The 55163-nt window shown below is 71.8% G+C and carries 52 protein-coding genes and 1 pseudogene (1 of these 53 running past the window's edge); 35 read left to right on the plus strand and 18 right to left on the minus strand.

Features of this window, described 5'->3' with window-relative positions:
* Positions 1-164 precede the first annotated feature (164 nt).
* Positions 165-989: a transglycosylase SLT domain-containing protein gene (locus P3T35_RS24455; protein ID WP_280707711.1), complete on the minus strand. Its 825-nt coding sequence runs from the start codon at positions 987-989 to the stop codon at positions 165-167.
* Positions 990-1700: 711 nt separating this feature from the next.
* On the opposite strand from P3T35_RS24455, the gene P3T35_RS24460 reads away from it, so the two are divergent.
* Positions 1701-3485 (plus strand): carbohydrate binding domain-containing protein, encoded by a 1785-nt coding sequence (locus P3T35_RS24460; RefSeq protein WP_101383523.1) that lies wholly within the window; start codon positions 1701-1703, stop codon positions 3483-3485.
* A gap of 79 nt (positions 3486-3564) precedes the next feature.
* Here the strand turns inward: P3T35_RS24460 and P3T35_RS24465 are convergent, their stop codons facing one another.
* The gene (locus P3T35_RS24465; protein ID WP_101383522.1) at positions 3565-4980 is read right to left on the minus strand and encodes an FAD-binding oxidoreductase; all 1416 of its coding nucleotides are present in this window, start codon (positions 4978-4980) and stop codon (positions 3565-3567) included.
* Between the two features lie 49 nt (positions 4981-5029).
* On the opposite strand from P3T35_RS24465, the gene P3T35_RS24470 reads away from it, so the two are divergent.
* On the plus strand, positions 5030-5830 hold the full coding sequence (locus P3T35_RS24470; protein WP_280707712.1) for an MSMEG_1061 family FMN-dependent PPOX-type flavoprotein: 801 nt from the start codon (positions 5030-5032) through the stop codon (positions 5828-5830).
* A 15-nt stretch (positions 5831-5845) separates the two neighbouring features.
* Here P3T35_RS24470 and P3T35_RS24475 read toward each other — a convergent pair whose 3' ends face one another.
* The gene (locus tag P3T35_RS24475) at positions 5846-6367 is read right to left on the minus strand and encodes a DinB family protein (RefSeq protein WP_101383520.1); all 522 of its coding nucleotides are present in this window, start codon (positions 6365-6367) and stop codon (positions 5846-5848) included.
* A 308-nt stretch (positions 6368-6675) separates the two neighbouring features.
* Entirely contained in the window at positions 6676-7356 is a 681-nt protein-coding gene (locus P3T35_RS24480) for a helix-turn-helix domain-containing protein (RefSeq protein ID WP_101383519.1), read from the minus strand.
* 301 nt (positions 7357-7657) lie between these two features.
* On the opposite strand from P3T35_RS24480, the pseudogene P3T35_RS24485 reads away from it, so the two are divergent.
* The 6 genes and pseudogenes from P3T35_RS24485 to P3T35_RS24510 all read left to right on the plus strand — a co-directional run.
* A pseudogene (locus P3T35_RS24485) lies at positions 7658-8089 on the plus strand (RidA family protein); the annotation flags it as partial.
* 116 nt (positions 8090-8205) lie between these two features.
* Entirely contained in the window at positions 8206-8871 is a 666-nt protein-coding gene (locus tag P3T35_RS24490) for a class I SAM-dependent methyltransferase (protein WP_101383517.1), read from the plus strand.
* Between the two features lie 206 nt (positions 8872-9077).
* Positions 9078-9827, plus strand: coding sequence for an FCD domain-containing protein (locus P3T35_RS24495; RefSeq protein ID WP_218976733.1), 750 nt, complete (start codon positions 9078-9080; stop codon positions 9825-9827).
* Between the two features lie 124 nt (positions 9828-9951).
* Positions 9952-10737, plus strand: a complete 786-nt coding sequence (locus P3T35_RS24500) for a (Fe-S)-binding protein (protein ID WP_101383515.1) — start codon at positions 9952-9954, stop codon at positions 10735-10737.
* Positions 10734-12215 (plus strand): lactate utilization protein B, encoded by a 1482-nt coding sequence (locus P3T35_RS24505; RefSeq protein WP_101383514.1) that lies wholly within the window; start codon positions 10734-10736, stop codon positions 12213-12215. Before P3T35_RS24500 ends, P3T35_RS24505 begins: the two co-directional genes overlap by 4 nt.
* Positions 12212-12859, plus strand: coding sequence for an LUD domain-containing protein (locus tag P3T35_RS24510; RefSeq protein ID WP_101383513.1), 648 nt, complete (start codon positions 12212-12214; stop codon positions 12857-12859). The genes P3T35_RS24505 and P3T35_RS24510 overlap by 4 nt, the downstream gene beginning before the upstream one ends.
* A 34-nt stretch (positions 12860-12893) precedes the next feature.
* On the opposite strand, the gene P3T35_RS24515 is transcribed toward P3T35_RS24510, so the two are convergent.
* The gene (locus tag P3T35_RS24515) at positions 12894-13364 is read right to left on the minus strand and encodes a MarR family transcriptional regulator (RefSeq protein WP_101383512.1); all 471 of its coding nucleotides are present in this window, start codon (positions 13362-13364) and stop codon (positions 12894-12896) included.
* Between the two features lie 371 nt (positions 13365-13735).
* Here P3T35_RS24515 and P3T35_RS24520 point away from each other — a divergent pair, with 371 nt between their 5' ends.
* Complete coding sequence (locus P3T35_RS24520) at positions 13736-14620, plus strand: NAD(P)-dependent oxidoreductase (RefSeq protein ID WP_101383511.1); 885 nt, start codon at positions 13736-13738, stop codon at positions 14618-14620.
* Positions 14621-15015: 395 nt separating this feature from the next.
* Here P3T35_RS24520 and P3T35_RS24525 read toward each other — a convergent pair whose 3' ends face one another.
* On the minus strand, positions 15016-15459 hold the full coding sequence (locus P3T35_RS24525; protein WP_101383510.1) for an ArsI/CadI family heavy metal resistance metalloenzyme: 444 nt from the start codon (positions 15457-15459) through the stop codon (positions 15016-15018).
* An 85-nt stretch (positions 15460-15544) separates the two neighbouring features.
* Here P3T35_RS24525 and P3T35_RS24530 point away from each other — a divergent pair, with 85 nt between their 5' ends.
* From P3T35_RS24530 to P3T35_RS24540, 3 genes are read left to right on the plus strand one after another with little or no spacing between them, the layout of a single operon-like run.
* On the plus strand, positions 15545-15934 hold the full coding sequence (locus P3T35_RS24530; RefSeq protein ID WP_101383509.1) for a metalloregulator ArsR/SmtB family transcription factor: 390 nt from the start codon (positions 15545-15547) through the stop codon (positions 15932-15934).
* The gene (locus P3T35_RS24535; RefSeq protein WP_280707713.1) at positions 15931-16662 is read left to right on the plus strand and encodes an MIP/aquaporin family protein; all 732 of its coding nucleotides are present in this window, start codon (positions 15931-15933) and stop codon (positions 16660-16662) included. The genes P3T35_RS24530 and P3T35_RS24535 overlap by 4 nt, the downstream gene beginning before the upstream one ends.
* Positions 16663-16688: 26 nt before the next feature.
* Positions 16689-17108, plus strand: coding sequence for an arsenate reductase ArsC (locus P3T35_RS24540; RefSeq protein WP_101383508.1), 420 nt, complete (start codon positions 16689-16691; stop codon positions 17106-17108).
* Positions 17109-17216: 108 nt separating this feature from the next.
* Here P3T35_RS24540 and P3T35_RS24545 read toward each other — a convergent pair whose 3' ends face one another.
* Complete coding sequence (locus P3T35_RS24545) at positions 17217-17930, minus strand: hypothetical protein (protein WP_143676980.1); 714 nt, start codon at positions 17928-17930, stop codon at positions 17217-17219.
* Positions 17931-18179: 249 nt separating this feature from the next.
* Positions 18180-18347, minus strand: coding sequence for a hypothetical protein (locus P3T35_RS24550; RefSeq protein WP_180356722.1), 168 nt, complete (start codon positions 18345-18347; stop codon positions 18180-18182).
* An 826-nt stretch (positions 18348-19173) separates the two neighbouring features.
* Between P3T35_RS24550 and P3T35_RS24555 the strand changes: the two genes are divergently transcribed.
* From P3T35_RS24555 to P3T35_RS24565, 3 genes are all read left to right on the plus strand, one after another.
* Entirely contained in the window at positions 19174-19767 is a 594-nt protein-coding gene (locus P3T35_RS24555) for a class I SAM-dependent methyltransferase (RefSeq protein WP_101385449.1), read from the plus strand.
* A gap of 55 nt (positions 19768-19822) precedes the next feature.
* On the plus strand, positions 19823-20644 hold the full coding sequence (locus tag P3T35_RS24560) for a class I SAM-dependent methyltransferase (RefSeq protein ID WP_280707718.1): 822 nt from the start codon (positions 19823-19825) through the stop codon (positions 20642-20644).
* Positions 20645-20819: 175 nt separating this feature from the next.
* Positions 20820-22229: an amino acid permease gene (locus P3T35_RS24565; RefSeq protein ID WP_101383505.1), complete on the plus strand. Its 1410-nt coding sequence runs from the start codon at positions 20820-20822 to the stop codon at positions 22227-22229.
* A 65-nt stretch (positions 22230-22294) separates the two neighbouring features.
* Here the strand turns inward: P3T35_RS24565 and P3T35_RS24570 are convergent, their stop codons facing one another.
* The 3 genes from P3T35_RS24570 to P3T35_RS24580 all read right to left on the minus strand — a co-directional run bounded on the left by P3T35_RS24570 (position 22295) and on the right by P3T35_RS24580 (position 26617).
* Entirely contained in the window at positions 22295-23332 is a 1038-nt protein-coding gene (locus P3T35_RS24570; RefSeq protein WP_280707807.1) for an LD-carboxypeptidase, read from the minus strand.
* Between the two features lie 773 nt (positions 23333-24105).
* Positions 24106-25668, minus strand: a complete 1563-nt coding sequence (locus tag P3T35_RS24575; protein ID WP_101383504.1) for an MFS transporter — start codon at positions 25666-25668, stop codon at positions 24106-24108.
* Between the two features lie 283 nt (positions 25669-25951).
* Positions 25952-26617 carry a TetR/AcrR family transcriptional regulator gene (locus P3T35_RS24580; protein WP_280707721.1) on the minus strand — a complete coding sequence of 222 codons (666 nt, stop codon included), beginning with the start codon at positions 26615-26617 and terminating at the stop codon, positions 25952-25954.
* 345 nt (positions 26618-26962) lie between these two features.
* Here P3T35_RS24580 and egtA point away from each other — a divergent pair, with 345 nt between their 5' ends.
* From egtA to P3T35_RS24615, 7 genes are all read left to right on the plus strand, one after another.
* Positions 26963-28276 carry an ergothioneine biosynthesis glutamate--cysteine ligase EgtA gene (gene egtA / locus P3T35_RS24585; protein ID WP_180356721.1) on the plus strand — a complete coding sequence of 438 codons (1314 nt, stop codon included), beginning with the start codon at positions 26963-26965 and terminating at the stop codon, positions 28274-28276.
* On the plus strand, positions 28270-29607 hold the full coding sequence (egtB, locus tag P3T35_RS24590; RefSeq protein ID WP_101383503.1) for an ergothioneine biosynthesis protein EgtB: 1338 nt from the start codon (positions 28270-28272) through the stop codon (positions 29605-29607). The genes egtA and egtB overlap by 7 nt, the downstream gene beginning before the upstream one ends.
* Entirely contained in the window at positions 29607-30404 is a 798-nt protein-coding gene (egtC, locus tag P3T35_RS24595; protein WP_101383502.1) for an ergothioneine biosynthesis protein EgtC, read from the plus strand. The genes egtB and egtC overlap by 1 nt, the downstream gene beginning before the upstream one ends.
* Positions 30401-31375: an L-histidine N(alpha)-methyltransferase gene (gene egtD / locus P3T35_RS24600; protein WP_101383501.1), complete on the plus strand. Its 975-nt coding sequence runs from the start codon at positions 30401-30403 to the stop codon at positions 31373-31375. The genes egtC and egtD overlap by 4 nt, the downstream gene beginning before the upstream one ends.
* Before the next feature lie 120 nt (positions 31376-31495).
* Positions 31496-33130, plus strand: a complete 1635-nt coding sequence (locus P3T35_RS24605; RefSeq protein ID WP_280707724.1) for an alkaline phosphatase family protein — start codon at positions 31496-31498, stop codon at positions 33128-33130.
* A gap of 167 nt (positions 33131-33297) precedes the next feature.
* The gene (locus tag P3T35_RS24610) at positions 33298-34803 is read left to right on the plus strand and encodes a transferase (RefSeq protein WP_101383500.1); all 1506 of its coding nucleotides are present in this window, start codon (positions 33298-33300) and stop codon (positions 34801-34803) included.
* A 110-nt stretch (positions 34804-34913) separates the two neighbouring features.
* The gene (locus P3T35_RS24615; RefSeq protein WP_101383499.1) at positions 34914-35618 is read left to right on the plus strand and encodes a DUF4328 domain-containing protein; all 705 of its coding nucleotides are present in this window, start codon (positions 34914-34916) and stop codon (positions 35616-35618) included.
* A gap of 43 nt (positions 35619-35661) precedes the next feature.
* Here the strand turns inward: P3T35_RS24615 and P3T35_RS24620 are convergent, their stop codons facing one another.
* The 3 genes from P3T35_RS24620 to P3T35_RS24630 form a co-directional block, all read right to left on the minus strand.
* Positions 35662-36144 carry a hypothetical protein gene (locus tag P3T35_RS24620; protein WP_101383498.1) on the minus strand — a complete coding sequence of 161 codons (483 nt, stop codon included), beginning with the start codon at positions 36142-36144 and terminating at the stop codon, positions 35662-35664.
* A gap of 75 nt (positions 36145-36219) precedes the next feature.
* Positions 36220-36555 (minus strand): hypothetical protein, encoded by a 336-nt coding sequence (locus P3T35_RS24625; RefSeq protein ID WP_143676979.1) that lies wholly within the window; start codon positions 36553-36555, stop codon positions 36220-36222.
* A gap of 39 nt (positions 36556-36594) precedes the next feature.
* Positions 36595-36717 carry a hypothetical protein gene (locus P3T35_RS24630; RefSeq protein ID WP_280707727.1) on the minus strand — a complete coding sequence of 41 codons (123 nt, stop codon included), beginning with the start codon at positions 36715-36717 and terminating at the stop codon, positions 36595-36597.
* Between the two features lie 84 nt (positions 36718-36801).
* Between P3T35_RS24630 and P3T35_RS24635 the strand changes: the two genes are divergently transcribed.
* The 3 genes from P3T35_RS24635 to P3T35_RS24645 all read left to right on the plus strand — a co-directional run bounded on the left by P3T35_RS24635 (position 36802) and on the right by P3T35_RS24645 (position 38948).
* Positions 36802-37311: a hypothetical protein gene (locus P3T35_RS24635; protein WP_101383496.1), complete on the plus strand. Its 510-nt coding sequence runs from the start codon at positions 36802-36804 to the stop codon at positions 37309-37311.
* An 84-nt stretch (positions 37312-37395) separates the two neighbouring features.
* Entirely contained in the window at positions 37396-38049 is a 654-nt protein-coding gene (locus tag P3T35_RS24640) for a TetR/AcrR family transcriptional regulator (protein WP_101383495.1), read from the plus strand.
* A complete protein-coding gene (locus P3T35_RS24645) occupies positions 38046-38948 on the plus strand; it encodes a diiron oxygenase (RefSeq protein WP_101383494.1) in 903 nt (300 codons plus the stop codon). The genes P3T35_RS24640 and P3T35_RS24645 overlap by 4 nt, the downstream gene beginning before the upstream one ends.
* Before the next feature lie 9 nt (positions 38949-38957).
* On the opposite strand, the gene P3T35_RS24650 is transcribed toward P3T35_RS24645, so the two are convergent.
* On the minus strand, positions 38958-40811 hold the full coding sequence (locus tag P3T35_RS24650; RefSeq protein ID WP_101383493.1) for an NAD(P)-binding protein: 1854 nt from the start codon (positions 40809-40811) through the stop codon (positions 38958-38960).
* 243 nt (positions 40812-41054) lie between these two features.
* Between P3T35_RS24650 and P3T35_RS24655 the strand changes: the two genes are divergently transcribed.
* Genes P3T35_RS24655 through P3T35_RS24680 form a run of 6 tightly spaced genes read left to right on the plus strand, consistent with a single transcriptional unit; the run spans position 41055 to position 46418 of the window.
* The gene (locus P3T35_RS24655; RefSeq protein WP_101383492.1) at positions 41055-42386 is read left to right on the plus strand and encodes an ATP-binding protein; all 1332 of its coding nucleotides are present in this window, start codon (positions 41055-41057) and stop codon (positions 42384-42386) included.
* A 59-nt stretch (positions 42387-42445) separates the two neighbouring features.
* Positions 42446-42862 carry a roadblock/LC7 domain-containing protein gene (locus tag P3T35_RS24660; protein WP_101383491.1) on the plus strand — a complete coding sequence of 139 codons (417 nt, stop codon included), beginning with the start codon at positions 42446-42448 and terminating at the stop codon, positions 42860-42862.
* Positions 42859-43212 carry a DUF742 domain-containing protein gene (locus tag P3T35_RS24665; protein ID WP_101383490.1) on the plus strand — a complete coding sequence of 118 codons (354 nt, stop codon included), beginning with the start codon at positions 42859-42861 and terminating at the stop codon, positions 43210-43212. Before P3T35_RS24660 ends, P3T35_RS24665 begins: the two co-directional genes overlap by 4 nt.
* Entirely contained in the window at positions 43190-43816 is a 627-nt protein-coding gene (locus tag P3T35_RS24670; RefSeq protein WP_101383489.1) for an ATP/GTP-binding protein, read from the plus strand. The genes P3T35_RS24665 and P3T35_RS24670 overlap by 23 nt, the downstream gene beginning before the upstream one ends.
* On the plus strand, positions 43813-45312 hold the full coding sequence (locus P3T35_RS24675; protein WP_280707734.1) for a cytochrome P450: 1500 nt from the start codon (positions 43813-43815) through the stop codon (positions 45310-45312). Before P3T35_RS24670 ends, P3T35_RS24675 begins: the two co-directional genes overlap by 4 nt.
* An 11-nt stretch (positions 45313-45323) precedes the next feature.
* Positions 45324-46418: a cytochrome P450 gene (locus tag P3T35_RS24680; RefSeq protein ID WP_280707809.1), complete on the plus strand. Its 1095-nt coding sequence runs from the start codon at positions 45324-45326 to the stop codon at positions 46416-46418.
* Between the two features lie 58 nt (positions 46419-46476).
* On the opposite strand, the gene P3T35_RS24685 is transcribed toward P3T35_RS24680, so the two are convergent.
* Positions 46477-47196, minus strand: coding sequence for a polysaccharide deacetylase family protein (locus tag P3T35_RS24685; RefSeq protein WP_101383487.1), 720 nt, complete (start codon positions 47194-47196; stop codon positions 46477-46479).
* A complete protein-coding gene (locus P3T35_RS24690) occupies positions 47193-48302 on the minus strand; it encodes a glycosyltransferase (RefSeq protein ID WP_180356719.1) in 1110 nt (369 codons plus the stop codon). Before P3T35_RS24690 ends, P3T35_RS24685 begins: the two co-directional genes overlap by 4 nt.
* A gap of 445 nt (positions 48303-48747) precedes the next feature.
* On the opposite strand from P3T35_RS24690, the gene P3T35_RS24695 reads away from it, so the two are divergent.
* The 3 genes from P3T35_RS24695 to P3T35_RS24705 all read left to right on the plus strand — a co-directional run bounded on the left by P3T35_RS24695 (position 48748) and on the right by P3T35_RS24705 (position 52853).
* Complete coding sequence (locus tag P3T35_RS24695) at positions 48748-49425, plus strand: response regulator transcription factor (RefSeq protein ID WP_101383485.1); 678 nt, start codon at positions 48748-48750, stop codon at positions 49423-49425.
* Positions 49426-49501: 76 nt separating this feature from the next.
* Positions 49502-50860, plus strand: a complete 1359-nt coding sequence (locus tag P3T35_RS24700) for a HAMP domain-containing sensor histidine kinase (protein WP_280707811.1) — start codon at positions 49502-49504, stop codon at positions 50858-50860.
* Between the two features lie 268 nt (positions 50861-51128).
* Positions 51129-52853 carry a sigma-70 family RNA polymerase sigma factor gene (locus tag P3T35_RS24705; protein WP_101383484.1) on the plus strand — a complete coding sequence of 575 codons (1725 nt, stop codon included), beginning with the start codon at positions 51129-51131 and terminating at the stop codon, positions 52851-52853.
* A gap of 60 nt (positions 52854-52913) precedes the next feature.
* Here P3T35_RS24705 and P3T35_RS24710 read toward each other — a convergent pair whose 3' ends face one another.
* A complete protein-coding gene (locus tag P3T35_RS24710) occupies positions 52914-53285 on the minus strand; it encodes a hypothetical protein (protein WP_101383483.1) in 372 nt (123 codons plus the stop codon).
* Between the two features lie 308 nt (positions 53286-53593).
* On the opposite strand from P3T35_RS24710, the gene P3T35_RS24715 reads away from it, so the two are divergent.
* Positions 53594-55163, plus strand: the 5' portion of a protein-coding gene (locus P3T35_RS24715; RefSeq protein WP_101383482.1) for a prolyl oligopeptidase family serine peptidase. The gene runs 524 nt beyond the window's last position; only the first 1570 of its 2094 coding nucleotides appear in the window; the start codon lies at positions 53594-53596; its stop codon lies beyond the right edge, outside the window.

Here is a 55163-nt window from a genome sequence, read left to right on the forward strand (position 1 = left end):
ACGCTCGGCTGGAGAACCCCAGCCGAGCGCCTGCGTGATCTACTGACGACCACGTAGGCCATCAGGTGTTGCGAGGACCCCAAGAATCCGCCATCTGGCCGGTCGGGGCAGTGCCGTGCTGTATCAGCCTGGCCTACCGGCCTGGCTTGGCTTGGCCTGTCGGCTTAGTACCAGTGGTGGGCCTGCCACCAGGTCCAGGCGCCGTTCGGGCTGCCGTAGCGGTCGTTCATGTAGTTCAGGGTCCACTTGATCTGGGTCACCGGGTTGGTGCGCCAGTCGGCACCGGCCGAGGCCATCTTGCTGGCAGGCAGCGCCTGGCCCAGCCCGTAGGAGCCGGAGGACGGGTTGACCGCCAGGTAGTTCCAGCTGCTCTCGTGGCTGACCACCTGGTTGAACGACGCCCACTGGTCGGCCGGGACCATGCTCTGGGCCAGCGCGCGCAGGCCGCTCGGGCTGGTGTCCGTGGCCACCTGCGCAACCGGCTGGGGAGCGGGCTGCGGCGCGGGCTGCGGGGCCGGCTGGGGAGCGGGCTGCGCAGGGGCGGCGGGCTGCGGGGCCGGCTGCGGCGCGGGCTGCGCGGGGGCGGCCGGCTGCGGGGCCGGGGCCTGCTCCTGGGCCGGCTGGGGCGCGGCCGCCGGGGCGACGGGCTTGGCCTGCGCCGGGGCCTGGTAGGGCGCGGTGCTCAGGGTGTTGGTGTGCTGGGTGCCGTGCTGCTGCAGGTAGGGGGCGTTCTCCAGCTTGCCGGTGTCACCGGCGGCGGCCATCGAGGTCGAGCCGGAGGGCAGGTCCTTGGCGGAGAAGGCCAGGGTCGCCCCGTGCTGCGCGCCGGCAGCGGCGGCGGGGTGCGGGGCGGCGGCCGACGCCGGGGTGGCGGCGTCGGAGGGGAGCGCGAAGGCCACGGCGGAGGCGGCGACGGCGGCGGTCAGGCCGGCGGAGGCGAGAACCACGGAGGATCGCTGCCGCACGATGGTCATAAGGGCGCTGCGCATACTGCTGGTACCTCGTTCGGTGTTGCTGGTCCCGGGCGCACGGCAGCGGCGCGGCGCGAGGCCGCACGCATGCTGCGAAGGCGCGTCGGTGACCGTGGGACACCCCGGAGTCGGTCGGTGTCCGGACGGAGCGCTCCACCTCTGAACTCGGCACCGGATGGGGCTGAACTGTTCAGCCCGGTGCAGGCGGCGCGCTTGGCGACTCGTCCAGGTTTAACGTGGCCCGCCGTGGGGCAGCAAGCACCGCTGCTACGACGGCCGGTAGGAGGAGCAGTGCGGACCGCCGGTCCGACCGCTCAGCCGGGGTGCGGCTGCCTACGACCCTCCGTCGTAGGCGTGAAACGCCTGTGGGGATGCTCACCAGCCCGGCGGTGATTCGCATACATTCCGTGCCCGCCCCAGTACGGTCCGCCCGCCCTGCCGCCTGCGCCCGGCCGGCCCGCTGATGGGCCTCGAGTCGGTCCGCTGATGAACCTCGAGCCGGCGGGCGAACCGGTCCCGGACCGGCAGGCCACTGCGCCTCGGACTGGCGAGCCAATGAGCCTCGAACTGTTAGGACTCTTGACAGACAACTGGTCTAGTCCAACGATAAGACCCGCTCCCCGACCCGCCCTGCCGCGCACCGACCGACCGACGCTTCGGCGCCGGTCGTCGCCATGCGCCGATTCCCGTACGTGCGCCACTCCTCCTCCCCCACACGTTGGAGCACTGATGCGACTTCAGAGATCGTTCCAGGCGGTGCTGACCGTCGGCGCCACGCTGGCGGCGTCGGCCGGCCTGCTGGTCGGCGCCACCACCGCCGCCCATGCTGCTACTGCCGCTGCTGCCGCGACCGGCACGCCGTTGCCCGCGCATGTCTTCGCCCCCTACTACGAGGCCTACACGCCCGGCAGCCTCTCCGGCCAGGCCACCCAGTCCGGCAACAAGTACCTGAGCATGGCCTTCATCCAGGCCGCCACCAAGGGCTCCTGCTCCGTCTACTGGGCCGGCGACACCTCGACCCCGATCGCCACGTCCTCGTTCGGCAGCGACATCGCGAGCCTCCAGGCGTCCGGCGGCGATGCGATCCCGTCCTTCGGCGGCTACGCGGCCGACAACGGCGGCACCGAGATCGCCGACAGCTGCACCGACGTCAACCGGATCGCGGCCGCCTACGAGTCGGTGATCACCACCTACAACGTCAGCCGGATCGACCTGGACACCGAGGACAACTCGCTGACCAACACCGCCGGCATCGACCGCCGCAACAAGGCGGTCAAGCTGGTCGAGGACTGGGCGGCGGCGAACGGGCGCAACGTCCAGTTCTCCTACACCCTCCCGACCACCACCAGCGGTCTGGCGGCCAGCGGCCTCAACGTGCTGAAGAACGCGGTCAGCAACAACGCGCGCATCGACGTCGTCAACATCATGACGTTCGACTACTACGACGGCGCCGCCCATGAGATGGCCACCGACGCGGAGAACGCGGCCGGCGGCCTCTACAACCAGCTGGCTCAGCTCTACCCGGGCAAGTCGGCCGCACAGCTGTGGGGTTCGATCGGCATCACCCTGATGCCCGGCGTCGACGACTACGGCACCGCCGAGACCACCACCGTCGCCGACGCGCAGAACGTGCAGAGCTGGGCCACCTCGAAGGGCGTCAACACCCTTGCCTTCTGGGCGCTGCAGCGTGACAACAGCAGCTGCGCGGTGGGCACCGCGGGCTCCGACACCTGCTCCGGAATAGCCCAGAGCACCTGGGACTTCAGCCACGCACTGGAGCCCTTCACCTCCTCCGGCGGCGGCACCACCGGCAACGACTTCGCGCTGAGCGACTCGCCGGCGTCCGGTTCGGTCCAGGCGGGCTCCAGCACCACCGCCACGGTGAGCACGTCGGTCACCTCCGGCTCCGCGCAGAGCGTCGCGCTCTCCGTCTCCGGCGCACCCGCCGGCGTCACCGCCGCGATCAGCCCCAGCAGCGTCACCGCAGGCGGCACCGCCGCCCTCAGCATCTCCGTCGCTTCCAGCGTGGCGTCCGGCAGCTACCCGCTCACCATCACGGGCGCGGCCGCCTCCGGCAGCCACAGCGCCGGCTACACCCTCAACGTCACCAGCACAGGCGGTGGCGGCGGTGGCGGCGCGCTGGTGAACGGCGGCTTCGAGACCGGCAGCCTCAGCCCGTGGACCTGCCAGAGCGGCGGCGCGGTGGTCAGCACCCCGGTGCACTCCGGCAGCCACGCACTGCAGGTCGCGCCGACCTCGAACCAGACCGGCGAGTGCGACCAGACCGTCACCCTGCAGCCCAACCACGCCTATACGCTCACCGGTTGGGTCCAGGGCAACTACGCTTACCTGGGGGTCAGCGGCGGCGCCACCGCCTCCAGCTGGGCCTCCGGCAGCGGCTGGACCAAGCTGACCGTCCCGTTCACCACCAACGCCTCGGGCACCGTCACCGTGTATCTGCACGGCTGGTACGGCCAGGGCGACGTCTACGGCGACGACTTCGCGATCAGCTGACGCGTCGTCGTCTGTTTCCGTTGGTTTCGTGAGCTTTCCGGGGCCGCCGACCTGTTGGGTGGTCGGCGGCCCCGGTGCGTCAACCGCGCAGCAGTTTGCCGGGGTTCATGATGCCCAGTGGGTCGAGGGCCGCCTTCACGGTGTGCAGCAGCTCAAGTTCGAGCGGCTCCCGGGCGACCGCCAGTGCCTCGCGCTTGAGCACGCCGATGCCGTGCTCCGCGCTGATCGAGCCGTGGTGTTCGGCGACCACACGGTAGACCAACTCCGATACCCCAGTGGCCCGTTCGGGTCGGGCCAGCACGTTGAGGTGGATGTTGCCGTCGCCGACATGCCCGAAGGCATTGACCCGGACACCCGGAAAGGCCACTGCCAACTCCCCTTCGGCATCCGCCAAGAACGCGGTGATCGCACCGAGTGGCACGCTGACGTCGTGCTTGATCGCGCCGCCGGCCCGCTTCTCGGCCTCCGGCAGCGCCTCGCGCAGCGCCCACAGCGCCCGCGCCTGCGGGCGGTCCAGTGCGGGGACCGCATCGGCGACCAGCCCCAGACGGGTGGCCTCGGCGAGGAAGGACTCCAACTGGGCGGCCAGCCCCGCGCCATCCCTGGTCGCGGTGGCCTCGACCAGCAGATACCAGGGGTGCGGATGGGCGAACGGGTCCTTCAGTGTGGGCAGTTGGTCAGGCAGTTGGCTGAGCAGCAGGTCCATCCCGGTTCGACCGAACAGCTCCAGGGCGGTGAGCCGGTCCTCGAACCACTCGCGGGCCAGCGCGAAGAGCGGTGTGAGCACGGCCGGTTCGGGCAGGGCGAGCAGCGCGACCGCGTGGTACCGGGGACGCGGCACCAGCCGCACGGTAGCGGCGGTGACCACGCCCAAGGTGCCCTCGGAGCCGATCAGCAGCTGCTTGAGGTCGTAGCCGGTGTTGTCCTTGCTCAGGCTGCGCAGGCCGTGCCAGATCCGGCCGTCCGGAAGCACCGCCTCCAGGCCCAACACCAGATCGCGGGTCATCCCGTAACGCAGCACATTGCTGCCGCCGGCGTTGGTGGCGATCGCGCCGCCGAGCCGGGCACTGCCCTCGGAGGCGAGCCGCAGCGGAAAGAGCAAGCCGACTTCCTCGGCGGCCCGCTGAACATCCGTCAGTACGCACCCGGCCTCGGCGGTAAGTGCGAAGTCGACCGGGTCGACGCTGCGAATTCGGTCCAACTTCTGCACACTCAGCACCAGTTGGGCTTCATCGCCGAGTGGGATCGCGCCGCCGACCAGTCCCGTGCCGCCTGCGAACGGCACGACCGGCACCCGATGGCGGGCACAGATTCCGATCGCGACGGCCACCTCGGCGGTACTTTGCGGGCGCAGCACCGCCGCCGGCCGGGCCGGCAGCAGGCCGCGCTCGTCCCTGACGAAGCCGGCCGCCGGATCGCCCGGCGCCAGCACGACGGTCGGGCCGAGGGCACCCCTGAGCTCGGCAATGGCGGCAGGCAGATCACCAGGCGTCATGCGGATAACGGTATCCCCAGGTGGGCGGCGGTCCGCTAGATTGCGCCTCATGACCAGCTCGATGATCGGCTCAATGGCCAGCACCCCGCAGCCGGGCAGCTCGGCGCAGGCGGACAGCTCGGTGGACGGCAGTTCGCCGGTGGGCGGCTCGGCGGACGGCAGGTCGGCGGACGGCAGGTCGGCGGCCGCCGCGTCACGGTCCGTCAGCCTGTTTGATGCGCTGCGGGCCGACGCCGTCCCCGACGCCGCCGCCCTGCGCGAGGTCTACGAGATGCCGGGCGAGGCAGCCCGACACAAGCAGGTGGACCGGATCCACGAGGTGACCAAGCGCCTGATCGCCAGCTCCTCCTTCGTCCTGGTGGCCAGCACCGGCGCGGACGGCAGCTGCGACGTGTCACCGCGCGGCGGGCCGGCCGGCTTCGTCTCCGTCCTCGACGAGCACACCCTCGCGATACCCGACGCCACCGGCAACAAGCGGCTGGACACGCTGCAGAACATCGTGGCCACCGGACAGGCCGGACTGCTCTTCCTGTTCCCCGGCCACACCAACATCCTGCGCGTCAACGGGCGGGCCTGCGTCTCCACCGACCCGCTCCTGCTCGAACAGCTCACCGCCGTCGGCAAGCCGCCGCGCAGTGCCATCGTGGTGCACGTCGAGGAGGTCTACGGGCACTGCCCCAAGTCGGTGCTGCGCGGCTCGCTCTGGCAGCCCGAGAAGTGGCTCCCCAAGGACGCCGCCCCCAGCACCGCCGAAGTCACCCTCTCCCACCTCTCCACCTCGCTGGACGGTCTGACCGTGGAGATGATCCAGCAGGCCGAGCGGGACTCACTGGAGCACCGCTACGAGTAGCTCGTCTCGCGACTTCTAGCCGTCGCCCTCCGCCTTGGCCATCAGCTCCCATGAGTGGGCGCCGTCGATCGACTGGCGGATCACGTCGGCATGACCGGCGTGCCGGGCAGTCTCCTCGATCAGGTGCAGCAGCACCCAGCGCGCCGACCACTGGGCGGCTTGCGCGTTGGCGCACGGCACATCCAGCGAGGGCAGCGCGGCCACCACCTCCTCCGTCTCGGCGGCGGCCTTCTCCCAGTTCGCCAGCAGTGCGTCGACGGTGTCGCCCTCGGCGCGCTGGAACTCGGCACCCGGGTCCGTGATCGGCCACAGACCGGGCAGCTCCTGCCCGGCCAGCGCGGCGAGCACCCAGCGCCGCTCGGTGACGGCGGCATGCTTGAGCAGCCCGGCGAGCGACAGCTCGCTGGCGCTCGGCACCGACCAGGCCTGCTTCTCGGTCAACCCGAACACAGCGAACCGCAGCGCCGCACGCTGGTGCTGGAGGAACCCGAGCAACGCGGACCGCTCATCCCGCGCGGGTGGGGCAAACCGGGACATCGGCCCTCCTGGGTTCAAGGCATCCGGCGGATCGTCAGTTCTACTTCCCCACCCTCCCACGGTGGACTGACGACTCCCCGGTTATTCACCTCGCGTGGGTGTTGCGCCGATCAGCAGCAGCACGACCACGGCCCACGCCGACTATTCGTCGGCGTGCGCGTTGCGGGTTGCGGTCCCCTGGCAGGGGCGGCCCAGGGGTGCGCTGGCGCGGGGCTGGGGCGGCAAGGGTGACTGGGGCGGCGGGCGGCGCTCGGGCCGCACGGGCCGGCCCGTGGGGATCCGTTCGCCCGCATCGGCGGCTGGTGGACTCAGGGGGCCGGTAGGGGCGCCTGGAGCAGGGCGGCTGCCATGCTGGCCAGATCGGCGAGGAAGAACGCCTCGTCGGTGAGCAGTTGTTCGCCATCGGTGTACTGGCGCGCCCGATCGGCGAGGGCGGTGCGGATCAGCGTGAGCGCCAGGTCGAGCCGCTGACGGCGAACCGGCTCGGGCAGGCCCGGTACGCCCGGGGGCACGGCCAGCCGCTCGGTGAGGTGGTCGACAAAGCGCTGCTGGCCGAGGCTCGCCGGGAGCACGGCCGAGGACCCGCCGGAGGGCTCGTCAGAGGACCCGCCCGAGTACCCGCCCGAGGGGCCGCTCTGGTGCCCGAGCTGGGCGGAGATCCGCAGCGCGTGGCGGCCGTGGGCGGTGCGCAGCTCGGTGGCCTCGGCGTCGATCAGGGCGCGGAGCAGCTCGGGCAGGGCGAGGCCGGCCAGCTCGGGCAGCCGCTGTGCCAGGACGCGTTCGGTGCGTTCCTGGCGGGCTTTCATGATCTCGTCCAACAGGCCGGCCCGGGAGCCGAAGTGGTACTGCACGGCCGACGGGTTGGCCTGCCCGGCCAACCGGACGATGTCGCGGGTCTGCGCGCCGTCCACGCCTTGGGTGGCGAAGAGCTGCTCGGCGGCATGGAGCAACTTCTCGCGGGTGTCGCTTCGTCCGGTGGTTCGTGCCATGGCGAGGATGGTAATGCTGGGCATTATTACTGTCGAGGAGGCGCGGGCAGCCTGGTGAGAGGACGGCTACTAATGGGCATTATTAACCCGCGCATCAGCTGATCCAACCCACCCTGGGCAACTAATAATGGGCAGCATTAAGACTCACCCCAGCCAGCGACCGCCCCACCACCCGTAATGCTGGGCATTATTAGCCCCGAGGATGAGCAGACCCGCCCCCGCTCCCCTAGCGTGTGATCTTGTGTTGATCGCTAGTCATGACCGACTGGCTCCACGGGCATTACTGAACAGGGGATCATCTATGTCCGACAGCTTCCAGACTCACACCGCGCCTGAGACGCCCGCCGCACCGAGCGGGCACCTGGTGGCCCCCGCCGGGCTCGCCCCCGGGAACGGCTACAGCCACGTGTCCTGGGGCACCGGTCGCATCGTCGCAGTCTCCGGCCAGCTCGCGCTGGACGAAACCGGCGCCCTGGTCGGCCCCGGCGACCCCGATGCCCAGGCCGGCCAGGTCTTCGAGAACATCCACCGGGCCCTCGCCGCCGCCGGCGCCGAGTTCACCGACGTGATCAAGCTGACCTTCTACATCACCGATGTCGCCTACCTCCCCGCGCTCCGCGCCGCCCGCGACGCCGTGATCGACACCGCGAACCCGCCGGCCAGCAGCGCCGTGGTGGTGGCCGGGCTGATCCGACCGGAGTTCCTGGTCGAGGTCGACGCGCTGGCCGTCGTTCCCGTGCCCGCCCCGGAACCGGCAGCCCCCGACGCGCCGGCGACTGCCCAGGCCGCAGCGAACACCCCGGCCACGGCGACCACCCAGGCCGCCGCAGCCACGCCGGGGGCCGTGGCATGACCGAGCCCGACTTCCTGCGCAACACCCGCGCCTCCTACGACGCCATCGCTGCCGACTACACCGAGCGCTTCCGCTACCAGCCGGACATCAAGCCGCTGGACCACGCGATGCTCGCCGCCTTCGCCGAGCTCGTCCGAGACGGCGGTCACGGCCCGGTGGCCGACCTGGGCTGCGGCCCGGGCCGACTGACCCCGCTGCTGCGCGAGCTGGGCTTGGAGGACCCCTTCGGAATCGACCTCTCACCCCAGATGATCGAGATCGCCCGCAAGAACCACCCCGGCCTCCGCTTCGAGGTGGGTTCGATCACCGCGCTGGACGTCCCGGCCAACAGCGTCGGCGGCATCCTCTCCTGGTACTCGATCATCCACCTGCCGCCGGACCAACTCCCCCTGGCGCTAGCCGAGTTCCACCGTGTCCTGGCCCCCGGCGGCGCGCTGCTGGTGGCATTCCAGGTCGGTGACCGGCTGCACCGCCGCGACGAGGCGCTGGGTCATCAGGTCTCCCTGGAGTTCCACCGCCGCACCGCGGAAACCGTGATCGCCGCACTCGCCGCCGCCGACCTCCCGGTCCACACCCAGCTGGTCCGCGGCCCCGTCACCGACGGCGTGGAGTCCGTGCCGCAGGCCTTCCTCCTCGCCCGCAAGCCGTCCACGGCCGCGTGACCGAGCCCGCCCGCCTGACCGCGTCGACCACGCTCACCAGGCGGGCGCCCCAGGCGGGAACCCCAGGCGGGCGTCCCGGGCAGGCGCCCGCACTGGTCCTTGGTCCGGCCAAGACCACATTGGTGTGACCTATGATCGGACCACCGGGAGGCCGCTCACCTGCGGTTCCCCGAGTGAGTGCGAGTGGAGCGGAGCGGAAGGGCCTCATGGCGGAGCCGACTGGGTGGGAACCGGTACCCCGCTCGCGCACCTTCGAGCTGGTCCTGGACCGGATCGAGGAGCAGATCCTGGCCGGGAAGCTGCGGGTCGGCGACCGGTTGCCGCCGGAACGTGAGCTGGTGGAGCTACTCGGAGTCAGCCGGGCGGCGATCCGCGAGGCGCTGCGCGTGCTGGAGGCGCAGGGCGTGGTGCGGGCCAAGGTCGGCACCGGGCGCGACTCCGGCAGCGTGATCACGGCCCTGCCGAGCGCGGGTCTGACCCAGTTGCTGCGGTTCCACATGGCGTTGGCGAACTTCCCGCTGCCCGACGTGGTCGACACCCGGGCCGCCCTGGAGCGGGCCAGTGCCCGGTCCGCCGCCGGCCAGGCCAGCGAACAACAGCTGTCCCGGCTCTACGAGTTGCTCGTGCTGATGGACGACCCGGCGCTGTCCCGCGAGGAGTTCAGCGAGCACGACGTCGCCTTCCACGTGACCATCGCCGAGGCGGGCGGCAACCGGCTGATGGCGGATCTGACCGTGGCGGTGCGCAATGCCGTCCGGCATCCGCTGCTCGCGGCCTTCCGACGCCTCGACGACTGGCCCGCGGTGGCCGCCGACCTGCGCGCCGAGCACCACGCGATCTACCAGGCCATCGCCGCCGGTGACGCACAGGCGGCCGGCGATCTGGTCGAGTCGCACATCCACCGCTTCTACCACGAGGTCGCGCTGCCGGCGCTCCCGGCCGACACCGAGTCCTAGCGGCACCCGCGCCCCGCACTGCCCCTCGGCCACCTCTCGGGTATATGGTCTGACCAAAGAATGGCCGACCCGATGTGCTAGTGATCCCGACGTACTGATCAATCGAGACCGCACGAGGACCCCCATGCGTGTCGCACTCTTCCTCACCTGCGTCAACGACGCCCTCTATCCCGACACCGGCCGTGCCGTGGTCACGTTGTTGGAGCGGCTCGGCGTGGACGTCGACTTCCCCGCCGGGCAGACCTGCTGCGGCCAGCCGCAGTACAACACCGGCTACCGGCGCGAGACGGAGCCACTGGTGCACCGGATGGCGAAGGTGTTCGCGGGCTACGACTACGTGGTCACCCCATCCGGGTCATGCGCCGCGATGGTGCGCGACAACTACCCGCGGATCGGCGCCAAGGCCCGCGCCGAGGGGCGTGGCACCGCGCTCGGCAAGGCTGCCGACGCGCTGGTCCCGAGGGTGGTCGAACTCACCGAGTTCCTGGTCGACGTGCTCGAAGTCGCCGACGTGGGCGCCTACTTCCCGCACACAGTCACGTACCACCCGTCCTGCCACGGGCTGCGGATGCTCGGCCTCGGCGACCGTCCGCTGCGACTGCTGCGCGCGGTGCGCGGGCTCACGCTCATCGAACTGCCCGGCGCCGAGGAGTGCTGCGGCTTCGGCGGCACCTTCGCCGTGAAGAACCCGGCCGTCTCCACCGCCATGGGCGCCGACAAGGTGCGCAACGCGGTGTCGACGGGCGCCGAGGTGCTCTGCGGCGCCGACAACTCCTGCCTGATGCACCTGGGCGGGCTGCTGCACCGGCAGGACCAGCCGCTGCGCCCGCTGCACATCGCCGAGATCCTGGCCGCCACCGAGCAGGACGCCGCCGCCACCGAGCCGACCGAAACGGTGATCCCCGCATGAACCGCACGTTCCTCGGCATGCCGCCGTTCCCCGAGGCGGCCGCCGTCTCCACCCAGAACGCCCAACTGCGTGCCAACCTCACCCACGCCACCCACACCATCCGCGACAAGCGCGCCCGCGCGGTGGCCGAACTCGACGACTGGGCCGAACTGCGCCAGGCCGGACGGGAGATCAAGGACCACACGCTGCGCCACCTCGACCACTACCTGCTCCAGGCTGAGAAGGCGGTCACCGCGGCGGGTGGCACGGTGCACTGGGCCGCCGACGCGGCCGAGGCCAACCGGATCGTCGCCGACCTGGTCCGAGCCACCGGCGAGAGTGAAGTCGTCAAGGTCAAGTCGATGGCCACGCAGGAGATCGGGCTCAACGAGGCATTGGCGGCCGAGGGCATCACGGCCTACGAGACCGACCTCGCCGAGCTGATCGTCCAGCTCGGCGACGATCTGCCGTCGCACATCCTGGTTCCCGCGATCCACCGCAACCGCAGCGAGATCCGCGACATCTTCCGTGACGCGATGGGACGTTGGGGCCGTCCCGCGCCCGACGGACTGACCGACAGCCCGGCGGAGCTCGCCGAGGCGGCCCGGCTGCACCTGCGGGAGAAGTTCCTGCGTGCCAAGGTGGCCGTGTCGGGTGCCAACTTCATCGTGGCGGAGACCGGCACCCTGGTCGTACTCGAGTCCGAAGGCAACGGCCGGATGTGCCTGACCCTGCCGGAGACCCTGATCTCGGTGGTCGGCATCGAGAAGCTGGTGCCCAGCTGGCGGGACTTGGAAGTGTTCCTCCAGCTGCTGCCCCGCTCCTCCACCGCCGAGCGGATGAACCCGTACACCACACTGTGGACCGGCACCACGGTTGATGACGGACCGTCAAACTTCCATCTGGTACTGCTCGACAACGGGCGCAGCGACACCCTGGCCGACCAGGTGGGCCGCCAGGCGCTGCGCTGCATCCGCTGCTCGGCCTGCCTCAACGTCTGCCCGGTGTACGAGCGGGCCGGCGGGCACGCCTACGGCTCCCCTTATCCGGGGCCGATCGGCGCCATCCTCACCCCGCAACTGCGCGGCCTGCAGAGCGAGGTGGACGCCTCGCTGCCGTATGCCTCGTCGCTGTGCGGCGCTTGTTACGAGGTCTGCCCGGTGGCCATCGACATCCCGGAGGTGCTGGTCCAGTTGCGCGAGCGGGTGGCCGACCAGGCGCCGGGGCACCGGTTGGAGCGCGCTGCGATGAAGTCGGCCGGCTGGCTCCTGGATCACCCGGCCGCGTACTCCGCCGCCCTGCGCACCGCCGGCCGGGCGCGCGGCCTGCTACCTCGCCGCCTGCCACTGCCCGGCCCGGCCAAGGCCTGGAGCGACAGCCGCGACCTGCCCGTGCTGCCCGAACGGCCGTTCCGCGACTGGTGGAACAGCCGGCCGAACCACGAGGACGGGCCGAACCACAGCGACGGCAAGACCGGAAAGGACGGCGCAGCCCGATGACCAGTTCCCGTGACCGCGTCCTCGCCAAGGTGCGCGCAGCACTGGCCGATGTGCCGCCCGGCGCCCCGGACGCCGACCCGCCGGTGACCCGCGCCTACCGCACCGCCCACACCGAGGCGACCGGCCCCGCGCTGCTCGCCCTGCTGGCGGAGAACCTGGCCGACTACCGCGCCGTGGTGCACCAGACGACGGAGGATCAACTCCCGTCACTGCTGGCCGAGATCCTGCGCGCGCATGGCTCCCGCACGCTCGCGGTGCCGACCGATCTGCCGTCGGAGTGGCTGGCAGCCGCCCACGAGGTGCGGCAGCTGCCCGACAGCCCCACTCTGACCGCCGACCAACTGAACGGCGTGGACAGCACGTTGACCGGTTGCGCTCTGGCGATCGCCGAGACGGGCACCATCGTGCTGGATGCCGGGCCGGCGCAGGGTCGGCGCCTGCTCACCCTGGTTCCGGACCACCACATCTGCGTGATTCGCGCCCACCAGGTGGTCGCCTCCCTGCCCCAGGCCCTGCCCCGCCTTGAGCCGACCCGTCCGCAGACTTGGATCTCGGGACCGTCGGCGACCAGTGACATCGAACTGGAGCGGGTGGAGGGCGTCCACGGGCCGCGCCGCCTGGAGGTCGTGGTGGTTTCCGGGTAGCTCGTGGTGGTTTCCGGGTAGCCGCGGCCCAAGGTCACTTCCGGGCAGGTGCCGTGGCGCTCGGGCTGCTCACCGCTTGGGCCAGGTCGGTGAGTTCAGGGTCCTTGGCGGCTTCCTGCAGGGCTTCGCAGAGAGCGCTGTCGTGGGTCGGGCGGGCGGCCTCCAGGAGTTCGAGGCCGGCCGGGGTCACGTCGGTGTAGATGCCGCGCCGGTCGGTGTCGCACAGGTAGCGGGTGAGCAGCGCGCGGTCCTCCAGGCGGGAGACCAGCCGGGTGGTCGCGCTCTGGCTGAGCACCACGGCGTCGGCCACCTGGGCCATCCGCAGGTGACCGCCGACGCCGCCGTGCTGCCGGCTGAGCACGGCCAGCAGCGAGTACTCGCGCACGCTGAGGTCATGTCCGGCCTGCAGGGCCTGCTCCAACCGGGACTCGATCCGGTCGTGCAGGCGGGAGAGCGCGAACCATCCCTGAGCGAGGGAGGTCAGCGCTGGATCGGTGGCGGTCATCCCACTGACTCCTCACATGTCGGCCCGGCCAGGAGTCGTCCATATTCCCAATGTCCCGACTCCCTATTCCCGATGTATTCCCGATGTCCAGAATACGCCAGCAGGAGATAACACGCTCTAGCAGATAAAAGGCCTGCACAACTACCGTGTGCCTCCCCGACCAACGGCCGAGCACTGCCTAGGATCAGCAACAGGTCAGCAAGAGATCGGCTGCGGATCGGCAGGAGATCGGCAGGAGATCGGCTGCGGATCGAACGAACGATCGCCCGTCCAGCGCGGATCGAGCGCATGTCGGCCCGCGATCAGCTATGGATCGACATGAGGTCGGCAGCAGTCGAAGCACAGGTCCACCACCGAACAGGGAGCCAACCATGCACGTCGGATTCATCGGACTGGGCACGATGGGGCGCGCGATGGCAGGCCAGCTGGTCGCCGCCGGCCATCAGGTGACCGTCTGGAACCGCTCGCCGGAGCCGGTGGCCGAGCTCGTCAAGCAGGGCGCCCGGCCCGCTGACGGGATCGCCGAGGTGCTGGGCAGCGAGGTGGTCGTCTCGATGCTCGCCAATGACGCGGCGGTGGAGTCGCTGCTCCTGGACGAGGGCGCACTGGCGGCGGCCACCACCGAACTGCACGTCAACATGGCCACCATCTCTCCCGCGTTGGCCAAGCGGGCTGCCGAACTGCACCTGAAGCACGGCGTCGGCTATGTCGCGGCGCCAGTGCTGGGCCGCCCGGAGGTGGCGGCCGCGGGCAACCTCAACATCCTGGCGGCGGGCCCGGATGCGCTGCTCGACCGAGCCGCTCCGCTGTTCGACGCGATGGGCCGCCACACCTATCGGCTGGGCGAGCAGCCGCAGTTGGCCAATGTCGCCAAGGTGAGCGCCAACTTCATGCTGTTCTCGGCGGTGGAGGCGTTCGCGGAGGCCGCCACACTGGCCGAGGCCAGTGGCCTGGCCCCGGCCGACCTGCTGGAGGTGCTCACCGGCAGCTTCTTCCCCGGCCCGGTCTACTCGGGCTACGGTTCGATGATCGTGGCCGGCCGCTACGAACCGGCCGCGTTCAAGCTGGCGTTGGCCCTCAAGGACGTCAACCTGGCCCTGGACACGGCCGCCGACGCCAACGTCCCACTCCCGCTGGGCAGTCTGCTGCGCAATGCCCTGCTGGAGAGCATCGCGCACGGCGATGGCGAGCGGGACGGGGCGGCGATCGCCGAAACCGCTCGCCGCCACGCCAATCTGACGGAGCGTCAGCTTTGATCCTTGGCGCTCCGGCTGCACCCGCCCGGCGAACCGGCGCTCGAAGCCGTCCCCGGTGTTCGCGGTGACCGTGTAGTCGTACCGGCCGGCAGCAGTCGGGGCGAGCAGTTGCTCCGTGCTGCCGCCGGGCGCCACGGTCACCGCCAGTGCCACCGAACCAGCCGCCCCGAAAGCCGAGTTGGCGCCGACGAGGGGTCATCAGTCGCTGCGTGTCAGACAGTTACCTGCCGGTAGGGATGATTTCAGCGATAGCTGAACAGCGGAAGAACCCACCGGCCATCCGGTTGTCCGCGCGATGTAGGCGTGGTTGTCCGTGGCAGTCGTCCATGGCAGTTGGCCATGGCAGTTCTAAAAGGCAGTTCTCCATACGGGGTGCCGCCCTGCCGTGGTGGTCGTCAGCCGTTGGCGCAGCAGCCCTGCGGTGCGGCGTCGGCGCTCTTGCCGAGGGTATCGGCGCTCTTGCCGAGGATGTCGGCGTCGGCCTTGACGACGTAGACCTCCCAGGGCTCCTTGCCCGGGCCGGTCACCCAGGTCTTGTCCTGGAGCGCGTAGCAGCACGAGGTGTCGTTCTCCTCAAGCGCCACGAGCCCGGCCTGGCGGAGGTGCTCCGTGGCGGCGGTGACCTGCTCGGTGCTCTCGACCTCGATGCCGAGGTGGTCCAGGCGGGTGTCCTGGCCGGGCTCGCCCTCGATGAGGACGAGCTTGAACGGCGGCTCGGCGATGGCGAAGTTCGCGTAGCCGGGGCGGCGCTTGGCGGGCTCGGCGCCGAAGAGCTTGGCGTAGAAGGCGATCGAGCCTTCGAGGTCGGCGACGCGCAGAGCGAGTTGAACACGGGACATGGTGGCCCTCCCGGAACCGCTTGATTCGATGGATGTCGATACAGGCGAGCTTGCCACTCGATTAGATGAGCGTCAACATAGACGCATGTCGAAATCAGAGCTGGTGGTACTCGGCCAGGACGAGGGCGAGGCGGTGCTGTGCTGCTCACCGCTGGTCCGCGAGCCGCTGGGCGAGGCGGACGCCGGCGAGCTGGCGCGCATGTTCAAGGCGCTCTCCGACCCGGTGCGGCTGCGGCTGCTGTCGCTGATCGCCTCGCACGAGGGCGGCGAAGCGTGCGTCTGCGACCTGACCGGCCCGTTCGACGTGTCCCAGCCGACCATCTCCCACCACCTGAAGGTGCTGCGCGAGGCCGGGCTGGTCGGCTCCGAGCGGCGCGGGACCTGGGTCTACTACTGGGTGCTGCCTGCCGCGCTGGCGTCGCTCTCCGCACTGCTCCAGGCACCGGGCGGGCAGGCCCAAGGGGCCGCACGGTGAACGGGCTCAGCCGGAAAGCCCTGGGCGAGTTCGTCGGGACAGGCGCGCTGGTCGCCGTCGTGGTCGGCTCCGGCATCCAGGCCACCGAGCTCTCCTCGGACGTCGGGGTGCAGCTGCTGGCCAACTCCCTGGCCACGGTGTTCGGTCTCGGGGTGCTGATCGTGCTGCTCGGCCCGGTCTGCGGCGCGCACTTCAACCCGGCGGTGACGCTGGCCGCCTGGTGGGCCGGCCGCCGGGGTGGCGAGGGGCCGACCCTGCGCGAGGTCGCGGCTTACGTACCCGCGCAGATCGCCGGGGCGATCGGCGGGGCGGTGCTGGCGAACGCGATGTTCGCCCGCCCGCTGGTGCGCTGGTCCACCCACGAGCGTTGGGCGCCGCATCTGTGGCTGGGCGAGGTCGTGGCGACCGCCGGGCTGATCCTGCTGATCTTCGGCCTTACGCGGGCCGGTCGCGCGCACTTCGCGCCGGTGGCGGTCGCTTCCTACATCGGCGCCGCGTACTGGTTCACGTCCAGCACCTCGTTCGCCAACCCGGCGGTGACGATCGGCCGGGCGGTGACGGATACGTTCGCCGGGATCGCGCCCGGGTCCGTGCTGCCGTTCATCGGCGCGCAGCTCGTGGGGCTGGTGGTGGGCATGGGCCTGGTGGGGGTGCTGTTCGGGCGGCCCGCTCCCGCTGGGGACGTCGTACCGCAGGGCGAGCCCCACCCCGTCGCCGTAGACCGCTGAACGCCCTACCAAGGAGGAGACCCCTCGTGAGCGCCCCCACCCTCCCGTCCGTCCTGTTCGTCTGCGTGCACAACGCCGGCCGCTCCCAGATGGCGGCCGCCTTCCTCGCCCACCTCGCCGCAGGCCGGGTCGAGGTCCGCTCGGCCGGCTCCGCCCCGGCTGCCACCGTCAACTCCGCCGTGGTCGAGGCCCTGGCGGAGGTCGGGATCGACATCTCCGCCGAGGTACCGAAGGTGCTCACTGTCGAGGCCGTCCAGGCATCGGATGTGGTGATCACCATGGGCTGCGGCGACGCCTGCCCGTACTTCCCCGGAAAGCGCTACCTGGATTGGCAGTTGGAGGACCCGGCGGGCCAGGGCGTGGGCGCGGTGCGCCCGATCCGCGACCAGATCGAGCAGCTGGTGCGCGGGCTGCTCGGCGAACTCGGGGTCGAGCCGGCGGCATGAGGGCCGACTCCCCATTGCCGACCACAAGGCCGACAGCCTCCGGCCCGCAGCGGACCGGAGGCTGTCAGGGATCAGCAGGTCAGCAGGTCATGCGCTGACCGCCAACGGCTACTTCCAGTAGAGGCCCTTGTCCAAGGTGTACGGGTCGCCCCAGTACATGGCCCCGTCGACCTTCACCGACGCCGAGGGCGCGAGCGCGAGGATGCAGCCCTGGACCGACTTGCCCTTGGTGAAGCCGCTCGGCAGTGCGTTGTCGTTGCACTTGGGGAAGTCGCTGAAGATCGACACCCCCTGCGCCTCGGAGCCGTCCGGCAGCAGACCCTTGATCTCGGACACGCTGCTGAACGAGAGGTCGGTGCTGCCGACGTTGGTGACCGAGAAGCGGACGTAGTACGGCACCATGCCCTTGACCTTGTCGCCCAGGTTGAGCGGAGCCAGGTCGGACGGGACGCCGGCGTCGATCGAGCTCACGGTCAGCGCGATGGTGCCCTTGGTGCTGCCGTAGCTGAACGGGATGGTGGCCGGCTGACCGATCTTGAAGGTCTGCCCCGCCGTGGCCGCCGGCCCGGCCGTCGCACCACCGCCACCGCCGGCCGGCGAGCTGGCGTCACCGCTCGGTGCGCCCGGGATGGTCGCCTTGGACGGCATGCTCGTCGGCATGCCCGTCGGCTTCGACGCAACCGGGCTGGACGCCGCCGCCGAGCTCGGGGCCGTAGTGGTACCCGAGCCGGAGCCGTCGTCGTTGCACGCGGTCAGAGTCAGCGCAGCAACGGCCGCGAGCCCGGTCAGGGCAACGGCGGTCTTGCGTGAGCTGGTCGTCATGTACTGCTCCCCCATGAGTAGGATCGCCGATTCGCGATCTTGTATGGGAAAATTAAATACCCATGAGGAACACAGGTCGCCAGGGGGTCCTGAGCCCTGTGACATGGCTGTGACAGCGCTGTGACGGGGGGTCAGCGGTTCGCGGGGGGCTCGGGCTCGCTGAGCAACCCGTCCGCCCTGATCACTGCCAACGCGCAGGCGGCTCACCACCCTCGCAGGGCGCTGCGCCTACCGCGCCGGGCCCGCCGGTCACTTGGGCGACACCTGCGCGCCGATGCCCACCGCCCGGAGGGCGCTGGCCAATTGCTCCACCTCGGGCAGCGTGCCAGTGTGCCGGCCGGACTGAAGGGCTGCCGGCATCGCCTTCGCAGCTGCGAGATCGACCCCCAAGCTTGCCCTGATCACCTTCATGACCACTGCCCGACTGTCGCTCTCGCCCAGGGCGATCTGAAGGGTCGCCGGACCATGACTCAGGTCGGCAAGCAACCGCTCGCGGAGGCCTGCCGGGATGTCTTGGCGTCCGCAGGAAACAATGGGACCGCACGCCGGACAAGCCGTTCGATGCTCCACTCCAGGCGACTGGAGACCAGAGCCTGCCCTCCGACCGCTGACACATCGTCCCCGCATTCCAGGCAGGCCGTGGTGAACTCATACTGGACGCCTACGAATTGGTGGTTCATTCGATCCTTCGGGCTTCGGGCACTGAACAGTCAACAGGTCAACCCCACTCGCCCCTAGAGCAGCTCACGAAGTCAGACACGCCGATACGACATGAAGGTCCCGCTGGAATTCGATCCCAGCGGGACCTTCTGATACATCTTCAGGGTGTTCCCGTCATGTGGCCGAACCAGGATGGATCATCCAATCCACCCTCATCCTCATGCCATTGCGGAGGCGCCGATACCACGCAGCTCTTCAGCTCTCCCCCTAGAGCGAACAGGCGCCCCGGGCGCACCTCGATGCCATGGGCGAGGCTAACCTGCTGGCAGTCATCCGCGCTTGCCCGACGGATAACGAGCCCATCGTCATTGGGACGGAGAAGCATGATGCTCACAGCCCCAAAATGAATCCACGGGTGTCATGGGTGTAGCTGGTGACGGCCTCGGCAGCGTCTATCCGATCGTAAGGACACGACTACATAAAGCTTGGTTCCGCAACTGGCAGCTGGGCTGACGGAGTACGGCCACCGCCTCCGCGGGAAGGATCACGGGTGATCCGACAGTCCGACCCCCGTGAGGTCCCGTTGTCCGTCCAAGGCACCGCCGCCCACCGCGCCCTCGCCGACCTGCCGCCGCTGGTCCGCCGGGCGCTCGACGCCGCCGAGGGGGCGGGGTTCGCGTACTCATGCCGGCCCGAACAGGGGCGCCTGCTGCAGGCGTTGGCGCAGGGTGTGGTCGGGCTGATCGGGGAGACGGGGACGGGGTGCGGGGTGGGGCTGGCGTGGTTGGCGAGTGGGGCGGGGGACGGGGTACGGCTGGTGAGCATGGAGCGTGATGAGGCCAGGGCGGCTGTGGCTGCCGAGGTGTTCGCCGACCGGCCGAACGTGACGGTGGTGTGCGGCGACTGGACCGAGCTGTACCAGAGGGGCCCGTTTGATCTGCTGGTGCTGGACGGCGGCGGTCAGGGCAAAGGGGATGTGCCGGCCGACCCCACTCGCCTGCTCGCCCCGGGCGGCACGGTGGTGGTGGACGACTTCACGCCCTCCCCCGGCTGGCCCCCGCTGCACGAGGGCCGGCCGGACACCGCCCGGCTGCACTGGCTGGAGCACCCCGCGCTGCGGGCCACCGAGCTCCAACTCGCCGCCGACCTGAGCTCCGTGGTCGGCCGACTGCGCTGAAGCTGAAACCGTCACCCCGCCGTCGTGCGCGGCGTTGTCAGGGTGGAGGTGTGACATGGTGGCAGACGAAACGGCGATGCGGCCGGCGGTGCGGGAGACGTACGGGCCGGCCGATCTGAGCAGAGCGCCCATCTTCGCCGGTGGGTTCATCAACTTCGGCTACTGGCGGGCCATTGACCTGAGCGGCCCGCTGGGCGAGGCGGAGCGGGTGCGCAGCCAGGAGGACCTTTACCGGCATGTGCTGGAGGCGGCCGGGTTGGGCAACGAGCCGAAGGTGCTGGAGGTGGGCTGCGGGCTTGGCATGGGATGCGCGCTGACCCTGCGGGAGTACGGCCCTGCCACCATCACCGGCCTGGACGTTCACCCGGAGCAGCTGCGGCGGGCCCGCAGCGCGCAAGCCGATCTGCTGCACGACGAACCGGGACGGCTGCGGTTCGTCCAGGGGACCGCGGAGCGGATGCCGCTGCCGGCTGGCGAGTTCGATGCCGTCGTCAGTGTGGAGGCCGCTCAGCACTTCCCGGACCTCGACGCCTTCGCGGCGGAGGCGGCGCGGGTGCTGCGGCCGGGCGGCCGGGTGGCCGTGGCCAGCTTCTTCACGGTGGACGACGCGCCCGGTCGGCCGGAGGAGTTGGCGAAGCTGCTGGAGACGTACGCCAACGGCCTGGACATCGCCCGGCCGGTGACGGCGCTCACGGATGCGTTCAGGGCAGCGGGGCTCACCGGGGCGCGTGTCGAGTCGATCGGGCCGCAGGTCTGGCAGGGCTGGGACCGCTGGCTCAGCCGGTGGTGGGCTCCGGGCACCTGGCCGCGGAACTTCCTGCGGGCCTACGAGGAGCGGATCCTCGACTACTACGTGGTCACGGCGGCCCGCCCGTGATCCCCGAACCGGCCGGACGAGTGCCGGTCAGCGACCCGGTTCACCGCAAGTCTTATGGTCGCTGACCAGGCACGACGGACAAAAACGGGTGATTTTGCGGGAGGTGTCCGCTAAAGCGACGATTGCCGCTTGGCTCCACCGAGCCGAGCAGTAGCAGGAAAGGCGCACCACCCTCATGCAGACCAGCCCGGTCCTTCCCCGTCAGGCAGCCACCCCCACCCCGGCCGCCGTCGACCATCCAGGACCCGAGCAGGCCGAGAAGCACAAGGGTGGCCGGTTCGGCCTGCCGACCGCCACCGCGCTGGTGATGGGCAACATCATCGGCGGCGGCATCTTCATGCTGCCCGCCGCGGTCGCCCCGTACGGGACGGTCAGCCTGCTCGCGTTCGCCGTGCTGACCGTGGGCGCGATCGCGCTCGCGCTGGTCTTCGGCAAGCTGGCCCGGCGCAATCCGCGCACCGGCGGTCCGTACGTCTACGCACGCGAGGCGTTCGGCGACTTCGCCGGGTTCCTGTCCGCGTGGTCGTACTGGATCACCACCTGGGTCAGCAACGCCGCGCTCGCGGTGGCGGCGGTCGGCTATCTCGACGTGCTGCTGCCGATCCAGCACTCCAAGCTGCTCACCATCGGCGCCGCGCTGCTGCTGCAGTGGCTGCCCGCGCTGGCGAACCTGGCCGGCACCCGATACGTGGGGGCGGTCCAGATCGTCTCCACCGTGCTGAAGTTCATCCCGCTGGCGCTGGTCGCGGTCGGCGGGCTGTTCTTCTTCAACCCGGCCAAGATGGGGCCGTTCGACGCCTCGGGCAGCGGCTGGGTCGGCGGCATGACGGCGTCCGCGGCGATCCTGCTCTTCAGCTACCTGGGTGTCGAGTCGGCCGCGATGAGTGCGGGCCAGGTCCGCGACCCGGAGCGCAACGTCGGGCGGGCCAGTGTGCTGGGCACCACCGGTGCGGCGGTGGTCTACCTGCTCGGCACCCTGGCGGTCTTCGGGACGGTCGCGCACAGCCAGTTGCTCCACTCCAGTGCGCCGTTCTCGGATGCGGTGAACGTGATGTTCGGCGGCTCCTGGGGTGGCAGCGTGATCGCGGTGGCCGCGCTGGTGTCGATGACCGGCGCGCTCAACGGCTGGACGCTGCTGGCCGCTCAGGCGCCGTACGCCGCCGCGCGGGACGGGCTGTTCCCGGCCGTGTTCGCCGTCGAGAAGCGCGGGGTCCCGGTCTACGGGGTGTTGATCAGTGTCGGCCTGGCCTCGCTGCTGACCATTCTCAACTTCGCCTCGGGTGCCCAGAGCGCCTTCGAGATCCTGGTGCTGGTGACCTCGTTCACGGCCACCGTGCCCTATCTGCTGTCCACCGCCGCGCAGTTGTACTGGCTGGTGCGCGGCGAGCAGGGCAAGGTGGCGCCGGGCCGCCTGCTGCGGGACGCGGCGCTGGGTCTGGGCGCGTTCGCCTTCTCGATCTGGCTGCTGGCCGGCGCCGGCTACGCGGCGGTCTACCAGGGCGTGTTGTTCCTGTTCGCCGGGATCCTGGTCTACGTCTGGATGGCGGGGCGGCGCGACCAGCGGGGCACCGAGCGAGCGGTCTGACCGAGTGAGGAGACAGGCGCCCGCGACCGGATAGCCGGTCGCGGGCGCCTGTGTCGAGGGCGCCTTCAGTACCACACCGTGATGCGCCGCTCCGGTCCGTCCACCCGGATCCTCCCGCCCACCGGCAGCACCAACTGCGGGTCGGTGTGGCCGAAGTCCACGTCGAAGACGGCCATCGTCTCCGGGGCGTACTCGGCCAACGCCCGCAGTACGGCCTCGCGTTGGGCGGTGCGGAAGGCGAGCTTCCCGGCAGGCGTGTTGCGCTGCTGGAAGCTCCAGGACTTGGCGCGGGCCATCAGCAACGCCGGGAACCGGCGCAGCAGACCGCGCTCGCCGAAGTTGCGCAGGATGCGGTAGACGGTGTCGGCACTGGGGAGTTCCTCGGTGGTCTCCAGCAGGAGGACGTTACCGGCGTATTCGGGTGCGGGGCGGACTTCGCGGTCGGCCATGGCCATCCAGGAGAGGATCTCCACGCTGCCGCCCCAGCCGGGGCCCTCCACCACGCGGTCCGGCTGGTGCCAGATCCAGCCGGTGCCGGGCTCCATCAGCGGTTCTTCGGCGAGGAGTTCGGGCTGCTCCCAGGGGGACTCCTGGTCGCCGACCTCAGCGACGGGGTGCAACTCGTAGGAGCCCGAGCCGAAGAGCGCGGCGCGCAGCGAGGCATCGGTGTCGGGGTGCACTCGGCCGCCGCGCCCCAACTGCACCATCACCGTTCCGCCGTGGTAGCCGACCACGCCCAGGTTGCGCAGGAACAGCAGCAGGTTGGTGTTGTCGCTGTAGCCGAAGAAGGGCTTGGGGTTGGCCTGGATCAACTCGCCGTCCAGGTGCGGCAGTACGGTGATCTGGTCCTCGCCGCCGATGGTCGCGATCACCGCCTTGATGCTCGGGTCGGCGAAGGCGGCGTTGATGTCGGCGGCGCGGTCCTGCGCGGAGGCGCCCAGCACGCGGGTGGTCGGGTACTCCACCGGTTCCAGGCCGTAGTCCTCGCGCAGCCGGCGCAGGCCGAGCTCGTAGGGGTGCGGGAAGACGGCGGGCAGGCCGGCCGAGGGCGAGAGCACGGCGACCCGGTCGCCGGGGCGCGGCTTCGGCGGGTGGGCGGCCACGGCGGCCACTACGGGCACGGCGGCCAATTGCTCCAACTCGGCGACGCGGCGCAGGTCCTTGGTGCGCCCGATGGCGCTGCGCATCGCGTTGAGGTCGGCCTTGCGAAGGTAGCGGATCACGGTGCCGGCCACGCCGGGTGTGGTGAGCGCGCGCTCCACGAAGTCCGCCACGTCGAGCTCGCCCCAGGGGAGCTTGGGCGTGCACAGGTCGCCGGAGGCCTGCGGGGTGCGGAAGTCGAGCTTGCGAAGGTGGAACGCCTCGGGGGTGCAGGGCAGTTCGTTGCCGTCCTCGTCGAGGAGCACGGCGCCGACGGCTGCGAAGGCCGCCGCCATCGCGTCCGCCCGGGACGGGTCGCCGTCCCAGAGCAGGTCGAGGTCGCCGGTGAGTTCCCGGGAGCCGTGCAGGATGCCGGCCACCTGGCCGATGGCCACCACCGGGGCGCCCTGCCGGTCGAGTTCGGCGAGCAGCGGGACCGGGTCGAAGCCGATCGCGCCGTCGGTGCCGACGGTGCCGTGCTCGTCGTCGGCGTCGTCATGGCTCAGCCCGGTGGCGGCCCGGTCCGCGACCAGCTCGGCCGTGCGGGCCACGGCCCGGCGCAGGCGGTCGATCGGGGCGACGGTGGGGCTGACGGCCATGCGGCTCCTCCTCGTAGCGGATCAGCCGAGTCGATCACGTCGGTCATCGGGCTGTCCAACGCGATTCCCGAGGACGCGAAACGGCGCCGCCCCCGCACCGGGGTGGCGGCGCCGTCAGGTGAGTTGCCGGCAGTGCGTCAGTGCGCCATCACGGGCACGTCGGCGACCTCGCCGTCACCGCTGCCGGCGGCGACGATGTTCTGCTTGCCTCCGCCGTTCAGCAGCGCGGTGGCCAGCGCCGCGGCCACCAGCAGGAAGCCGAACGACCACCAGATGGCGTGGGAGAAGCCGGCCACGGCCGCGTGGGCATGCCCGTTCATGATCTCGTACATCTTCTGCTTCATCTCCGGGGTGAGCGGCTGGGTCGGAGCCGCGGAGGCCGGGGGAATCGGCGGAACGTGGTTGGAGCTGATGTACGCGTTGGTCGCGCTGGTCGCCACGGTGCTCAGCGCCGCGGTGCCGATCGCGCCGCCGACCTGCTGCGAGGTGTTGACCATCGCGGAGGCGACACCGGCGTCGGTCGGGCGCACCCGGAAGGTGGCCAGGCTCATCGCCGGCATGAACGCGGTACCCATGCCGAGGCCCATCAGGACCAGGCCGGGCAGGATCTGCCAGTACGAGGTGTCGACCTTGATCTGGGTCAGGATCAGCATGCCCAGCGCGGCGACCACGAAGCCGGGGCCCATCAGCCAGCGGGCCGGGACCCGGTTCATCAGGCGGGCACCGATCTGGGTGGAGCCGGTGATCATGCCGGCGACCATCGGCAGGAACGCGAAGCCGGTGGTGACCGGGGTGTACTGCAGGATGTTCTGCATGTAGTAGGTCAGGAACAGGAACAGACCGAACATGCCGATCACGGCCAGGCCGAGCGCCAGGTAGGAGCCGCCGCGGTTGCGGTCGAGCACCACGCGCATCGGCAGCAGCGGGGCCTTGACGGTCCGCTCGACGATCACGAAGGCGATCAGCAGCACGGCCGCGGCGATGAACAGGCCGACCGTGAGGCTGGCACCCCAGCCCTTCTCGGAGGCCTCGGTGAAGCCGTAGACCAGCGAGACCAGGCCGGCCGAGACCAGCACCACACCGGGGATGTCCAGCCGGTTGCGGTTGAGGCCGCCGGCGGGCTCGCGGATCACGAAGAGCGCGCCGAGCACCGCGATGATCGCGAACGGGACGTTGATGTAGAAGGTCCAGCGCCAGTTCAGGTACTGGGTGAGAACACCGCCGAGCATCAGGCCGAGCGCACCGCCACCACCGGCGATGGCGCCGTAGATGCCGAACGCCTTGGCGCGCTCCTTGGCCTCGGTGAAGGTCACGGTGAGCAGCGACAGGGCGGCCGGTGCGAGCAGTGCGCCGAAGACGCCCTGCAGCGCGCGGGCGCCGACCAGCATCGCGAAGCTCTGCGAGGCGCCGCCGATCGCCGAGGCACCGGCGAAGCCGATCAGGCCGGTTATGAAGGTGCGACGGCGGCCCCACATGTCGGAGATGCGGCCACCGAAGAGCAGCAGGCCACCGAAGGCGAGCGCGTAGGCGGTGATGACCCAGGACCGGTTGGTGTCCGAGAAGTGCAGGGCCTTCTGCGCCGTGGGCAGGGCGATGTTCACGATGGTGGCGTCGAGCACCACCATCAGCTGGGCGAGACCGAGGAAGCCCAGGGTCTTCCAGCGATTGGAGTCGGCCTGTGGCACGACGTTGTCTGACATGGGTGTACTCACCTAACGGCAGGAGTTGGTGCTTGTGCGGTCGGAGGCGGCAGGCCGCTTCCGTTGTGCGGTGGGAAGCGGACAGGCCGCTCCCATTGCGCGGTCGAAAGGCGGCTGGGCCGCCTCCGGAAGTCTCGGAGCCGGGGACGGTTCGGCTCCCCGGTGACGCTACTCAGAGGCACTGACAATCGACGGGGTCGATCAGTGACATCGGACAGTGAGGTCGATCAAGCGAGGTGTACCAAGCGAGGTCGATCAAGTGGGGCTGACCAGGTGCGGTCGATCAGTTGGGTCGCCGCAGATCGTCCAGGGTGATCGCGCGGCCGGGCAGGACCGAGGGCGCGGGCGCCCGCAGTCCGTCGAGGAACAGCTGCAGGTGGCGGTGGATCAGCATGCTCTGGTCGAGCTTGAGGCAGTCACCGCCGGGCATCGGCCGGGAGAGCCGGCCCAGCGCGACGAACAGGTCACCGGGGGCGACGTCGGCGCGCAGGCTGCCGGCTTCCCGGGCGCGGACCATCAGCTGGTCCACCACCCGCTCGGTCGCCGCCTTGAGCGCGAAGTACTCGTCCTCGTCCTGCTGTTCGACCCGCTCGGTGAGCATGGTGCACAGCGCGCCGATGTGCTCGTCGGCGCTGCCGTGCACGAACTCGCAGAGCGCCTGGAACGGGTCGCCCTCGCTGGTCAGCGCCGTGCGGGCCCGGTCCAGGACGCGCTCCATCACGGAGAGCGCGACCTGGTGGATCAGCGCGGGACGGTCCGGGAAGTTGCGGTAGAGGGTGGCGTTGCCGACGCCGGCCCGCCGGGCGATCTCGTCCAGCGGCACGTCGGCGCCCTCGTCGGCGAACAGCTCCCGGGCGGCCGCGAGGATGCGCTCCCGGTTCCGGACCGCGTCGGCCCGCAGTCGGGGTGCCGCCGCGCAGGCGGGAGCCGGAACTTCCAGCATGTCCATGGCAGCACTCCTTTCCGGGGGCCCGGGGTGATCCGGGGACTCATCCCCCACTTCCATCGACTGTACGCCAAACGGGGAGAACGTCCCCACATATTTCCGCCCAGCCGCGATTGCGGCAGATGTGACTCGTCTCACCTCACCCGGTTGCCCGGGCCGACCAGCGGGAATCCAGCCGTTACGACCAGGCGTCGGGCAACTCCGAGTGACCAGTCGCAGACTTGGGCAAGTAGCGGGTTGCCCCAGCCGCCCCGAACCGGGGCCGGCACAGCACGAGGACGTGATGCAGTGAACGTCGCACGGCAATCGACCCCCTCCACCAGCGCTTCCCCGCAGGCGCCACCCACGGTGACCCCGCTGACCGAGTCCACCGCGGCGGCATATGTCGCCAGCACCTGCTTCAAGATCGGCCCTCCCACCCGGCTCGGCGTCGAGCTCGAATGGTTGGTGCACGATTCCCGTCAGCCACACAGTTCCCCCGCCCCCGAGCGAGTCGGGGCCGCTCTGGCGGCGCTCGACCTGCATCCGGACCTGTCATCGCTCCCCGGTGGTTCGCGGATCACCCGCGAACCCGGCGGCCAGGTAGAGCTCAGCTCCCCCGCCGCCGAGGACCTCACGGCGTGCATACGGACCGCCGGCCAGGACCTCGCCACCCTGCGCGCGGCCTTCGCCGCCCAGGGCCTGACTCTCGCCGGCTACGGTACCGAACCCCATCCGAGGGCCCGTCAGCTGACCCTGCGTCAACCCCGCTACCTGGCCATGGAAGAATTCTTCGGCCGCAGCGGGCCCTGGGGCAAGATCATGATGTGCGTCACGGCCTCCACCCAGGTGTGCCTGGACGCGGGCACCGAGGCGCCCGGGGCCGGCGGGTTCCGGCAGCGCTGGCAGCTGGCGCACCGGCTCGGCCCGGTGCTGGTCGCCGCGTTCGCCAACTCCCCGCTGCTGGACGGTCGCCGCACCGGCTACCGGTCCGCACGGCAGGCGGTATGGGCCCGGATGGACCCCAGCCGCACCCTGGCACCGCACGGCGGCGACCCGCGCGAGGCCTGGGCCCGCTATGTGCTGGACGCCCAACTGCTGTGCGTGCGCCGGGCCGACGGGCAGCCGTGGAACGCGCCGGCCGGGCGGACCTTCCGGGACTGGCTGCGCGGGCCGGAGGCGGACCGGCCCACGCTGGCCGACCTGGAGTACCACGCCAGCACGCTGTTCCCGCCGGTGCGACCGCGCGGCTACCTGGAGTTGCGCATGATCGACGCGCAGCCCGGCGACGGCTGGATCGTCCCGGTCGCGCTGGCCGCCGCGCTGTTCTCCGACCAGCAGGCCACCGACGCCGCGCTGGCCGCGCTCGAGCCGCTGAGCGCCGCGTCGACCGAGCCCGGGCCGCGCGGCGCCGCCTGGACCAGGGCCGCCGCCCGCGGCATGGACGACCCGGTGCTGCGGCGGGCCGCGCTGGACTGCTTCGCAGCTGCCGATGCCGCCCTCTCCCGGGCCGGGGTCGACGGGCGGATCCGGGCCGCCGTAGCCGAGTTCCGCGACCGCTACCCCGCCCGGGGCCGATGTCCCGCCGACGATCTGCTCGACACCGCCGACGATCCGAAGGACACCGCGACGGACTGCCCGGAAGACCTGCTGGGCTCCGGAGAGGACGACGCATCATGCTGAACCCCGACGCCGGCGAGGAGCGGCTGCGCGAAACCATCGCCGATGAGCTGCTGGCCGCCCGCACCCGCACCGGCCTGCTGACCGAAAGCGTGGACGACGCCGAACTGACCGCCCAGCATTCGCGGTTGATGTCACCGCTGGTCTGGGACCTGGCGCACATCGGCAACCAGGAGGAGCTCTGGCTGCTGCGCAACGTCGGCGGCCGCGACCCGATGCACCCGGAGATCGACCCGCTCTACGACGCCTTCCAGCATCCGCGCGCCGAGCGGCCGACCCTGCCGCTGCTGCCGCCCGACGAGGCCCGCCGCTATGCCGCCGAGGTGCGCGGCCGGGTGCTGGACCTGCTCGACGGGGTCGCGCTGGCCGGACCACCGCTGCTCCAGGCGGGTTTCGCGTTCGGCCTGATCGCCCAGCATGAACAGCAGCACGACGAAACCATGCTGATCACCCATCAACTGCGCACCGGTGAGGCGGTGTTGACCGCACCGGCGCCCGGACCGGCCCCCGCCGAGCGGCTCCCCGCCGAAGTCCTGGTGCCGGCCGGTCCGTTCACCATGGGCACCGACACCGAGCCGTGGGCGCTGGACAACGAGCGCCCGGCCCACCAGGTCAACCTGCCCGGGTTCGCGATCGACACCACGCCGGTGAGCAACGCCGCCTACCAGCGGTTCATCGAGGACGGCGGCTACCAGGAGCCGCGCTGGTGGAGCGCGGCCGGCTGGCAGCACTGCCGACAGGCCGAGTTGACCGCGCCGCTGTTCTGGACCAGGCAGGACGGCGTCTGGCTGCGCCGCCGTTTCGGGCGGGTGGAGCCGGTGCCGCCCGAGGAGCCGGTGCTGCACGTCACCTGGTACGAGGCCGAGGCCTACGCCCGGTGGGCGGGCCGGCGGCTGCCGACCGAGGCCGAGTGGGAGAAGGCGGCCCGCCACGACCCCGCCACCGGGCGCTCCCGGCGCTTCCCGTGGGGCGACGAACGGCCCGGCCCGGAGCACGCCAACCTCGGGCAGCGGCATCTGCAGCCCGCCCCGGTCGGCAGCTATCCGGCGGGCGAATCCCCTTACGGAGCACGGCAGTTGATCGGCGACGTGTGGGAGTGGACGGCCAGCGACTTCGCACCCTACCCGGGGTTCCGGGCCTGGCCGTACCGGGAGTACTCCCAGGTGTTCTTCGCGGGGCCCGGGCAGCCGGCCGAGTACAAGGTGCTGCGCGGCGGCAGCTTCGCGGTGGCGCCGGTCGCCTGCCGGGGCACCTTCCGCAACTGGGACTATCCGATCCGGCGGCAGATCTTCGCCGGCTTCCGGACCGCCCGCGACCTGGTGGAAGGTGACTGATGTGTCGTCACCTCGCTTACCTGGGGCTGCCGGTGAGTCCGGCCGAGGTGCTGGTGGAGCCGCCCTACGGGCTGCACCGGCAGTCCTGGTCGCCCCGGCTGCAGCGGTACGGCACGGTCAACGCGGACGGTTTCGGCCTGGGTTGGTACGCCGAGGGCGACCCGCTGCCGGCCCGCTACCGCCGCGCCGGGCCGATCTGGATGGACGAGAACTTCGCCGACCTGGCCCGGGTGGTCCGCACCCGGGCACTGCTGGCCGCCGTCCGCTCCGCCACGGTCGGAACCTCGGCTGAGCAGACCGCCGCCGCTCCCTACACCGGCGACGGCTGGCTGTTCAGCCACAACGGCCTGCTGGCCGGCTGGCCGCACGGGCTGGACGAGTTGGCCGCGCTGCTCGATCCGGCCGAGCTGCTGACCCTGGAGGCGCGCTGCGACTCCGCGCTGGTCTGGGCGCTGCTGCGCCGCCGACTGCGCACCGGACTGGCGGTCGACCAGGCGCTGGCGGCCACCGTGGCCGAGGTGGTCCGGCACACCGAGGCGCGGCTCAACCTGCTGGTCACCGACGGCCGGGTGATCGCCGCAACTGCCTGGGGGGACACGCTGTTTCACCGCTTGGAGCCCGGCCGCTCGGTGCTGGTCGCCTCCGAGCCAGGCGACGACGGCCCGGGATGGATCCCGGTGCCCGATCGATCCGTCCTGGTGGCCACCCCCGAAGCGGTGGCCGTCCACCCGCTTGACGCTGCCGTCGAAGCTCTGAGAGACCCCTCTGATTCCGGACTGCGATGGGAACTGCAATGACCGCCTTCGAGCTCACCCGACTGCTCCCCACCGACTACTTCGCCCAGGCCCTGCGCTCCGATGTGCGCCGCGGCCTGACCGCGCCCGCCAAGTGGCTGCCGCCCAAGTGGTTCTACGACAAGCGGGGCAGCGAGCTGTTCGAGGACATCACCCGACTGCCCGAGTACTACCCGACCCGGGCAGAGCGGGCCATCCTGACCGCCCGGGCCGGTGAGATCGCTGCAGCCTCCCGGGCCCGGACCCTGGTCGAGTTGGGCTCGGGCTCCTCGGAGAAGACCCGGCTGCTGCTCGACGCGCTGCGTGAACTGGGCACCCTGGAGGACTACGTGCCGGTCGACGTCAGCGAGAGCGCGCTGCGCGAGGCCGGGCGGCGGCTGGCCGTGGACTATCCGGGGCTGGCGGTGCACGGCGTGGTGAACGACTTCACCGCCGGCCTGGGGCTGCCGCACGAGGTGCACTCGCCCCGGCTGGTCGCCTTCCTGGGCGGCACCCTGGGCAACCTCGCGCCGGACGAGCGCGCCGCCTTCCTGAGGGCGCTGCGGGACGAACTCGCCCCGGGCGATGCGCTGCTGCTCGGCACCGATCTGGTCAAGGACCCGCGGGTGCTGGTCGCCGCCTACGACGACGCGGCCGGTGTCACCGCCGAGTTCGACAAGAACGTGCTCAATGTGCTCAACCGGGAGCTGGACGCGGACTTCGATCCGGCCGGCTTCCAGCACCGGGCGTACTGGGACGCCGAGCACGAGTGGATCGAGATGCGGCTGCAGTCCGTCAAAGCGCAGCGGGTCGTGATCCCCGCGGTGTCGCTCACCGTGGAGTTCGACGCGGGCGAGGAGATGCGCACCGAGATCTCCGCGAAGTTCCGCCAGGCCGGGGTGGCGGCCGAGTTGGCGGCGGCCGGGTTCCGGCTGCGGCACTGGTGGACCGACCCCGAGGGGCGGTTCGGGCTCTCGCTGGCCGAGCCGGTCTGACCGGCGCCAACGGGTGGTCGGGTAACGGGAGTTCGCATGCTGTTTGCTACACATCTCTTGTAGGGACACCGTCAAGTGCGAATGATGGCAAGCATCATCCGCTTCCCCGAGGAGTCCCTCGTGCGTCTGCCACGTCCGGCCACCCGCCTGGCGGCCACCCTTGGCCTGCTCGCCGGCCTGGTCGCCAGCGTCACCGGTTTCACCAGCGCCGCCACCGCCGCCTCGCCCGCCGCGGCAGCGGCGACGACGGCAACCGGCGTGCCACGCCCCGACCATGTGGTCATCGTGCTGTTCGAGAACACGTCGGAGAGTTCCATCGTCGGGAACTCCAGCGCCCCGTACTTCAACCAACTGGCCGGCACCGGCGCGAACTTCACCAACTCGTTCGCGATCGAGCACCCCAGCCAGCCGAACTACCTGGACCTCTTCTCGGGCTCCAACCAGGGCATCACCGACGACTCCTGCCCGCACACCTTCAGCACCGACAACGAGGCGGCCCAGCTGATCGCCAAGGGGCTGACCTTCACCGGCTACGCGGAGGACCTGCCGTCGCCGGCCACCACCTGCACCTCGGGCGACTACGCCCGCAAGCACGTGCCGTGGATCAACTTCACCAATGTGCCGGCGGCCGACACCAAGCCGTTCACCGCCTTCCCCACCGACTTCACCCAACTGCCCACGGTCTCCTGGGTGATCCCCAACCTCTGCAACGACATCCACAACTGCTCGATCTCCACCGGTGACACCTGGCTGAAGAACAACCTGGACGCCTACGTCCAGTGGGCGAAGACCCACAACAGCCTGCTGATCACCACCTTCGACGAGGACGACAGCACCACCTCGGCCAACCAGATCGCCACCTTCTTCAACGGGCAGCAGGTCAAGCCCGGCAACTACGGCGAGCAGATCGACCACTTCAGCGTGCTGCGCAGCGTCGAGGACATGTACGGCCTGCCGTACGCCGGTGCCGCCGCCCAGGCCACCCCGATCACCGATGTCTGGAACACCGGCGGCACCACCGGCAGCGTGTCGGTGACCAACCCCGGTGCGCAGAACGGCACGGTGGGCACCGCCGCCTCGCTGCAGCTCGCCGCCAACGACACCGCCGGTGGCACCCTCAGCTGGTCGGCCAGCGGTCTGCCGGCCGGGCTCTCGGTCAACTCCTCGACCGGTCTGATCAGCGGCACCCCGACCACGGCCGGCACCTACAACGTCTCGGTCACCGCCACCGACTCCACCGGTCCGAGCGGCAGCGCCTCGTTCACCTGGACCGTCGGCAGCGGCTCCACCGGCGGCTGTGCCAAGCCCGGGCAGCTGCTCGGCAACCCCGGCTTCGAGACCGGCAGCGCTTCGCCGTGGACCGCCTCCTCCGGCGTGGTCAACAGCGACCTGAGCTCCGAGCCCTCCCACTCCGGCAACTACGACGCCTGGCTCGACGGTTACGGAAGCGCCCACACCGACAAGCTGGCGCAGACCGTCACCGTCCCGGCCGGCTGCAAGGCGAGCCTGAGCTTCTGGCTGCACGTCGACACCGCCAACACCTCCGGTGCGGCACAGGACACCCTGACCGTCAAGGCGGGCTCCACCACCCTCGCCACCTACTCCAACCTGGACGCCGGCAACGGCTACGTCCAGAAGACCCTCGACGTCTCCGCCCTCGCCGGCCAGAGCGTCACCGTGACCTTCACCGGCACCGAGACCGGCAACGGCCAGACCAGCTTCGTGATCGACGACACCGCGCTCAACGCGTCCTGATCCCGGGAGGGCTGCTGCTCGTAGCAGCCCTCCCAGCCGACCCGCCTCGCCCACTCGGTGAGGCGGGTCGGTCGTGCTCTGCCCGCAGTCTGGCCCCGGCCGGTGAACCGGGGTAGTAGTACAGGGCGCGGTACGGCGCTGCTGGGGCAGGGAGGGGGTGGGTCGCGGTGTCCTCGCGGTTGCGGGCGTTCGCCCGGCTGGTCACGGCGGTCACGGTCGTCATGGCCTATGTCGCACTGCAGCTGGCGGTCAGCGCGGGCATGGACCTGCGGGCCGCCGTCCGCTTCCACGGAGCTCCGGCGCGGGCCACCGCGTTCACCGCCGCCCTGGACCGGTACGCCGGCGGGGACGCGTCCGCCCGCGCCGAAATCGTCGACGACGCCGCGTGGTTCGCGAAGCACGCCCCTTCGGGGGGCAGCCGGTCCACGGTCTCAGCCGCAGCCGCGGACGCCGAGCAGGGCCGTGTCGACTCGGCCCGCCGGCGGGTCGCGGGGCTGGCGGAGCAGGTCGCGCGGGAGCAGGCCGGTCTCGACCGGCGGCTCAACTCCTCGGGCGCGACTGCCCTGTCCTGGGCGGCACCTGCCGCGGCACTGCTGCTACCGACCCTGTGGCTGCGACGTCGTCGCCGGTCGGGCGCGGCGGAAGTCGTCGACCTGGTCAGCCGGTTCGCCGCGCGGCAGCCGAGGTGGCGGCGGCCGGTGTTCCTGGTGGCCAGCGGTGTCGGGACCACGTTCTTCACGGTGGGAACCCTCGCCGTGAGCATGGCGCAGCGGCAGGGCTACAAGATGCCGCCGGCGGTCATGGTGCTGTCGCTGGTCGGCGGCCTGTTGGCCCTGGGGGCCGGAGTTCTGATCCTGCGCTACACCCGCCCGCGCTCGGCGCGCGGCGCGGCCCAGGCCCTGCTGGCCGACGGCCGTCAACCGGTGTTGTTCCTACGCAGCTTCGCCGACGACGACACCGCGGCCCAGGTCGAGGACGTGGCACCCGTCAACATCCACTCCCGGGAGGAGCAACTCGCGGCGGCGCTGGGTGCCGTCGGCCCGGTGATCGCGGTGGGCCGCCCCGGGGAGCCGCTGCCGCTGCTGGGGGCGGCGCGGTTCTACCTGCCGCTCGACGACTGGCAGCCGACGGTACTGCGGCTGATGGAGCTGTCGCAGCTCATCGTGTTGCGCCTGGGCTCGGGCGAGAGCCTGTGGTGGGAGGTCGAGCAGGCCCGCACCACGCAGCCCGCGCGAAAGCTGGTCCTGCTGGTGCCGAGCGGGCTGCCGGGCCTGGCCGAGCGGCTGGACGAACACCTGTCGACCCCGTCCCGGCTGGCCGGGGTCGCCCTGAGGGATGCGTGGATCTCCGCCGTCATCACCTTCGACTCCGAGTGGACACCCCAGGTGCACCCGGTGGAGCCGGTGACCGGGACGGCGCGGGGTCCGCTCACCCGTGCGTGGTCCCGCGCCAAGCGGGCATCCTGGGCGATGACCCCGTACACACCCGTCCTTCTCATGGCCCGCACCCTTCAGGCCGCGTTGGCATCTGTGGGGATCCGCAGACGGAGGATGGCCTGGCGGGCCGCCCTCGCCGCCCAGATGTCATTGTGGAAGGGCTTCGGACTGGTCACGGTCCTGGCTCTGCTGTTGTGGTTGGCCTACCGGACGTTGCAGCTGCTCGGCCTTGCCTAGCACCCGGGAACCGAGTCCGTCACAACCGGGGACAGAGCGGCGCGACGCACAGTAACATCCCCTCAACCTCATGTGTACGTCCAGCCGTTGTACGACCTCCGGGGGGAAGCATGGACGGTCCACAGCAGGGCATGCCCACGGGCGTGAGCCTGGTCGGCGCAGAGCAGTACCGCAGGGTGACCGGCCCGGCTGCCGCCGCCTCGACCCTGATCCTGCTGTCGGTGGTGGGCGCGGTACTGAACACGGTGTCAGACTGGCGCAACTGCCTCGTCGTGCATGACTACCTGGCCGGTTCCGCGACGACCGCGGACCTCGACTCGGCCGACACCTTCTCGAGGGCCGTGGCGATACCGGCGCTGGTGATGTATCTGGCGGCCGGCGTGGTGTTCCTGGTCTGGCTGTGGCGAGCGCGGATCAACTCCGAGCTGTCGGGCGGTCCCGCCGCGCACCGCCGAGCCCGGGGCTGGGTGCTCGGCAGCTGGATGACCCCGGTGGCCAACCTGTGGGTCCCGTACCAGGTGGTGTCGGACATCTGGCGGGCCAGCGACCCCCGGCGACAGGTCCCACGCGACCTGATCGGCACCTGGTGGGTGCTGTTCGTCGTGGACACGGTGATCGGCCAGGCCCTCAACCGGCTCTACCTGGGCAAGACGGTCACCGAGTCGGGGCTGCGCAGCACCGCGGAGCTGTCCACCGTGAGCGCGTTGCTCGAAGTGACCTCGGGCGTCCTGATCATCCTCATCATCAACCGGATCACCAGATTGCAGACCGGGACGCTGCCCGGAGCGCTGTCACCCGCCGAGAGACACCGATAGGCCTGACGACCGAGCGCGCCTGCTGCCCCGGCGCGAGGCGTGATCAACCGCGCGCCGCGTGCTCCGGCCAGACCACCCGGACCGGTACTCCCGCGTCCCGGGCATCCTGAACGGCGTCGGCCGTCCCGCCGCCGTTGCCCGACGGCGCACTGCCGTCCCAGACCGCGACCAGCAGGTCCGCGCGCCGGACCAGCTCCTTGTTGGCGGCCTCGTACGCCTCCCGGCCGGCCGTCTCGAACGGCAGCACGACGACCTCCTCGGCCGCTGTCAGGAGCCGGTCGAAGTCCTGGGCATGCGCCGCCCGCACCTGAGCCGCGCGGTAGTCCCGCGACGGCAGCACGACCAGCAGCGAGCCGTGCGCCTCCAGCACCGCCTCGGCGAACAGGCTGTCAGCCCCCGGGGCGAGGCAGGAGATCCCAACGAGCGGCCCCCGCTGCTCGGCCAGCAGCTCGCGCAGCGCGGCCCGCACCAGGAAGGCGGTCCGCTCGGCAAGGTCCATGTGCCCGGTCACCGCCACGGTCGGCATCGCGCCCTCCCTCGTGGTCGGTGTCCGTGTGCAGGATGTGCAGATGGCAAGCCTACCGGCGGCCATGCGTTCGAGTCAGCCCCCGCCAACTCCGGTGATCTGCAGCACCACGAAGCCCAACACCACCACCGGCAACGCGAAGACGGTCCAAAAGAGGGGCACTTGGCGGCGGGTCGGCCGGGCGTGCGTCGGCAGTCGCAGGGTCACACCGGCCCAGCGGACCCCGAGCCGCTCGTACACCAGGCGCAGCCCGTAGACGAACCTGGACTCGATGACGCGCTGGAAGTTCCCTGGCGACTGCGGGGTGTCGAAGCGGACGAACCGCGGTGTCCAGTCGGCCTCGAAGTGGATCGCGCCGCGGATGGTCGCCTGGTCCCTGCCGCACCAGAACCCTGGAAGCGTAGAGCACACCGAGGCCGAGCAGCGCGAAGACACAACGGAGAGCGGAGCCTACCCGAGCACCAGCAGCACCGCGCCTCGGGCACGTGACTGGTGGTGCGGCCCGAGATCGAGGTGCTCGACGGCTTCCGGCATCGACATCTCCCCCGTCGGCAGCAATAGCTGATGCTTCATCAGCGTGCTCGCTGCCAGGGAAGGACAGCAACCCGTTCGGGGAAAACACTGCACATCAGCCGCTCGATGACTCATCATGAGCGCATGACGGCCATCCGTGACTCGCTCTGGAACGAAGCCGTTGGCCCTGCCAACTATTCTTCTGCCACGGACAGTTACCAGCGAGCGGTACTCGACCAGTACAAGATCTGCGTGGAGATGGCCGATCGGGTCAGCGCCCGGCGGAACCTCACCAACACCTTCTTCCTCTCCCTCAACAGCACCGTGGTCGCGGTGATCGCCGGCATCGCGGGCGACAAGCTCGCCTCCACCTCGGTCTGGCTGCTCCTGGCCGGGCTGGCGATCCTGCTCACCCAGTGCCTGGCCTGGTCCGCCACCGTGCGCTCCTACCGCCAGCTCAACGCCGCCAAGTACGACGTGATCGGCGCCCTTGAGGAGCGACTTCCCGCCTACGCGTACTCCCGGGCCGAGTGGGTCGCGCTCGGGGAGGGGCACGACTGGCGCAAGTACCTGCCCCTGACCAAGGTCGAGCAGTGGATCCCGATCACCTTCGCGGTGGCCTATCTGGTCGGCTTCCTCGCCGTGGCGGCCTGAGCCATCCCGGTGCCGCCGCAGCCCCGTTGGCGTCTTCACCCCTGGGCATTGCTGAAGCACTGAATCACTGCTTCACTTCTTGCCGTGGCCTACCGGAAGACTCCTGCCGTCCAAGCCCGGCTCGACGCGCAGCGCGATGCCGTGCTCGCCGCCGCCACCGAGCTGCTGGCCGAACGCGGTTATGCCGCTTGCTCGGTGGCGGCCGTGGCAGAGCGCGCCGGGATCGCGACCGGCAGCGTGTACCGGTCGTTTCCCAGCAAGGCCGAGCTGGTGGCCGAGCTGTTCCGCACCGTGGTCGGCCGGGAGGTGGAGGCCGTGCGGGCCGCCGCCGCCCGCGACTACGGGGGCGACCAGCATGCCCAAGTCGCCACGGTGATCCGGGTCTTCGCAGGACGCGCGCTCGGCGCACCGCGGCTGGCCTACGCCCTGCTCGCCGAGCCGGTCGACCCCGAGGTGGAGGCGGAGCGCCTGGTGTTCCGCAGCGCGTTCCGGGACGTGATCGCGGCGGCGATCACATCGGGCGTCGAAGCCGGCCGACTGCCGTGCCAGGACCCGGAGTTGACCGCCGCGCTGCTGGTCGGCGGGATCGGCGAGGCACTGGTCGGCCCGCTTGCCGACGGCCGGGCGCCCGACGACCTGATCCCCGCCCTGATCACCTTCTCGCTGCGGGCCCTCGGCTCCGCGACCGCCGAGGAGACCTCCCCCACCCGCCTCGCACCGACCGGAGCGACCCCGTGACCACGGACTCCCAAGCCCTTTCGGACCGCGAACGCAACGCCGAGCGCCTGCTGCGCACCTCGGCCAAGCACTCCTACGACCCGATGACCGAGATCGACTGGGCGGCGCCCATCGATCCGAACCAGTTCGCCCTGCCGCCGCACCGGGTCACGCTCTACGGCACCGAGCAGTGGCAGCAGTTGACGTCTCGTCAGCAGGCCGAGCTGAGCACCCGGCAGCTGGCCAGCACCATGACAGCCGGGATCTGGTTCGAGATCCTGCTGATGAACGGCCTGATCCGGCACGTCTACGGCCAGGACCTCACCACCCGGCACGCGCAGTACGCGCTCACCGAGGTGGCCGACGAGTGCCGGCACTCCACCATGTTCGCCGAGTACATCAGGAAGACCGGGTACCCCACCGCCCGGCCGTCCCGCCGGGCCGACCTGCGCGGGCGGTTCTACCTTCAGCTCAACGACATCACGCTGACGCTGGCCGGGGCGATATTCGTCGAGGAGTTCACCGACGCCATGCAGCGGGAGATGATGCGGGACGAGAGCCTGCAGCCGCTGGCCCGCGCGACCGCCCGGATCCATGTGGTCGAGGAGGCCCGGCACATCGGCTTCGCCAAGCCCGAACTGGCCCGCCGCTGGGGCCGGATGACCCCGGCCCGGCGTGCGCTGTTCCGCCGGGTGCTGGCCTTCCTGGCGAGCGAGTCGGTGCGCGAGTGCGTGCACCCCCGGGTCTACACGCTGACCGGCCTGGACGCGGAGGCCGCCAAGCGGGCCGCCCGCGCCAACCCGCACTGGCAGCGGGCCCGGGTGGACTGGGCGCGCAAGGCGGTCGACTACTTCACCGACTTGGGCATCATCGACGCGAGCACCGCCCCCGCCTGGCGGCGCGCCCATCTGCTGCGCTGACCCGCATCGTCACGCGTCCAGCGAAACCGGTTCCGGGGCGGCCCGGTTGAGCTGGGCCAGGCCGTTGCGGGTGGCGACCACCACCACCCGGTCGCCGGCGGCCAGGCCCCGGCTGCGGTCGGCGTAGCCCCACTGGTAGGTGCCCGGCGACCGGGCCAGCCGGACCGCGATCACCCGCAGGCCGCCGAGTGCCTCGATGTCGTTGCGACTCATGCCGACCAGGGCACCGCCGGGCTCCGCGGTCAACTCGGCGATCAGCAGCACATGGCGGAAGACCGACAGGGTGCCCAGCACCTCCCGCCCCATCAGCGCCGCGGCGAAGGCCGGAGCCGCCAGGTAGGAGACCGAGCGGGAGGCCACATTGCCCAGGGTGGCGTAGACGTGCCTGGCGAAGTCGTCGTCGAAGAGGCGCACGACGATCCGGACGTTCTCCCGCAGCGCCCGGGCCTCCAGCGCGGCCTCCAGGTTGACCGCGTCGTCGTTGGTGACCGCGACCACGGCGCGGGCGTGCTTGGCCCGAGCGACGCGCAACCGGTCGGCCAGCGGACCGTCGCCGACCACCACGGGAACACCGAGGGCGCGCATCGCCGCCACCCCGGCAGCCTGCGGGTCCAGTTCCACGCCCGCCACCGGCACGCCGAGTTCGGCCAGCAGCGTGGCCACCCGGGTGCCGACGTTGCCCAGGCCGACCACGATCACATGCCCGCGCAGGCCCGCGCTCGGACTGCGCGGCAGCCCGCGCCTCCCGGAGGCCAGCACATCCACCACGATCGCGGTGAGCACCGGCAGCAGCGCGATCCCACTGAAGGTGATCACGACTTGGGCCAGCCGCTGCACCGGGCCGCCGGTGCCGCCGGTCGGGTCGTTCATCTGGTCCGGCTGGGCTGAGCCCGCCGCGTCCAGCAGGGAGAGGTAGGCCGTCCAGCCGGGGCTGCGGTTGTAGTGGTAGATCACCACCGAGGAGGCCAGGATCGCGGCGAACGCGGTGCAGAGCACCAGGCGGATCCGGGCGCTGGTGAAGAACCGCAGGGTGTCCAGGAACCGGTAGCGCAGCCGGGACAGCAGCGGGACCCGCAGCCGGGGCTCGGTGGGCAGGGTCTGCAGCACCGCCAGGCCGTCCTGCTCCGGCTCGGGCTGCTCCGCCGTGCCGTCCGCCGCCTGGCCCGGCCCGGGCGCGGCCCCCACCATGCCCTCGACGGCTTCGGCCAGATCGATGAACGGCCGGGCGGCGGACGGGGTTTCGGGCAGCAGCCGCAGCCGGTCAAGGTTCTGCCGGTCGATCCGGTCGGCGGCCACGCACAGGTGCCCGGCGCCGGCGGCCGGGTCGTAGTCGTAGGCCACGTAGAGGTAGCGGTCGCCGACCAGCACCGAGTTGGGGCGGCTCAGCGCGCCGTTGGCGAAGGCCGGCGCGGCGGTGGCCGAGCCGGACAGTGCGGCGCAGTTGGTCAGCAGCGACTGGATCTGCTCACCGAGGCGCTGGTTGAACATCCGCAGCACGATCCGGATCTCCCGGTTCATGCCCTGCGCGCTCAGTGCGGCGTGGATGTTGGCCTGGTCGTCGCCGTCCACCAGGGCGATCCCGCGGGCGGTGGCGGCGCCGGCGGCGACCAGCGCCTCCTGGGTGACGCTGGTGTACTCCAGCACCGCCGTCACCCCGTCGAGCTGCTCGATGCGCGGTCCGTGGTCCCTGCCGAGGTCCGGCACGATCGCCACCACCGGGACCTGGTAGTGCTCGATGAGCTCCGCGATCAGGCGGTGGGCCAGGGCGTTGCCCCCGCAGACGATGTAGTGGTCGGCGAACGAGAACGCTCCCGGTGCCACCCCCGGCAGTTCGGTGAGCGGGTCGGGCAGCGGTTCGGGCACGGCTCGGTCCCCCCGTGGGCCTCGGTCATGGGTCGGATGGTAACCCCTGGCCCTGGCTGAGCCGACCGATCGAATCCAGCCGGTGGGTTAACAATTAGATCGTCAGGTGACAGTCTGATGCGTACTTCTGACATTCAGTCGTCAATATGGTTGGATGAACGGAACTTCGCGCTCAGCAGCCAGTGCCCGTCTGCTCCGGTGCTACGTCGGTAGGGCAGTGAACCGTCCGCCCGTGCAAGGAACTTGATGTCGCAGATACCGCAGGCGGTGACTTGGTGCCTGGGCGCCGGGCTGCTGCTGGCCCTCCTGATGCTCGTTCGACAGTGGCGGCTGGCCCGCAACCGGGCTACCGCACTGGCCGGGCTGGAGGCCGCGCTGCGGGCCCGGGACGAGGAGGCGCACCGGCTGGCGACCGTCCGGCTGCCCGCCCTGATGCACTCCACCGTCGCCCACCCGGCCGCCACCGAACCGCTGCTGGCCGGAACCGGCTATGAGCAGAGCCTGCGGCAGGTGGCCGACCAGTTCGGCAGCGCCGTCGAACGGGCCGAGCTGCGCGCCGACCAGAACGCCAAGGCCGCGCTGAAGGGCGCGATGCGGGCCCTGCAGGGGCTGGCGAACGAGCAGCAGGTGGCGATCTCCGAGATGCAGGAGCGCCACGACCACCCCGCGGTGCTGCGCGACCTGTTGGAGATCGACCACACCAACTCCCAGTTCGGCCGCCGCGCCCAGGCCATCGCAGTGCTCTGCGGCTCCTGGCCGGGTCGGCAGCGTGCCGCCTCCTCGCTGAGCGACGTGGTGCGCGGCGCCAAGTCGCGGGTCCGCGACTACAAGCGGATCGAGATCCGCACCCAGGTCGAACTGGCGGTGACCAGCCGGGCGGTGGAGCCGGTGGTGCTCGCGGTGGCGGAGCTGCTGGACAACGCGGCCCGGCACTCGCAACCCAACACCCAGGTCGAGGTCAATCTGCAGCCGGCCCACCACGGCGCCTGCGTCGTGATCGACGACGCGGGTGTCGGCATGGACCCGCGCGAGATCGAGCTGGCCGGCCAACTGCTCAGCGGGCAGCGCTCGGTGGACGTCACCCGGCTCGGCGATCCGCCGCAGTTCGGCTTCGCGGTGATCGGTGTGCTGGCGGCGCGGTACGGCTTCAGCGTCTCGGTGGACACCCGCTCGCCGTACGGCGGCGTGCGCGCGGTGCTCTTCCTGCCGACCGACCTGCTCACCCAGATCACCCCCGACGTCGAGCCGAGCGCCGCCCGGGACCTGCTGGACGTCCGCGAGCCGGCCCCCGAGCGGGCGCCCCGCAGCGCCGTTCCGCAGCCCGCCGCCCCGCAGTTCACCGCCCCGCCCGCCGCAGCTCCGCGCACCGCCGGCGGGCTGCCCAAGCGCCGCCGCCGCGAGCCGCTCCCGGAGGCCGCCCTCGCCCAGGACGCCACCGCCACCCCGGCCGACCAGTCCCCCGACCAGTCCCCCGCCGACTGGGCCCGGGACGCCGAGGCCACCGCCCAGCGGCTCGGCGCCTTCGCCCGCGGCACCCGGGCCGGACGCGCGCCCGAATCCGATACGCACAGCTGATCCCCCGCGGCTGCCCCCGAACGCCCAGCCGCCGCCCGCACCGCTGCTAGGAGAGCTCGATGAACAGCCACCCCGCCGCCAACGACCTGGGCTGGATGCTCGATGACGTGCTGATGGTCCCGCACGCCCGGCACGCCATCCTGCTCTCGGCCGACGGCCTGCTGCGCGCCCACTCCGCCGGAATCACCCGCGACGAGGCGGACCGGCAGGCCGCCGCGCTCGCCGGTGTGCAGTCGATCAGCCGCAGCACCTCCGGGTTCCTCGGCGGCGAGTCCGGCCCCTGGCGGCAGAGCCTGATCGAGTTCGCCGGCGGCTACGTCTTCCTGGTGGCGGCCGGCCCGGGCGCCTATCTCGCCGTCTCCGCCGGGGAGTCGGTGGACATGGAGGCGGTCAGCTACCGGATGCAGAAGCTGGTCGACCGGCTGGGCAAGGAACTCGGCACGCCGCCGCGGCAGGACGCGGGGGCAGTGCGGTGAGCCCGCGCCGGGAGCAGGGTCTGGTCCGGCCGTATGTGGTCACCAACGGCCGTTCGGAGCCGTCCCGCAACACCTTCGACCTGGTCACCCTGGTCAGCGGGGTGCCCGGCCGGCCGTTGCAAGGGCTGAATCCCGAACAGCGGCGGCTGGTGGCCCTGGTGAGCCGCGGCTCGCTGTCGCTGGCCGAGGTCGCCGCGCACCTGCGGCTGCCGGTCAGCGTCACCAAGGTGCTGCTCGGCGATCTGGTCGACAGCGGCCACCTCCTCACCCGGGCCGCCATTCCGCGGGCCCAACTCCCCGCGTCCCAGCTGCTGCAGGAGGTTCTGGATGGGCTCCGTGCCCGGCTCTGAGGTCGGCGGCCTCGAAACGGCAGAGGTCAGCTACCTCGGCGAGGGGGTGCAGACCGCCGTCAAACTGCTGGTCACCGGCCACTTCGCGGTCGGCAAGACCACTTTCGTCGGTACCCTGTCGGAGATCGAGCCGCTGCGTACCGAGGAGCCGATGACCGAGGCGAGCGTGCTGGTTGACGACCTGACCGGGGTGCCGAACAAGCAGACCACCACGGTCGCCATGGACTTCGGCCGTCTGACGCTCAGTCAGTCTCTCGTCCTCTACCTGTTCGGGGCACCCGGGCAACAGCGGTTCACCCCGCTCTGGCGGGACATGGCACTGGGTGCGCTGGGTGCGCTGGTGCTGGCCGACACCCGGCGGCTGGAGCACTCGTTCCCGGTGATGGACCTGCTGGAGGAGCACGGGCTGCCATACGCGGTGGCGGTCAACCGGTTCGACGGCGCACCCGAGTTCGCCGAGGAGGAGCTGCGCGAGGCCCTCGACCTGCTGCCCAGCACGCCGCTGGTCAGCTGCGACGCCCGCGACCCGGCCTCGGCCACCCAGGCGCTGATCTCGCTCGTGGAATACCTGATCGGCACCGAAGCCCGTCTGGAGCATGCGTGAACGACCTCTCCTCCCCCGACCTCCCGCCCGGCCTCCCCTCAGCCGACCTGACCCCGCCCCCCGGCTGCCCCGCACACCGAGGCGGAACCCCGCTGTACGGACCGGAGTTCACCGAGAACCCGACCGCGGTCTACGCCCGGCTGCGGGCCACCGAGGGCCCGCTGGCCGCCGTCGAGCTCTACCCGGGCGTGACCGCGACCCTGGCGCTGGGCTACCAGGCGGCATTGGACGTGCTGCGCACCACCGAGACCTTCACCAAGGACGCGCGCCGCTGGAAGGGCCTGGCAGACGGCCGCGTGGCACCGGACAGCCCGGCCGTGCCCATGATGGCCTTCCGGCCCAACTGCTTCTTCGCGGACGGCGAGCGGCACGAGCGGCTGCGCGGCGCGGTGACCGACTCGCTGGACCGGATCGACCCCAATGCGCTGCGCGGCCAGGTCGAGCGCGTCGCCGACCGGCTGATCGACACCTTCGCCGGGCGCGGCGACGCCGACCTGGTGGCCGACTACGCCCGTCCGCTGCCGCTCCTGATCTTCAACGAACTCTTCGGCTGCCCCGCGCACTTGGGCGATCGCCTGGTGCGCGGCATGGCCGCGATGTTCGACGGCACCGACCCGGAGTGGGCCGACCAGGAGGTCACCGACGTCCTGCTGCAGCTGGTGGCACTCAAGCGCGCCTTCCCGGGCAGCGATGTCACGAGCTGGATGATGGCCCATCAGGCGGCCTTGAACGACGAGGAGATGCTGCACCAGCTGGTGGTGCTGATGGGTGCCGGCACCGAGCCGGAGCTCAACCTGATCTGCAACTCGCTGCGGCTGCTGCTCACCGACGACCGGTTCGCCGGCGACCTGGCGGGCGGCAGCCTGCCGGTCGAGGACGCCCTCGACGAAGTGCTGTGGACCGACCCGCCGGTGGCCAACTTCGCGGTGCACTTCCCGGTGCGCGACGTCGAACTGGCCGGCCACCTGCTGCCCGAGGGCGAGCCGGTGGTGATCAGCTTCGCGGCTGCCAACAACGACCCGGCCCTGGAAGGCAGTTCGCGCACCGGCAACCGCGCCCACCTGGCCTGGAGCGCCGGGCCGCACGCCTGCCCGGCACAGGGCCACGCCCGGCTGATCGCCACGGTCGCCGTGGAGCGGCTGCTGGACCGCCTGCCGGACCTCGAACTCGGCGTCAAGCCGGATGAACTCGTCTGGCGCCCGGGTCCGTTCCACCGGGCGCTGGCCGCGCTGCCGGTGCGGTTCCCGCCGGTCACCATGACCACCCCGCACCTGGCACCCGCAGTCCTCACCCCTGTTGTCCCCGTTCCCGCAGTACCCGGATCCGTTCTCCCCGGATCCGCTGATGCCTCAGGAGGCCGTACATGGAACCCGACCGCTGCCCCTTCCGGCTCGACACCAGCGGTACCGACATCCACGGCGAGGCCCGGCGGATCCACCAGGACGGGCCGGTGGCCCAGGTGGAGCTCCCTGGTGGCGTGGTGGCGTGGTCGGTAGGCAGCCTGCAGATGGTCAAGCAGCTGCTGGCCGACCCCAATGTGTCCAAGAGCGCCCGGCTGCACTGGACCGCCTTCCGCGACGGTGAGGTCCCCGAGGACTGGCCGCTGCGCATCTGGGTCGACACCGACAACATGTTCACCGCCTACGGCAAGGAGCACCGCCGGCTGCGTCGCCTGGTGGCCGGTGCGTTCACGGCGCGCCGCACCGAGGCGATGCGCCCGCGGATCGAGGCGATGACCGCCGAGCTGCTGGACGGCCTGGCCAAGGCCGCCCCCGGCGAGGCGGTGGACCTGCGCGAGGGCTACGCCTATCCGGTGCCGATCCAGGTGATCTGCGAGCTGTTCGGGGTGCCGGAGCACCTGCACCCGGGCCTGCGCGAGTGCGTGGACAACTTCTTCGACACCACCATCACGCCCGAGGCCGCGGTGGCCAACAACACCCGCGTCTTCGAGCTGCTGGCCGAGTTGGTCGCGATCAAGCGCGAGCAGCCGGGCGACGACCTGACCAGCGTGCTGATCGCGGCCCGGGACGACGAGGAGGGCGGCGACGGCAGCGCGCTCACCGAGCAGGAGCTGCTGTTCACCCTGCTGCTGGTGCTCGGTGCCGGGCACGAGACCACCGTCAACCTGCTGGACAACGCGATCCACCTGCTGCTCACCCACCCCGACCAGCTGGAGCTGGTGCGCACCGGGCAGGCGGGCTGGAACGACGTGATCGAGGAGACCCTGCGGGTGCGTGGGCCGGTCGCCAACCTGCCGCTGCGCTACGCGGTGCAGGACATCCAGGCGGGCGACGTGCTGATCCGCCAGGGTGAGCCGATCGTCGCCGCCTATGCCGCCGCGGGCCGGGACGAGTCGGTGCACGCCGATGCGGACGTCTTCGACCTGCGCCGCGCCAACAAGGACCACGTGGCCTTCGGCCATGGCGCGCACTTCTGCCTGGGCGCGCCGCTGGCCCGGCTGGAGGCGCAGGTGGCGCTGCCCGCGCTGTTCGAGCGGTTCCCCGACATGGCGCTCGCCCCGGACGCGGACCTGACGCCGGTGGAGTCGTTCATCTCCAACGGGCACCGGCACCTCTCGGTGGTACTGGCCCCGGCGAAGTGACGCATGCGAAAGGCGCCTGACGATCCGTCAGGCGCCTTTCGCGTTCACACCGGGTAGTTCAGCCGATGCCGTGGTCGCGCAGCGGGCCCACCGTCAACCCCTGCTCCGCGCACCGCTCCAGCAGCCGGGGCAGCGCGCCCAGGGTGGAGCGCCAGGCCTGCGGCGCCGAGGTGCAGTCGGAGTCGTGCAGCAGCAGCGTCGCCCCGGCGAGCGAGCCCCGGGTGATGGTGCGCAGCACCGAGTCGGGGGTGGCCTTGGCCGTCCAGTCCTGGCCCCAGTGGGTCCAGAGCACCGGGCGCAGGTTGTTGCGCCGCGCCGCGTACAGAGCCGAGGTGTTGAGCACGCCGTAGGGCGGGCGGTACCAGCGCGGCTCCTGGCCGGTGACCGAGCCGATCAGCTCCTTGGCGCGGGTGACGTCGTTCAGGGTGGCGCGCGGGCCGCGGATCAGCAGCGGCCGGTGCGCCCAGCCGTGCACCGCGACCTCGTGTCCGGCGTCGACCAGCTCGCGGCCCAACTCGGGGTCCTTGCTGAGCATCTGGCCGAGCAGGAAGAAGGTGGCCTTGGTGCCGGTCTTCTCCAGTTCCTTGAGGAAGAGCGGGGTGGAGGCGCGGTCCGGGCCGTCGTCGAAGGTGAGCGCGACGTGGCGCGGGTTGCCGGGGCCGCTCAACTTCGGTGCCAGCAGCGGCCGCAGCGGGCCGAGCGAGGTGAGCGCGGGCAGGCTGTGGCCGACCGCCAGGGCGCCGGCGGTCAGGGCCAGGGTGCGGGTCGCGGTCGTCACGAGGCCACCTTCAGGATCGGTGCGGACACGTCGCCGGCCATCGCGGCGACCACCCGCTCGGCGCTGGGCGCGGTCCGCTGGCGCGGGATCGCGGGCCGGGCCAGCGCCTCGGCCAGGGTGGCGGCGAGCTGCTTCTCGTCGCGTATCCAGACCGCGAGCCCGGCCTCGTCCAGCGCGGCCGCGTTGGTCACCCCGTGGCCCGGCAGGCAGCGGTAGCTGACCACGGGCAGACCGCTGGCCATCGCCTCCAGCGAGGTGAGCCCGCCGGCGTTCTGCACCACCACGTCGCTGGCCCGCAGCAGGGCGGGCATGTCGTCCACCCAGCCGAGCGCGACGCCGGTGCCGCCGGCGACGAGCTTGTCCCGCAGCGCCGTGTTGTGCCCGCAGACGGTGACCGGCACGGCCACCCCGGCGGCGGCTATCTCCCTGGCGGTCTGCTCGACTTCGCCGACGCCCCAGGAGCCGGCGGTGATCAGCGCGACCGGCTGGTCCGCGGGCAGCCCGAACCGGGCGCGCTCGCGGGCCCGTTCGGCGGCCGAGCGGGCCGGACGGAAGGCCGGGCCGACCAGCGGCTGGCAGATCTCGATGTCCTTGGCGCCGTGCCGGGCGGCCTGGGCGGCCGCCACCGGGTCCAGCGCCAGGTGCAGGTCGACGCCGTCCGCCACCCAGAGCGGGTGTACCGACATGTCGGTGAGGAAGGTGGTCACCGGCACGTCCAGCTCGCCGCGGCGGCGCAGCCGGCCGAGCGCCTGGCTGGCCAGTGGGTAGGTGGACACCACGGCGGCGACGTCCTTGCCGATCAGCTGCCTGGTTCTGCGGGCCGCGGCCTTCGCGAACAGCGAGCTGACCATGCCCGACGACGACTGGTTCTTCTCCAGGCCGCTCAGCAGCCAGCCCCAGGCCCACGGGGCGACCTTCAGCTCCAGCGCGTAGCTGGCGCGCAGCAGCCGACCGCAGCCCGGCGGCAGCAGGTCGAGGAAGTCGTGGCACTGGGCGTCGAAGCCGGCCGCCTTCAGGCGGCGCACCAGCTCCCGGGCGGCGCCGTCGTGCCCCGCCCCCACGCTCGCGGACACGACGGTGATCCGGCGCGGCTGACTCGACCGCATCAGGCTCCTTCCCAGGCGGGCCCGGCCACCCGCCGACAGCGGAGCCGCACCCGCGACTCGCTGCGTCATACGGATGTACTGGGACCCCCTGCCTGGACTGCCCGGCCGAACCACGGGCCGGACGGACCGGCCCCGAGATCCCATTCGGAGCCGGCCCGAGTCGGTCGGGGCCGGTCAGGCCGTGACGGTAGGCCGCCCAGCGGGAGTCCGGGTGGATGGCGGCCGGACACCGGGTGTCCGCCCTCCGACGGCTCGGCCAACCCATGGGCGAATTGCCCGGTTTGCCCCACCCTGTCGGTGTTGACCGAGGCCTCCGCCGGCGCTCGAACCAACCCATCTCATCGAACTGCTGCGACACAGCATGCGACGGTCCACCTGAAGCCAGCCTGAAGCTAGCTGAAGGGGTCTTCAGCAAATCGTTAAGTCGGCCTGGAATCCTGGTGGCATGCGGGTACTGGTGGTGGAGGACGAGCGGCGGCTGGCCGCGGCGCTGCAGCGCGGGCTGCAGGCCGAGGGGATGACGGTCGATGTGGCGCACGACGGCCCGCAGGGCCTGTGGCTGGCGGGCGAGCACGACTACGACGTGATCGTGCTGGACATCATGCTGCCCGGCGTGAACGGCTACCGGGTCTGCGCCCGCCTCCGGGCCGCCGGCAACGAGGCCGGGATCCTGATGCTCACCGCGAAGGACGGCGAGTACGACGAGGCGGAGGCGCTGGACACCGGCGCTGACGACTTCCTCTCCAAGCCCTTCTCCTTCGTGGTGCTGGTGGCCCGGCTGCGCGCCCTGGCCCGGCGCACCGGCCGCCGTCGCCCGCAGAGCCTGGAGTTCGGCGACCTGCTGCTGGACCCGGCCCGGCACACCTGCACCCGGGGCGGCACCCCGATCCGGCTGACCGCCCGCGAGTTCGCGGTGCTGGAGTACCTGGCCCGGCGGGCCGGCGAGGTGGTGCCCAAGCGGGAGATCCTGGAGCAGGTCTGGGACAGCGCCTTCGAGGGCGACCCCAATGTGGTGGAGGTGCACATCAGCGCGGTCCGCCGCAAGATCGACGCGCCGTTCGGCCGCAGTGCGCTGGAGACCGTGCGCGGCGCCGGCTACCGGCTGGCGGCCGACGGTGGCTGACCGCCCGGTGCGGCGGCTCGGCACCACCACGGGCACGGCCAACGCACTGCCGCCGCGCCGCCGCGGGCTGGCCAGGCTGCGGCCGCTGACCGTGCGGGCCCGGGCCACCCTGGGCGCCTGCGCGGTGGTGGCGATCGCACTGGCCATCGCCTCGATGGCGCTGGTGGGCCTGCTCGACGCCAACCTGCTGCACAACGCCGAGGCCGACGCCGACGCCCAGGCCGACGCGGTGGCGCAGGCGGCCGTGGCCGGCAAGCTGGACCCGCTGCTGCCGCCCACCCACGGCGCCGACTTCATCCAGGTGGTCGCCGAGAACGGCCGGGTGCTGACCTCCAGCCAGAACCTGGCGGGCCGTCCCCCGATCTCCCAGCACCAGCCGACCAGCCCGGGCACCGTCCGCAGCACCTGGGACATCGGCCTGCTCGGCGACCAGCAGCGCCAGCAGGTGGTGCAGGTCACCACCGAGACCGGCAGCGGCCTGATCACCGTCTACGCCGGCACCTCGCTGCGGGACGCGGACGCGGCGGACGACACCACCTCGGCCGCGCTGCTGGTCGGGGTGCCGCTGCTGCTGGTCACCGTGGCCGTGGTCACCTGGTGGGTGACCGGCCGGGCGCTGCGCCCGGTGGAGGCGATCCGGGCCGAGGTCGCCGAGATCAGCGACCGCGACCTGCACCGCCGGGTCCCGGTGCCGCAGACCCATGACGAGATCGCCCGGCTGGCCGCCACCATGAACGCCACCCTGGACCGGCTGGAATCCTCCGGCCTGCGTCAGCGCCAGTTCATCGCGGACGCCTCGCACGAGCTGCGCAGCCCGATCACCGTGCTGCGCACCCAGCTGGAGGTGGCGCTCGCGGTCCGCGACCCGGCCGCCTGGCCGGAGCTGATCAGCGGCGCGCTGGAGGACACCGACCGGCTCCAGCAGCTCGCCGTCGACCTGCTGCTGCTGGCCCGGATCGACGCCGCCGAGCCGCTCCCCGACCAGCCGCTGAACCTCACCGAGCTGGTCCGCGAGGCCGTCGACAAGCGGCACGGCGACCGGGTGCCGGTCAGCGCCGAGCTGGCGCCGGACGTGCAGGTCACCGGCAGCGGGCTGTGGCTGACCCGGGTGGTGACCAACCTGCTGGACAACGCCCAGCGGTTCGCCGATCACTCGATCGCGGTCCGGCTGACCGTCCTGGCGCAGGACGGCGCGGAGCTGGCGGTGCTGGAGGTCACCGACGACGGCCCGGGCATCCCGCCGACCGACCGCGAGCGGATCTTCGAGCGCTTCACCCGGCTCGACGACGCCCGCAGCCGGGACCACGGCGGTGCCGGCCTGGGCCTGGCGATAGCCCGCGATCTGGCCGCCCACCACTACGGCACCCTCACCGCCGAGGACGCGGCGCGCGGCGCCCGGCTGGTGCTGCGGCTGCCGCTGGCGCCGGCCGACTAGGGCCGCTCTCGAGGATCATGCCGGGCGCGCGACGCGGCCGACCTGATCCGTGAGACAAGCCCTGGCCGCCTCCGAAACCCGGCCTGCGCAACCCGGCTTGCGCCAATCGGCCGACCGGCAATCGGCTGGTGCTGCCCGCACCCCGGGCCCCGCTGCCCGGGCCCCGCGCACCGTTCGATTAAGGTCGGGCCCGAATTTCCGTTATCCGGCTCCACCGCGCGGATCTCCTGCTGTGGACAGGTCGGTTGGCTGGAGAAGGTGGGCACGGGTGGAGACGGACAGGTACCGCGACCTGGCGGTGCGGGCGCGGACGGATGACGCGACGGCTCGTCAGGAGTTGCTCGGCGAGCACCTGCCGCTGGTCTACAACATCGTCGGCCGGGCGCTGAACGGGCACCCGGACACCGACGACGTGGTGCAGGAGACGATGCTGCGCGCGGTGGACGGACTGCCCGCGCTGCGCGACCCGGCCGCCTTCCGCAGCTGGCTGGTGGCGATCGCGATGAACCAGGTGCGCCAGCGCCACCGTGCCCAGCAGGCCCGCCAGACCGACGGACTGGACGAGGTGCGCGAACTGCCCGATCCGGCCGGTGACTTCGCCGAGCTGACCATTGTGCGCCTCGGCCTGTCCGGGCAGCGCCGGGAGGTGGCCGAGGCGACCCGCTGGCTGGACGCGGCCGACCGCGAGGTGCTGGCGCTCTGGTGGCAGGAGGCAGCCGGCGAGCTGACCAGGGCCGAGCTGGCGGCGGCGCTGGAGCTGAGCCCGCAGCACACCGCGGTCCGGGTGCAGCGGGTCAAGGAGCGCCTCGACGGCGCCCGGACCGCCGTGCGGGCGCTGGCCGCCCAGCCGGGCTGCCCGGCGCTGGCCGAGCTGACGGCGGGTTGGGACGGGACCCCGGCGCCGCTGTGGCGCAAGCGGATCACCCGGCACGTCCGCGACTGCGCCGACTGCCAGGAGCCGGCCCGCGGCCTGGTGCCCGCCGAGGGGCTGCTGGCGGGGCTGGCGCTGCTGCCGCTGCCACGCCGGTTCCCGGCCGTGCCGACGGCGGCCGAGGTGCCGACCACGGCTGCTGTGCCGAGCACGGCTGACGCTCCGAACACATCTGACGCGCCCACCGCGGCGGTCCGTCCGGCGCGGCACCGGACGGGTGGCCGCAGCTCCGGACGGTCGGCCGCCGGGGGCCTCTCCCGGGTGCGGGCCCGGGCGCGGGCGCGTACCCGGCGGCGGCGCCAGGCCGCCACCGTGGTCGGCGCGCTGCTGGTGCTGGTCGCGGCCGGCATGGTCTGGGACGGCATCGGCGGCCCCGACGGCACCGGCTCCCGGCAGGCCGACGCACGGGACCCCGGGCTCTCGGCGGCGATCCCCGGCACCGCGGGCCTGCTGCTCGACGCGCTGGCCGGCGCTTCGCCGTCGCCCTCGCCCAGCACCGCGCCGCCCAGCGCCTCGCCGTCCGAGTCGAGCTCGCCCTCCCCGTCCGACTCACCGACCCCCTCCCGCTCGGCCGCGCCCACGCCGTCGCCAACCAGCGCCGCGCCCCAGCCGAGCAGCGCGCCGCCCGCCCCCTCGCAGCCCGGCCCGGGCGGCCTCGCGGCCCCGGCCCCCGGACAGACGGCCTTCATCACTCAGGTGATCAAGCTTGTGAATGTGCAGCGGGCCCAGAACGGCTGCGGCCCGGTCACCGCCAACGGCCAGCTGCAGCAGGCCGCCCAGCACCAGTCGGACGACATGGCGGCCCGCCAGTTCTTCGACCACACCAACCCGGACGGCGCCGGCCCGCAGCAGCGGATCGAGGCGACCGGCTACCAGTGGAGCACCTGGGGCGAGAACATCGCCCGCGGCCAGTCGGATCCGGCGTCCGTGATGAACAGCTGGATGAACAGCCCGGGGCACCGCGCGAACATACTGAACTGCGCGTTCAAGCAGTTGGGCGTGGGCGTGCACATGGGTCAGGGCGGCCCGTGGTGGACCCAGGACTTCGGCACCCCGGCGTAACGGTTCTGCTGACGACTGGCGGTGCCGCCCCGGGCGCCCCGGGGTGGCACCGCCGGATGGTCACTGCTGGGCCGCCACCCCGCCCGGGGGCTCGGCGGTGACCGTCGGACGGACGGATTCATCGACACCTGCCGGGCGGGCCGCCTGGGCGGCTTCGGCGGCCGCGGCGGCCGACTGGGCCACCTCCGCCCGACCGAGCGCGAGGTGGGCGGCGCAGGCCACCACGACCCAGGCGAGCCCGCCGCTGTGCGTGTAGGCGTGGCCGGCGGTGTGCAGCTGCTGCTGGTCGGTGCCGCAGTAGAGGCAGGCGTTGGCGTGCAGTTGCTCGCCGCTCACCAGCAGGTGCTGGGCGGGGCCCTCGATCGGGTGGTAGTCGATCGGGATCGGCGGCCGGCCGGCGGTCAGCTGGTGCGATGTCAGGTCCGAGGTCATCGGGTCCTCTCCAGGGTGAGAACTCCAGGATCCTGGACGGACCCAAGCTCCGGTCACCCTGAGTGGCCACTCGACTCCGCCCATGGGTCCAGACTGGCCCTGCCGGGGCGTCACCGCACCCCGGACGGTCGGATTTTCAGTTCTTTTCGGCTGAATGCCCGTCACTTGTTGGCCACTTGGCCACCATCGCGGCACCGGGTGTCAGGTCGGCTCCGCCTTCCCGTCCCGCAGTGCCATCCTGTCCGTCCGGCGGTGTCGCCCTGAATACCGGCTTCCGGGCCGGCCCGCGCGAGTGGCAGAGTGTCGGAATGTCGACTACCACCAGCACCACGCTGCCCGAACAGCTCACCCGCACCCAGCGGTTCACGCTCGGCGCCCCGGGCCAGTTCACCGTCGCCCCGGACGGCACCACCGTGCTCTTCGTGCGCAGCCGCGGCGGCGCCGACCCGGTCGGCTGCCTCTGGGCGCTGGACCTCGAGCCGGCCGAGGGCCGCGCCGGCGTCGAGCGGCTGCTGGTCGACCCGGCCGAACTGCTCGGCGGTGCCGGCGAGCAGCTCTCCGAGGCCGAGCGGACCCGCCGGGAGCGCACCCGGCAGTTCGGCCGGGGCATCACCGGCTATGCCACCGACCGGGCCGCCACGCTGGCCGTCTTCACACTCTCCGGTGAGCTGTGGACGGTGGACACCGCCACCGGAGCGGCCCGCCGGCTGCCCGCCGAGGCCCCGGTGGTCGACCCGCGCCCGGACCCGACCGGCCGCCGGATCGCCTACCTGAGCGGCGACGCCCTGCGGGTGATCGAGGCCGACGGCACCGGCGACCGCGCGGTGGCCGTGCCGGACGGTCCGGCCGTCTCCTTCGGGCGCCCCGAGCATGTGGCCGCCGAGTCGATGCACCGCCAGCGCGGCTACTGGTGGGCGCCGGACGGGATGCGGCTGCTGGTCGCCCGGGTCGACGAGTCGATGGTGGCGCTCTGGTACCTGGCCGACCCGGCCCGACCCGAGCTGGCGCCGCGCGCCGTCCGCTACCCGGCGGCCGGCACCGCCAACGCCGAGGTGACCCTCTGGCTCACCGAGCTGGACGGCCGGCGCACCGAAGTGCGGTGGGACCGCGCCGCCTTCGAGTACCTGACCGCCGCCGGCTGGGACGCGCACGGCCCGTTCGCCGCGGTGCAGACCCGCGACCAGCACACCGTGCGGCTGCTGGCGATCGACCCGGTCGACGGTGCCACCACCACGCTGCACGAGCAGCACGACGACTGCTGGGTGCAGCTGGTCCACGGCCTGCCCGCGCGGACCGCCGGCGGCGCGCTGCTCGGGTTCGCCGACCGGGGCGACACCCGGCACCTCACCGTGGACGGCGAGCCGGTCACCGCGCCCGGGCTGCAGCTGCGCGAGGTGCTGTCGGTCGACGGGGACCAGGTGCTCTTCGCGGCCTCCGAGGAGCCGACCCGGGTCGAACTGTGGAGCTGGCAGCCGGAGTCGGGCGCTCGGCGGCTGACCGACGAGCCGGGGCGGCACAGCGGTGTGCGCAGCGGGGCCACCCTGGTGCACACCGCCCGCTCGCTGGCCCGGCCCGGCAGCCGCACCCGGGTGCTGCGCCCCGGCCGGCCCGCGGTCGAGATCGCCTCGCACGCCGAGGCACCGGCGCTGGCCCTGCGTGTGGAGTCGGCCGCGGTCGGCCCGCGCGGGCTGCGCACCCAGCTCTTCCTGCCGTCCTGGCACCGGGAGGGCGACGGCCCGCTGCCGGTGCTGCTCGACCCGTACGCGGGGCCGGCGCTGCAGAAGGTGGTCGACGATGGCGCCTGGTGGGCGCTGCAGTCCCAATGGTTCGCCGAGCAGGGCTTCGCGGTGCTGGTGACCGACGGCGTCGGGGTGTCGG

It is taken from the genome of Kitasatospora sp. GP30 (assembly GCF_029892145.1).
Classification (GTDB): Bacteria; Actinomycetota; Actinomycetes; order Streptomycetales; family Streptomycetaceae; genus Kitasatospora; species Kitasatospora acidiphila.

Excerpts from the sequence above, each read along its gene's own strand:
- P3T35_RS24680 (WP_280707809.1), top strand. The coding sequence starts at position 45,324 with ATGGTCAAGCAGCTGCTGGCCGACCCCAATGTGTCCAAGAGCGCCCGG.
- egtC (WP_101383502.1), top strand. The coding sequence starts at position 29,607 with ATGTGTCGTCACCTCGCTTACCTGGGGCTGCCGGTGAGTCCGGCCGAG.
- P3T35_RS24560 (WP_280707718.1), top strand. The coding sequence starts at position 19,823 with ATGGTGGCAGACGAAACGGCGATGCGGCCGGCGGTGCGGGAGACGTAC.
- P3T35_RS24470 (WP_280707712.1), top strand. The coding sequence starts at position 5,030 with ATGACCAGCTCGATGATCGGCTCAATGGCCAGCACCCCGCAGCCGGGC.
- P3T35_RS24635 (WP_101383496.1), top strand. The coding sequence starts at position 36,802 with ATGACGGCCATCCGTGACTCGCTCTGGAACGAAGCCGTTGGCCCTGCC.
- P3T35_RS24495 (WP_218976733.1), top strand. The coding sequence starts at position 9,078 with ATGGCGGAGCCGACTGGGTGGGAACCGGTACCCCGCTCGCGCACCTTC.
- P3T35_RS24510 (WP_101383513.1), top strand. The coding sequence starts at position 12,212 with ATGACCAGTTCCCGTGACCGCGTCCTCGCCAAGGTGCGCGCAGCACTG.
- P3T35_RS24475 (WP_101383520.1), bottom strand. The coding sequence starts at position 6,367 with ATGTCCCGGTTTGCCCCACCCGCGCGGGATGAGCGGTCCGCGTTGCTC.
- P3T35_RS24580 (WP_280707721.1), bottom strand. The coding sequence starts at position 26,617 with ATGGACATGCTGGAAGTTCCGGCTCCCGCCTGCGCGGCGGCACCCCGA.
- P3T35_RS24670 (WP_101383489.1), top strand. The coding sequence starts at position 43,190 with ATGGGCTCCGTGCCCGGCTCTGAGGTCGGCGGCCTCGAAACGGCAGAG.
- P3T35_RS24480 (WP_101383519.1), bottom strand. The coding sequence starts at position 7,356 with ATGGCACGAACCACCGGACGAAGCGACACCCGCGAGAAGTTGCTCCAT.
- P3T35_RS24690 (WP_180356719.1), bottom strand. The coding sequence starts at position 48,302 with ATGCGGTCGAGTCAGCCGCGCCGGATCACCGTCGTGTCCGCGAGCGTG.
- P3T35_RS24465 (WP_101383522.1), bottom strand. The coding sequence starts at position 4,980 with ATGACGCCTGGTGATCTGCCTGCCGCCATTGCCGAGCTCAGGGGTGCC.
- P3T35_RS24525 (WP_101383510.1), bottom strand. The coding sequence starts at position 15,459 with ATGTCCCGTGTTCAACTCGCTCTGCGCGTCGCCGACCTCGAAGGCTCG.
- P3T35_RS24695 (WP_101383485.1), top strand. The coding sequence starts at position 48,748 with ATGCGGGTACTGGTGGTGGAGGACGAGCGGCGGCTGGCCGCGGCGCTG.
- P3T35_RS24460 (WP_101383523.1), top strand. The coding sequence starts at position 1,701 with ATGCGACTTCAGAGATCGTTCCAGGCGGTGCTGACCGTCGGCGCCACG.
- egtD (WP_101383501.1), top strand. The coding sequence starts at position 30,401 with ATGACCGCCTTCGAGCTCACCCGACTGCTCCCCACCGACTACTTCGCC.
- P3T35_RS24500 (WP_101383515.1), top strand. The coding sequence starts at position 9,952 with ATGCGTGTCGCACTCTTCCTCACCTGCGTCAACGACGCCCTCTATCCC.
- P3T35_RS24515 (WP_101383512.1), bottom strand. The coding sequence starts at position 13,364 with ATGACCGCCACCGATCCAGCGCTGACCTCCCTCGCTCAGGGATGGTTC.
- P3T35_RS24615 (WP_101383499.1), top strand. The coding sequence starts at position 34,914 with ATGGACGGTCCACAGCAGGGCATGCCCACGGGCGTGAGCCTGGTCGGC.
- P3T35_RS24660 (WP_101383491.1), top strand. The coding sequence starts at position 42,446 with ATGAACAGCCACCCCGCCGCCAACGACCTGGGCTGGATGCTCGATGAC.
- P3T35_RS24545 (WP_143676980.1), bottom strand. The coding sequence starts at position 17,930 with ATGACGACCAGCTCACGCAAGACCGCCGTTGCCCTGACCGGGCTCGCG.
- P3T35_RS24455 (WP_280707711.1), bottom strand. The coding sequence starts at position 989 with ATGCGCAGCGCCCTTATGACCATCGTGCGGCAGCGATCCTCCGTGGTT.
- P3T35_RS24620 (WP_101383498.1), bottom strand. The coding sequence starts at position 36,144 with ATGCCGACCGTGGCGGTGACCGGGCACATGGACCTTGCCGAGCGGACC.
- P3T35_RS24710 (WP_101383483.1), bottom strand. The coding sequence starts at position 53,285 with ATGACCTCGGACCTGACATCGCACCAGCTGACCGCCGGCCGGCCGCCG.
- P3T35_RS24530 (WP_101383509.1), top strand. The coding sequence starts at position 15,545 with ATGTCGAAATCAGAGCTGGTGGTACTCGGCCAGGACGAGGGCGAGGCG.
- P3T35_RS24575 (WP_101383504.1), bottom strand. The coding sequence starts at position 25,668 with ATGTCAGACAACGTCGTGCCACAGGCCGACTCCAATCGCTGGAAGACC.
- P3T35_RS24630 (WP_280707727.1), bottom strand. The coding sequence starts at position 36,717 with ATGAAGCATCAGCTATTGCTGCCGACGGGGGAGATGTCGATGCCGGAA.
- P3T35_RS24490 (WP_101383517.1), top strand. The coding sequence starts at position 8,206 with ATGACCGAGCCCGACTTCCTGCGCAACACCCGCGCCTCCTACGACGCC.
- P3T35_RS24520 (WP_101383511.1), top strand. The coding sequence starts at position 13,736 with ATGCACGTCGGATTCATCGGACTGGGCACGATGGGGCGCGCGATGGCA.
- P3T35_RS24505 (WP_101383514.1), top strand. The coding sequence starts at position 10,734 with ATGAACCGCACGTTCCTCGGCATGCCGCCGTTCCCCGAGGCGGCCGCC.
- P3T35_RS24565 (WP_101383505.1), top strand. The coding sequence starts at position 20,820 with ATGCAGACCAGCCCGGTCCTTCCCCGTCAGGCAGCCACCCCCACCCCG.
- egtB (WP_101383503.1), top strand. The coding sequence starts at position 28,270 with ATGCTGAACCCCGACGCCGGCGAGGAGCGGCTGCGCGAAACCATCGCC.